We start from the raw sequence: 42,045 nt of genomic DNA on the forward strand, positions 1-42,045 counted from the left end.
AGCCTGTAGTATGGCCTTTAAATCTGGATTGCTAAGGGGTACTGGAATAGCCTTCCAAACCTTGCATCCTGCGTCTTGCAAACTGCCGCAAAGTTCGACAGATTCGCTTCCGTGCAATTGTGCAACGTCGAGGTGTGCAATGCGGACGGCCTCCTGAACCGACTCGAGATCCGCATTTGAAAACACGCCAACGGTCTGTACCTGATCCCGAACCTGCTCCACCATGCCTAAAACCGCTCTTGGTGTAACGAAACGCCGGGAAGAAGGTACCATGACAAAACCCACGTGCGTGATCCAAGAATCGCTTGTGAAGGCGAGATCATCACCAGGGAGCAAACCACAGATTTTTACAAAAGGGCGATCACTCATCGAATGTTCCCCAGGCTCTCATACGGCACCTGCAACTCCGACAAGCACGTCGCAACGTCCTCAAGATTGGCATGTCGCATGAGCAACTCACCGACGAGAATGCCACGGGCCCCTGCCGCCGCCATCCGAATCGCGTCCGCAGGGCCAAAAACCCCACTCTCGGCAATGACCACGACATCGGCAGGTAACTCTCGCAAAATGGCTTCCGATACGCCCAAATCGACCTCAAACGTGTGCAAATCGCGATTGTTAATGCCAAGAATGCTCGGATTTGCCGCCAGAGCCGCCTCCACTTCGTCCACATTGTGAACTTCTAACAACACTTCGAGGCCTTGTGCCTTGGCGTATGCGGAGAGTTCAGATAGCCTTGCCGGCGGCATTGCCGCTGCAATTAACAACACGACATCCGCCCCGGCTCCTACCGCCTCGTCGATTTGCAACTCATCAATGATAAAATCCTTGCGCAACACGGGAATGGCCACGCACTCCCGAACTGCCCGCAAATCGTCAATCGTACCCTGAAAGTATTCTCGATCCGTTAAGACCGAAATGGCGGCCGCTCCTGCTCGCTCGTACACCTGTGCACGCGCAACCGGGTCGACCTGTGTTTGAATTGTACCCTTCGATGGGCTTTTGCGCTTAATTTCTGCGATAACACCTAATTTTCCACGTTCGACAAGCCGTTGTCGCAACGACCGGTATGGCGTCGTTCGCGTACGCACAAGCTTTCCTGTATTCGCAGCGAGACGCAACTGGTCAATCTCCTGCCGTTTGGTCTCCAAAATGTTGTCCAATATTGTCGCCATATTAGTGCACCTCTCCCGCTTGCACAGACTGCGCATGAGCTTGCGTGCCTGCCACGAACTGCTCCAGTTTCGCAAGCGCCGCGCCGCTATCGATAAGCTGCGCCGCAAGGTCAACGCCTTCCGCGATACTCGCCGCCTTGCCACCCACGTACAGAGCCGCACCCGCATTGAGCAACACGACGTCGCGCTTAGGCCCTTTCACTCCCTGCAACACCTTGCGAATCATATCAGCGTTCTCTGCGGGAGTTCCTCCCGTGATGGAAGACACCGGGGCACGCACGAGTCCGACTTCTTCCGGCGAAATGGCATACGTTTCGATACGCCCAGCCCTGACCTCGGCCACCTGTGTCGGCCCCGACAGCGACAACTCGTCCAAACCGCCGTCGCCGTGCACGACCAAAGCATGCTCTGCGCCCAATTCCAACAGGGCATCAGCCACGGTTGGCACAAGACTTGGTTTAAACACGCCGAGGACCTGGCGGCGAGCGTTTGCAGGATTGGTCAAAGGACCCAAGATATTAAAAATCGTTCGGAACCCAAGCTCCCGACGAACTTGAGCGGCATATTTCATCGCGGGGTGAAAGACTTGCGCAAAGAGGAAACAGAGGTTGGTATCGGCGAGCAGACGCTCACACGCCTCGGTGGACAGCTCGATCTCGGCACCCAAGGCCTGCAATACGTCAGCACTGCCACTGCGGCTCGAAGCGGCTCGATTGCCGTGTTTGGCCACGGGAATCCCTGCAGCTGCAGCAATGAATGCAACTGTCGTTGAAATATTGAAGGTATCACGGCCATCTCCACCGGTGCCACACGTATCGATGGCACTGGCAGGAGCCGTAATATGCAATGCGTGCCGACGCATGGCCCGCGCAAATCCCGCAATTTCCGAAGGTTGTTCACCGCGAGCCGCCATGACGCTGACCAAGGCGGCAGCCTGTGCCTGTGTCACGCGGCCTTGCATCCATTCGTTCATAAACGCGTCTGCAGCCGTCACGTCGAGTGTCTGGCCTGCGACGACGGTGCGTAACGCAGTTTGCACCAAATCATTCACTTTCGATGTCTCCTCTCAACTCGAGCATCGGCAAACCACATCCGCCGACACCCGCTCACCTCAACTCACTCTACTCGACTGCCGAATGGCCAATCGATCTGTTATAGACATGGTAGCGGCCGAACCGCCCCCCGTCAACCGGCAAACGCCTGCCAGAACAGGCGGTCGTACCAGTCATCGCGTTGCGAGGTCAGGCCGCAATTGTACGGCTTCTCCAAGATATACATGAATCAGTTCGTCCTGCGCTTTGTCCGTGTTTAGGTGCACCAAGACCCGAATGCTGCGAGGCAGTGACCCAGGTACTTCGATCTCGCGTGCACACATCAAAGGAACCCACTGCCACCCCGGCAACTGCCGAACCGCCAGGGCCGGAAATCCTGCATTCAAATCGGCAGTCATCGTCAGGATGACACTGGCCACATCGTCGACATCGATGTTGTTTAGACGTACAATTTCTTCCATTAACTCACGCGTGGCTCGCCAAATTTCTTCCCGATCGTTCGCCTTTACCGTAGTCGCCCCGCGCAATCCCCGTACCTTCATGCACTCTCCCCCTCTAGCGCGCGTTGATACACGCGACGCACCTCGTCCTCTTCGACCCCACTGACAACTTCGACGCGACCAATCGCCTGCGGGAGTGCGAACGTCCAACCGCGGCGGCCGTGCTTCTTATCCACCTGGATTCGTTTCGCAATCTCAGCAAAATCTCGCTCCTGCGGACGAATTGGCAAACCGTGTGCAAGCAATAGTTGCACTAGTCGATCGCGCGCTTCCATCGTCAGCATGCCGCGCATCACGGCGAGATCGGCTTCCAACACGAGACCGATGGCAATCGCTTCGCCATGTCCTAATTCGTAATCGGAGCACTGTTCGACAGCATGGCCAATCGTGTGTCCGACGTTGAGGACCTGACGCAACCCAGTTTCGTGTTCATCCGCATTGACGATGTTGACCTTCACCTGCATGGCATCGGCCAAAATAGGTTCGAGGACGGCCGCATCTGGGCACTCGCGCAGAGGCTGCGCCTCCAGGGTCGCAAACAAGTCGGCATCACCGATGAGCGCATGTTTGATGACTTCTGCCATGCCGTTTACCCATTGCCGCTGCGGCAACGACAAGAGCGCTCTGGTGTCAAACACGACCGCCTTCGGCGGATAAAACGCCCCAACAAGGTTTTTCCCTTGTGGCAGATTTACACCAACCTTGCCGCCTAGCGCACTGTCGTGCGCCAGCAAGGTTGTCGGGGCCTGGATAAACGGCACCCCACGCATATACGTCGCTGCGACAAAGCCGGCGAGATCTCCGACGACCCCTCCGCCAAGTGCCACGATCACGTCGCTGCGGCGAAACCCTATTGCCAAGAGCTCGCCATACACGGAGACGGCCGTATCGAGCGACTTGTGCGCATCACCCGCAGGTATCTCGATAAACGAATAGGTAGACGAACTTTGCTGCAAGGCGGTGACCAATTCTTCGGCAATGGGCTGTTGACGCACCGTGTCATCTGTGACAATAGCGATGTGGCGCCCGCCAAGGCCCGCCTCGTCAAGGACACCTGGCAACCGTGACAAAGCGCCAGCCCCGACAATGACCGGATACGTATGACGCTCGCTGACAATCGTAAGTGTCCTCATCGCCGACTCACGCGCGCCTGGTATTGCGCCCAATTGTCTTTCATTTGTTCGAGCGAATCGCCACCGAGCTTCTCGATGAGCGCATCCGCAATCACCCATGCGACGACGTTTTCACCCACCACTGACGCCGCGGGCAGCGCACAATAGTCGGATCGCTCGATGGCTGCCAGTTCCGCTTCTTTCGTCTTCATGTTGACGCTGGGCAACGGCTTATACAAAGTTGAGATAGGTTTCATGGCGACGCGCAGGACGACGTCTTGGCCGTTGGTGACACCGCCCTCAAGGCCGCCGGCGCCGTTGGACGACCGAAGATAACGCTGCCCATCGTACAGAATCGGATCGTGAACTTGCGAACCCATCCTCCGTGCCGCCTCGAAACCAAGCCCAATTTCAACACCCTTGATGGCCTGAATGCTCATTAAGGCACCGGCCAATCGGCCATCGAGCTTCCGATCCGGCATGGCATAGCTACCAAGCCCAATTGGGCAACCGCGGACGATGACTTCAAAAATGCCCCCAACCGTGTCTCCGTTTGCCTTTGCTTCGTCAATCTTTTCGATCATCCGTTGCGATGCGTTCGCATCCGCGCAGCGCACTTCGGAGCTGTCGGCCGCGGCTATAAGCTGCTCCAGGCTATCCGGCAGCTGTGCCGCTTTCACGTCACACAACTCGACGACGTGCGCGGTGACTAGAATGTTAAACTCGGCGAGCAATTGCTTCGCCAAGGCACCCGCCGCCACGATGGTTGCAGTGTTACGAGCACTCGCCCGCTCCAAAACGTTGCGGATATCCTCGTGATCATACTTAATGGCGCCGGCCAAATCGGCATGACCTGGCCGCGGCCGGTAGATTTCTTTCAGATCTTCTGGCTTTTCTCCAAATGGCGCCATGCGATCCGTCCAATTTTTAAAATCGCGGTTGGCGACGACCATGGTAATGGGCGTGCCAAGCGTCTTGCCAAAGCGAATGCCGCTGGTAACTTCCACAGTGTCCGTCTCAATTTGTTGTCGAAATCCGCGACCATATCCCATTTGTCGTCGTCGCAATTGTTCGTCAATTTTCCCCTTGGACACGGGTAAATTACTCGGAAACCCGTCGACAACAATCGTCAATTCTGGGCCGTGTGACTCTCCGGCCGACAAATAACGTAGCAAAGGCTGCCCCTCCACTTCCAGCGCTCTCCCCTATGCGCCTGTCTCTGCGAATTAGAGGTAGTATACCATACATGCCTTGGCACAGGCTGAACTTTCGCATATGCCAAGGCCACACTTTTACTTCCGATACGCTTCTACACTGGCCACGAGCAAGCGCAGAGTCGCGTCCACATCCGCGAGATCGACCATGGCCTCTGCAGCTCCTGCTGCGTGAACGGGATACGAAATGCCAGCGGCCAGAATACCCGCACGGGTCAATTGAATGGCGCCCGCATCGCTGCGCCCGCTCGGCCAGACTTCGTATTGCAGTGTAATGCCAAGCGCATGAGCCGTGTCCTCAACGAGTTGTTTCACGGCTAAAGGAGCCACGGTTCCTGCGTCCATCACCTTAAAGGCAGGTCCCGCACCGAGTTGTAACGCGGTCCGCTTGCCACCGGGAACATCGGACGCCGGAGTAGCGTCGACGACGATTGCCAAATCGGGTTCGAGGGCAAATGCCGCAGCCTGCGCCGCGCGCGCCCCCGGCGCATTTTGCGCCGTAAAGACGACGCTAACATGCAGACCGCGTTGCGCCAAATCGCGAAAGGCCTGTAAGGCGACCGCACAGCCGACCCGATTGTCCAGCGCTCGACCGAGCAACCGGCCGTTACCCAGCTCGGTGACAGATCCGCCTATTACGCCGCTCAGTCCAATAAAGGCGCGGGATTCGGCCTCTTCACGATGTTTGGCGCCGATATCGATAAACAGTTGGTCAAACTGTTCTGGCCGCTTCTCGCGGTCTTCCAGGCAGACCAGGCCAATCGTACCATTCGTAAATGTCACCTGCCGAAAGGCCGCCTCAGAAGCCGTCAATCCCTCCGTCGGAATGACACGCAAATAGCCGTTGTCATCGATGTCAATGACCATGACGCCCGGTTCGTCCATGTGCGCTGCAATCATCACATGTGGACCATCGCCGTGCTTCGTCGCGATGGCATTGCCAAGCGCGTCCATACGGGTTTCATCGGCAAGGTCCTGCACGGCGTCGAGCAGCACCGACGCGATGCGCCCTTCGCTACCTGACGGGGCTATCTCCCCCGCCAAACGAACGATCCATTCCTTCACAAGGTAAAACTCCCTTCCGCGATCTCTTTGAGTACCGCCTGCAACAGCCGTTGTGCATTTTCCACGTCGTCGAGCGAAACCACCTGCGTAGGCGCGTGAATATAGCGCACAGGCACCGAGATCGATCCACCAACAACACCCTTGCCGACGCGATGAATGGCCCCAAAGTCGTTCGATCCGCCCTTCACCCGCCGCCACTGCACGGGAATTCCGTGTCGTTTGGCCGTCTCCCACATAAATTCGGCAAACCGACGATCCGCAATTGTCTGCGCATCTTGCACGGTCAGTGCCGGTCCTTTACCGAGCACGGTCGACTGCCCATGCGACGGCGCCCCGACGACGTCGAAGCATACGGTACCTTCGAGCGCAATTGCGATGTCGGGCTGTATCTGATACGCGGCCGCCCTCGCTCCGCGGAGCCCTATCTCCTCCTGCACCGTAAATGCTCCATAGAGTGGATACGGGACCTCAGACCGCATCGCTTCCACCAGCAGCGCACAACCGACGCGATCGTCAAACGACTTGCCTTTCGCGGCTCGCTCGCCAAACTCCGCGTAACGCGTGGCAAACACCGCCGCATCGCCCGGTTTGACGACCGACTTCGCATCCGCCGCATCCTTTGCACCAATATCGATGTAGAGCTTCTCCATCGGGATGGGCTTTTGCCGTTCTTCAGGCGCTTGCAGATGGACCGGCTTTGCACCAATTACCCCCGGAATTCTGTCGGGTCCAATGAATACAGGCTTGGACACGAGCACGCGCGGATCGATCCCGCCGAGCGACCGGAATTTGAGCAATCCGGCATCTGCGCCCCCGTCGCAAATCTGTACAACCATCAAACCAACTTCATCCATATGGGCATCGAGCATGACCTTGGGTCCAGGCTTTGCCGCCCCTTTGACAGCAATCAGATTGCCAAGCACGTCCGTTTTCATCTCATCGACGCGGCCCTCTAGTTCGCCGCGAATGACGTTTCGCACTTCATCCTCAAATCCGGTCGGGCCGAACGCCTCCGACAGCGTTTTTAATAGCATGACAAGTCCTCCACCTGCGCCATGTCCAGTTCGGCGATATAGTGTGCCAACAGACGTGCGCACTGTTCGATGTCGGCATATGATCCTGTCTCGACTGATGTGTGCATATAGCGAATAGGAATCCCGACCAAGGCTGCGGCGAGGCCCGGTCCGGCGACTTGAAACGCGTTTGCATCCGCACCAACGGGCGTTTGTGAAAGCTCGATTTGGTACGGAATGCGGTGGCGCTCCGCGACATCGACAAGCCGCTGAAAGACCTTTCGGTGCAAATTCGGACCAAACGAGATGGCCGGCCCAGCGTCTAGTGCAAACGATTCGTCTGCGGCCTGTCCGGGAAATGCGCCAAATGTCACATCAATGGCAATGGCGACATCTGGCTGCACCGCGAACCCAACGGTCTGTGCGCCACGCAGTCCAACTTCTTCTTGAACCGTCGCGACCGCATACACGTCCGCTTGGTGGACAAACTGCCGCAACCGATGCAACGTTTCTAGTAAAATGGCAAGACTTGCGCGGTTATCAAGCGATTTGCCAGCCAGGCGCCGATTGCGCAACAAATACACTTCTCGCGACAACGTGACACGGTCGCCGATGCGCACGCGCTCTCGTACAGCACTTTCGGGCATCGCTAAATCGAGATACAAGTCGGACAAAGGCGCTGCCTTCCCCCGCTCCTCAGGAGCCGTCAGATGTGGTGGTTTCGAACCGACGACTGCCAGCAAATCTCCACTGCGTGTATGAACAACGACTTCTTGCCCAACCAGAGTTCGCGGGTCAAAGCCTCCCGTCTGCGCCACTCGCAAAAAACCGCCCTCTTCGATGCGAGCGACCACAAGTGCGATCTCGTCCATATGCGCGGCAAGCAACACGCGAGGTCTACGTCCCTCACCGCGCCCCTCTATACAGGCCACAACATTGCCCATGACATCGACCTCGACCTTATGGGCATAGCTGTGCAACTGTGGTACGACCACGTCGCGCACCGCACCTTCAAAGCCAGGGCCGCCATGTGTGGTCATCAGTTGTTCTAACAATCGCTGATGGTTTTCCATAGGCGTGCAACCACCTCTCTTCAACAAAACACAAATACTCACTCCATATCCAGTGTAACACGGCTGTCATTTGTCGGTGAGGCTACGGCAGCCCGTTCGCACCACTGCTCCATCGTGTCCGTGCCACCCGAAAGAGACCACAGCCGCTCCATGGCGTCAGGCACGCGTGCCCAAGACTTCTTCCGTGGACCGTTCTCACCCAATTGCCACGATAGTTGATAGGCATGTAAGGCCTGATGCGGAAATACGCGTTCAAAATAGCCCGCCCGCCCCGCCAGATCTGGCTTGCGGGCGACACTGTACGGATAATCGCGGTCCCCGACAAGCGGCATGCCCCGTGATGCCATCTGAAGTCGAATCTGATGCGTTCGCCCGGTCTCCAATTCGAATGCAAACAAGACCATGTGTCCCGTGCGCGCAAGGGGAAGGGCGTGCGTTATGGCACGTTCGCCCTTGCCTTCAGGGACGACAATCCGCCGCGAAGGTTTCTCGGGATTCATTGCGAGATCGTCGACGAGATGCAGCCAAACTCCGCACGGGATGTCATTTTGCACGTAAGCCAGAGCCACATACTTGCGGTGGACGAGTCCGTGGCGCAAGGCTCTGTCCAACTGATGGTGCGCGTGCGCGTGTTTGGCAAACAAGATAGCACCCGATGTGTATTTGTCTAAGCGATGAACGGCATGGGGTGTTTGCCCTGTCTTCTGTAAGTAGTAGGCAACGCCAGCCAATAGTGAACCCGTACGCTCACGAGCCGAAGGATGTGTCAATATGCCAGCTGGCTTATTGACGACCATAACATCCTCGTCCTCGTAACAGATGTCAAGCGGCATCTGCTCGGGCGCAATCGAAGGTGACTCGTCAGGCAGTTGCCAAGAGATCAGATCTCCTCGTCGGACAATCGCCGATAGCCGCACTGGTTGGCCGTTCAGAAAAAATCCATCTTCGCGGATGATGCGCCGCAACAATCGGCGCGACAAGCCCAAGGTACTCATGAGGACGGTCGATAGTCGACGTCCCTCCAGTTCCGCAGGCACCTGATATTGCTCCACTGCCAACACCCCATAGCGGCCTTGGATTCGTCAACCAAGGCGCCGGATCGCAAAATACAAATAGATGATACCAATTGTCAGCAAGCCGCCCAAGACGGCGATGTACAACATCTTGTCGATGGTCTTCATGGCACTCACCTCGGTTTAGGTTCCGCACCCAGGCACCGACATATACGACAGCCATCCTGTTTGTATGTAGGAAGATTGGTCTATAACGAATGTGGACGGATATTTTGTAATACAGGTGACTCGCCACAGAAAGGAGGCTATGGCCTTGGTCGTACCGTTTACATTTCGCGTCGTCGGCAAAGAATCTGCGCGCTTGCCGCAACGCATGTGCGATCACGGCTGTGACTACCTCATTCAAGTGGTTGGTCCAGACGACGACGTACAATTTGAGATGTGTCCCCTTTGGGCCGAACAATTCGCAGGAGAACTGTTGAACGCAATCGAATTGAGCCATTTGTCAAATTAGCTTGTCATACCTGTCCATCTCGCGACATACATCTCTCTTTACCAGACGTTCGCAAGCCGAACGGCCTACTACAATGGAGAGGGAGATGTGTGTGATTCGACGCCGGGGATATCCCAGCTTCATCGTCAGCCTCGCATTCGTACTCGTGTGCACACTGTTGGCTCTATGTGCCAATCCCACGCCTGTTATCAGTCAACCGTTGTCCACCCGCGAACCCAGTGGACGAGCCTCGCATACAAAAGCCGAGGTCCAACCACTCGCCTATGAACCAAACCAACGTCGCTCCGTTCCGTCGCCGCAGAGTCCGCTAGAGCCGACCAGTGGTGCAGCTTTCGTGCGAGAAGTTCGTTTCATCCCGCATGCAAGTCCCACCGTGCATGTGCGTGAGACGGTTGCCGTTCAATCGGCACCACCGCACCCCAACATGAGGCAAGCGAGTTTGTGGCGTGTGGAACCTGGCGATTGTCTATGGAACATTGCACTCGCAAAACACACAACGGTTTCCGCTATCGTGCAAGAGAACCATCTGAGGTCTACCACCTTGCATATTGGACAAGTCCTGCACGTCATCGATGGCCTTGTCACCCCCCGTATACAACGTCCGAAATCGTCCAAGGCGAATTCCTCGCCGACAAAGTCCTGGCATCCCATGACCTATGTCGTTCAACCGGGAGATTCGCTTTGGAAGATCTCGCGCGAATTCGGAGTTTCGATACGCGCCATCATCAACGACAACGCCTTGTTAGGCGATGATATTCAACCGGGTCAACGGCTTGTCATTGGGCCCATGAATGCCAGTTACCACCCCACCGCGGCTAGCCGCGCCTTAATCGCCAGTGCCCCGAAGTGGCTGATTCCCATCTATCAAGCAGCAGGTCGCAAATATGACATACCGTGGACTGTTCTCGCCGCGATTCACAAGGAGGAGACAGACTTCGATACCACCGGCAACGACGTCTCGTCCGCAGGAGCCCTCGGACCCATGCAGTTTATGCCATCTACGTTCGCCATTTTCGGCGTGCCTGCACCTGGCCACAAAACGCCTAGCATCTACAACGTTGAGGATGCCATCTACTCGGCAGCCAACATGCTTCATCAAGAAGGCTTTAGTCAAGATCCCTATTACGCCGTCTACGCATACAATCATTCGACGGTCTACGTCCATGACATTCTGCACATGTCGGCTACCTGATAGCCGACGAGCGACTTGTTACTCGCCTTGGCTCAGGTGACGAAGCACCTGGGCCAAGGCTTTTTCCATGGCAATCCCTATCTCGCTGGCATCGCGAATGACGACAGTTGCCCGCCCATATAAATGTCGAATTGCCTGCATAAACTCAGGTTCCAGAGGATCGGCAATACACAAATGCAGCACCTGCATGCCGCGCGATCGCGCCCATCGTATGGCACGCTTGGTGTCCGCGATCGCATCCCGGTAATCCTCGGCCGCCGGCTGGCCATCGCTGACGACAAACAGCCACTTCTGTCGCTCTCCTCGTGCGTTAAGCCGTTGCGCGGCCAACCGAATCGCGAACCCATCGCGATTGTCCAACTGCGGTTCAAGGTCGACCAAAGCAAGCGCGGCATCGGACGATTGCGACCTTGCAAACGGAATGACATCCCACAGAAACGTCGCCGTTTCTCCCTCACCGGACGCAACAACGTGGACACTGTCTTCCCAAAAAGCACATACGCTATACGGGACGCGCAAAGTCCGCAATGTGTCCGCCAACAGGTACAGGGCTGGCTTACAAGCATCTAGGTACGGTTCCATCGATCCCGAACAGTCGACGAGAACCTGAACGGCCGCGTCATGGCGCAGTCCGGTCCGTCGCCTGTGCTCAAACAGGCGCGGCCACCGTTCGGTCGCAACTCGCTCGAGGCGTCTGCCGAGTCGGCCATACTGAAATCCTCCAGCCAATGCATTTTGTTCGCGCCAAAACGAGTGGTAAAACGCACGCAACAAACGGCGCTTCGCACCCTTGGTACCTTCTTTCCAGAGTTGCACGGCACTCATCGCCTCTCGCGAAGGCGGGCGCCAACCCCTTTCGATGACACGCGGCGCTTTGGTCGCAACGTCGGAATCGGGCGCCGACTCGTGCACCGCTTCGCGCACCTCGATCTCTGAGCCATCCTCGCGCTTTTCGCCGACGATCCGCCCGCGGCGCGAAGTGCCTTCGTACTGCTGCAACGAGCCTAGGCGACCACTCCAACCGCCACCCGTTTGCGTGGCGCCCTCCGCATCATCCATCTGCAATCCAGCCGCTCGATTGCTGTCCTGACGCTGTGTCCAGGCTGGCATTGTCTGATCTTCATGGCTGTCCTCGCCATGTAGCGCAGATTCGGCACTTCTATCGGCGCGATCGCGCCCGCTATCGTTCGCCTGCCCAACTGCCCCTACCTGCAACGAGCCCGCCAAGCTGTAATCGAACCATTGCGCATCCAAATCGACCATGGGCTGGTTGGTGGCGGCCAGCCTCTCTTGCACCAAGCGCAGCGCCAACAAGGCTGCCGCTTCGCTTGTCGGGCAACCCGCGGCAAGTGCGTACCAATTGCCGGTCGGATCCGTTAAGCCGTTGTAGAGCTCCGCAAAACAGACGTTACCCAGACGACCATCACGCTCCCACGCCGGGATCTGTCGGGTGAACAGGTTCCTGTAAAACGCGGTGCGACTTGCAAAGTTGTGTGCTGTTCCAGGACGCTGGCGCGTCAGCCGGGCCATGATGCGAACGTCCTCGACGGCGCACATGAACTGCCAGACCAGCATGGGCACGCCTGTCGCATCAGCCTTGGCCTTCGCCTGAATCATGGCGGTCCTATCGGTGAACCACTTGCTTCCGGCAGCCCGCAGGTACACGTCAGCCATTGTACAGGCCATTCGCTCTTCGCCCGTCAGGCCTTGATACGCCGTGGTGATTTGCAAGATGCCGTCTTCTTCGCGCCATACCGAAACAGGGCCAAACTCGCAGCGCACGTGTTCATCGCGACTCAGGACGACGGCTAGGTCCGTGAGATGAACGCGTTCGCGTACGTCGTCGAGTTCACTGGTAAAGCGAAAAACGCTTCGCATTCGTCTTCATCCCCGGTCCACGCCGAAATAGCCGGCCGCAAGCTGCATCACCAGATCTTGCTCCCGCTCATCGTCGAGTTTCGCCGCAATAGCGCGCCGAACAGCTCGCAGTGGCGGAATGTGGGCAGCGAGATCGCAAGCATCGAGGAGAGCGCGAATGGAGGCAGCTTCCTCGCTCACTTCGCCAGTGCGCACGGCGGCGACCAGATCGCCTGAGAGGTCGGTGAAAAGGCGAATCTGATCCGTGTCGCGCAGTTCCGATTGGCGCTCGATCAGCGCCGCCAAGCTCGCCCCCTGGATGTAAGGCACATCGACGACCACAAAGCGATTCTTGAGTGCCTCGTTCATCGGCGCAGTGCCGACATACCCCTCATTGATGGCCGCGATCACGCGAAATTGATGGTGCGCTGTAATGGTTTCGGCTGTGAATGGATTGCTGAGTTGTCTACGGTAGTCCAGAACACCGTTTAGGATAGGCAAGGCCTCAGGCCGCGCCATATTGATCTCGTCAATGTAGAGTAAGTGGCCACGACGCATAGCACGTACGACAGGGCCCTCGACATAGCGAATCACGCTTTTTTCATCTTCGACGGCAAGTGTCTTAAAGCCTAAAAGTGCTTCAGCATCGAGATCGACCGAACAGTTGATGGACTCCATCGGCAACCGTAGGCGCGCGGCTAGGGATTCTGCGAGGCGGGTCTTGCCACTGCCCGTGGGTCCGCGCAGAAGCAGATTTTTGCCAAGCGCAACCGCGGTCAGCGCGTCCTCAAGAAGCGCAGGGTCTGCGCTGTAATAGGTATCCTCAGCGTTCCCGGCGCGATAAGCCTGCACGAGTCCATGCTCCAACGCGATGTCCATATCGTCAAACGTCCAGGCACGCTCCATGGACAATCCCTCCTACTACATGGGTCAACCTGTACCACTGTCCGCCATCGGCCCGCCTGTGTCAAGAGCGCCCTTCTCCTATGCACTGAGGCTACATCGTGCATACGGGCGTCTGTCTGAGCCACTCGGGACGAAACGGACGTAGGATACTGCAGAAATTCGAAGAGGGGGTGTCATCATGTACGGCGTATTTGGCGGATACACGCAATGGGCTGTCGTGTTCCTCATCATCTTCGTACTGTTCTTCCTGCTCGTTCCGGGCTACGGTGCTGCCGCAGCCTACTGAGTTCCGGGGCCGCCGCCCATTGGGGCGGGCGGCCCACTTTCATAAAGGGTACAGAAAGGAGGTACAAGCTATGTGCACGCGTGCACAGTGCGAGCGTGCCGTCGGCCAATGGGTACGCTTTCAGACGCCCTGGGGAACACATCGCGGCGTGATCGAACAAGTGACCGGGAACGGCGTGCTGGTCCGAGTTCCTCGTTCCTACGCTCCGGTTGGCTTGGCATCAGGATCGGACGAAGACCGCTTAGACGTGACCTTGGCGCAATGGGGTTACGGCTATCCTTATGCGCGCCCATACGGACGCTGGGGTTATCCGGGTTACGGTTACTGGTATGGCGGCTGGTGGTGGTGGTGGCTCGCCTTCGCTTGGATTTTCTGGCTCGCATTTCTTTGGTAGAACTTCGCGTATGGCAGGGCGCCAACAGGCGTCCTGCTATGATTTAGAACCCATAGGTTCCTATCATGGACATCCATTCCACTTGTACATAAGCTGTCGTACAACCGCATCCACCACATCGTTGAGGAGGGAAAGTTATGTTTACATTGGCAGGCGCAGACCTGGCACGTTTCCTACTCGCCACGGTCATTTTGCTCGCCGCCGCTCACCTGCTCGGCTTTCTTGCCGAGAAGCTGGCAATTCCGCGCGTGATTGGCGAAGTAGCCGGAGGTGTATTGCTGGGCCCGACGTGTATCGGAACACTATTCCCGAGTTTCTTTCACTGGTTGTTCCTCGGCTTTTCGTCGGAAGGGAATCTATTCGGTTTCGTGTATTACATCGGCGAACTCCTGCTTCTCTACACGGCAGGACTCAAGTTCCAAGCGCGATTTGCGCGATCGGACGTGAAAACGGGCATTGCCATCATTATTGGCTCGACCGTGATCCCATTTCTCGTCGGTTGGTTCGCCACGCGCCTGTTCAACCCAGCACAGTTCCTTGGCCCTGATCACAACTTGCTGGCGTTGAAAATCGTCGTCGCGATATCGATCGCTGTCACATCCATTCCGGTGATCTCGAAAATCTTTTCCGATCTCGGAATTATGCACTCACGATTTGCAAAAATCATTGTCACAATCGCAGGCGTCCACGACATCATCCTCTGGGTAGCCCTGGCCATCGCCGCCGGTTTAGTATCCGGCCACGGCACAAGCATTAACGCTTGGGTGGTATCGAAGAGTCTCGTTGTCACCTTTGCCTTCCTGGCCGTCTGTATCGGCGTCATGCCATGGCTGTTGCGAAAAGTGACATCGAATCGGGCAAACATTTTGTTCCGCGCTTCGTTCCTCGGCTACTTTTTGATTATCCTGTTCGCATTGTCGGATATCGCAGGGTATCTTGGGGTGGACGTTATGTATGGAGCGCTGTTGGCAGGGGTGGCGACGAAATTCAGCTTGCCCGACCGTTGGTTCGTGCGCCTCGAAGAAAGCGTGCAAGGCATATCGTTCTCTCTATTCATTCCACTTTATTTTGCGATTGTCGGTCTGCAGCTCAATCTCGTGAAAGACTTTAACCTCGGCTTCTTTGTGTTGTACCTGCTCTTTGCAACTGTGGTACAAAGTGTCGTGGTATACCTGACCTGTCGCATCATCCGCAGCGATCGACTGACGAGCGCCAATTTTGCGGCCGCCATGAACGCCCGCGGCGGTCCTGGCATCGTTCTCTCGTCCACGGCATTTTCGCTCGGAATTATCAACCAGACCTTTTACGCCATTTTGGTAATGCTGGCGCTGATCACGTCATGGATGGCTGGAACGTGGCTCCGGATGATCCTCATGCGCGGAAAACGCTTGATGCCGGGCGACGAGCATCTTGTGGTACAAAAAGTTCAACAAGACCTCTGGCTCAGCGAACACGCCGAAACACCATCTTCACCGCAACTTTGACCGCGAAAGCTCCCCACTGCCTGAGGCGCCATTACGGCGCCTCAGGGTATGAAAACGGCCAGGCTACACACGTTAAAGCGTGATCGCCAAGACGTTAAGGGGGGCTTTTGCCTTGGTTTTTACCATTTGGATTATCACCATTTTCTGTGCCGCTGCAGCCATCATCCTGATTACGCGAGGACGCCGGCGCAGCAAATGAGTTTCACTCGTCTTCTTCGATTCGGCACAAGATGGTGTCCATCGTTGCATATTGGCCTGCTTCGATGACAATTTCGCGCAGTGTTCCGCTGACCTCTGACGGTACTTCGACCGTGACCTTGTCTGTCGTTACCTCGAGCAACGGTTCGTCGCGCTCCACGCGATCGCCGACGGACTTGAGCCACGTGGTAACGAGAGCCTTCGTCACCGAATCGCCAAGTTGCGGCAGTCGAACGTCTAGCATGGGATGGACCTCCTCGTTACAAATGCCGGAGCCGGATGGGCTCGGCGAAAATATGCATTGCCTGTGCTTCGGTCAGCTGGTGATCGTCTACCATGTTTTCAAGGACGATCCGCTGGCGTTCGCGCGCGAGTGTAAAGTTTGTGAACGGATCATACGCGGAAGGGGCGTTCGGAAGCCCTGCAAGCATCGTCAGCTCGCCTTCGTTGCACTCGCCTGGCGTCCGTCCAAAGTAGGTTTCACAGGCATTATACAATCCGTAGGCACCGTGTCCAAAATAAATCACGTTGCTGTAAAGGGAAAACACTTCGTGTTTTGACATGGTGTCGTACAGTCCAATCGCGTAGAAGGCCTGTAAAAGTTTGCGTCGCAGTGTCTTTTGCTTGGTGAGAATTGTATTGTCGACAAGCTGTTGCGTGATCGTCGAGCCACCCTCAACATAGCCGTCCTGTTCAATATCGACCACCAAACTGCGAGCGATGCCGATTGGGTCAATCCCGGGATCGGTCGCAAAGCGCCTATCTTCTGTGGCAATCATAGCCTCGCGAAAGGCAACGGGAATCTGCTCGTATGTCAGAGCATGCACGCCGTGTGCTTGCATCCGCAGCGCTGCCGCCGCGCGCACGCGATCCGCAACGCGGAAGCCATAATGAAAGTACAAATTCGCTCCGCCAAAGCACACGACGATGGCCAAAATGATACGAATCACCCACCGTCTCAAGACCCCACCGCCAGGGGCACCCTACGGGCGCCGCAAGTTTTTTCGGATGATGCCGTTCAAGTAGGCGAGGATTCCATGTCGCGTAAGCAATCCCACAAACCGCTCATCATCGTCTTCGACGCAGAGGAATGGGGCATCAATGCTCATTTGCAGTGCCCGCAAAAATGTGTCGTCGTGATGAATTCTATGAAAATCTGTCCGCATGACGTCCGCGACAGTAAACTGTGACAAAGCCTCAAACTCGATTCGTTCCAGGCCGAGAATTCGATCCAGGATCAGCGTCTTGCTGATGATGCCTACTACACGACCAGCGCTGTCGACCACCGGAATCGCCGAGTAACCTGATTTGATCAGGACGAGTAGAGCGTGCTCGGCACTGTGTGCAGGATGTACACACGCAACGTCTTCTGCATCGATGATCAAGCGTGCGATGTCCTCGTGCTGTAGAGTGAACTCTTGCATAGACGCCATAGATGAACTAATCTCCCTTCAGCCGCTCGTCGGCGACCTCATGGTGTCGGATTGTATTTTACCAGAAATCAGACGCCGCCGATATGGCGACGTCAATCGCGAACCCTTATACATCTGGTCCAATCCGACGACGAGCGATAGCGGGAGGTGGCACTTCAACTTCATCCTGTGGCCGATGTGCAATCTCCGGCGCAACACCGCCGTCCTGTTGTAGGCGGTCAATCCCGTCGAATACAGAATCCAGGAACAGTTCGCTGCCATGCGCTTGATTTCCATCAGGCACGGGCGTGCCGTGCGCGCGGTTTGTGTCCGTCATCGCGACGTCTCGCCTCCTCCATTGCGATCCCGCTTGTTAGCGTGACCGGAGACGGCTTCCGTTATACGAACTGACGTACCATACGAATACAAAGTTCATTCGACAGCTTCCGCTTTGACGTAAATAAAGGGTTTGCTTGGGCGCAGTCCGCTCAGCGATAGTCCCAGCAATTGTTCGGTACTGCCGACAAATAAGACGCCACCTGGTCGTAGGGACGCAGCAAAGCGACGAACCAAAAGCTGTTTTGTCTCCTCGGTAAAATAAATCAACACATTGCGGCATATGATCAAGTCGAGATCGGTGGGATAAGGATCGGACAACAGATTGTGTTGACGAAATTGGACTACCTGACGAATCTCATCGCGGACTCGATAGCCACTACCCTGCTGATGAAAATATCGGTGTCGTAGCCGATCGTCGACCTCGCGCAGTTGCGTCTGCACGTATTCACCGCGGCGAGCCTTATCCAACACGCGCAGGTCGATATCCGTAGCTAGGATAGTCGCCCGTACGTTCATTTCCGCGAGTAAAATGGCCAAAGAGTAAGGTTCTTCACCCGTTGAACAAGCCGCACTCCAAGCCTGAATCGACTGTCCCATGCCCTGCACAACAGCCTGCAAATCCTTCCAGCGATCGGGGTTGCGAAAGAATTCCGAGACGTTAATGGTCATTCTATCCAAGAGTTCGTCAAGTAACTCCGGCTTCCCACGCATAGCTTGTACATAGCTAGGAAAATCAGAATAGCCGCGCCGATCGCGCAGGCTAGTTAACCGACGTTCCATTTGCGGCCGCTTGTAATGCGACAAGTCGATGCCTGTTAACGCTCGAAATGCGTTTACAAACCATTCGAACTCATCCATGAACATCCTCCACTCCCATTTGCGCGAGGTGGTTGGGAATGCCGAGATCGAAGCCGTTTTTGGGCATAGCTCTAAGCGGTGGAACGCTTAAAGCTGCAGCCCATGCAGGCGTCCTCGCTGCACTTGAGCGAATTGGTGTACAACCGGATGCCATTGCTGGTACAAGTGCTGGTTCCCTTGTCAGCGCCTTATACGCGCACGGCTATCGCACCGAGGCATTTCACAAATTGCTTCTCGCGTTTCCTGGATTCAAGCTGATTGACTATGGCTTTCCTGTTTGGTCTTCACTTTGGACCCTCGCCAAAGCGCAAATCGGGTTTAAATCCCCGCTTCCCACCGTACCTGCCGGGCTTATTCAGGGCAAAAAATTTACGATGTACATTCAGCGTTTACTTTCAGGGCGCCGACTGCAAATCCCTCTATACGTTGTGGCAACAGATTTACTATCTGGTCACCCTGTCGTCTTTTCCGCCTTGCAACAACGCGCCGATACGTTTGCTACGACATCTGACTTAGCACGCGCCATCGCAGGAAGTTGTGCACTTCCTGGCGTCTTCTCGCCTGTCCCGCTCGATGGATACCTGCTTGTGGACGGTGCCATGCGACACTACGTACCTGTCTCGGTATTGGAACGAATCGGTTGCGACAAAATCATTGCGGTCAACCTGTACCGTTTGCCAAGCCGTTATGAGCCCAGGACATTCGTCGACGTGCTCGCGCGATCGTTCGATATTCTCTTGCGCGAGTCTATCGATAACGACATGGCACCAAGTTCGCGGTTATTCGTCGTCGAACCAGATATGAGTCGCGTCCGTTGGCGCACATTTCGGCAGATGTCGGAATGCGTAAAGTTAGGCGAACAAGCCGTTTACGAACAAGCGGACCAAATTCGAGCATTTCTGCAGAACGGCTAACCGCAGTTAGGATGAAAAAAGCCCGCGCCTAGCGCGGGCTGAACGACACCATGTCGACGATTACGCGAGCCACACATCGACTGCTTTGTCGTACGAGACGGTACCTTCGCTGAACCAAAGCTCAATTTCACGAGCTGCGCTTTCCGGCGAATCGGAACCATGCACAATATTCATGCCAATGGTCAAACCAAAATCGCCGCGAATGGTGCCCGGAGCAGACTCAGCGGGATTCGTCTTCCCCATCAACGTACGGGCTACCGAAATCGCATTCTCCCCTTCCAAAACCATGGCGAATACGGGGGATGAGGTGATGAACGACACCAATTCTCCAAAGAACGGGCGCTCGCGATGTTCTGCATAATGCTGTTCAGCAAGTGATTGCGGTACGCTCATCAGCTTCGCTGCGACCAACTTCAGGCCCTTTCGCTCGAAGCGACCCAGTACCTCCCCAATCAAGCCACGCTGAACGCCGTCGGGCTTGACCATGACAAACGTCTTTTCCACTGCCATACGGACAACTCCTCATCTGGGCTCTAGAAATCGAGTCCGCCGAACGTATCGGCGGCTATGTAGACGGCGTTATTGTACGGAAATCGACCCGGAAGTTCAAGTGAGCATTAAAATGTCCGATCCGCCAAGAACAATGTCAGAGTGGTCAGTTGTTGACGAACCGATACACGTGAGACAGCTTGTAGTGCCAATAAAGCCTTGGCAATGTACCAATCGGCCACCCGTTTCGCCTCGCCAAGTGCACCCGATCCAACAATTAAATCAATAGCTTCCGTCGCGTCGTGTGCCGACATCGCTGGATGCACAAGTTCTTGCAAGCGCTTCGCCAAGCCGGGATTGCGCAAGGCGAGCAAGGCTGGCAACGTAATGTTGCCTTGTCGCAAATCCCCACCCACGGGCTTGCCAACAACTTCTGCAGAACCGGTAAAATCGAGCACATCATCGATAACTTGAAACGCCATACCTGTGTAATAGCCGAAACGGCGCAGAGCGTGCACCTCTTCGTTGCGCCCCCCGCCGACAAGTGCTCCAAGCCCGCAACTCAACGCAATCAGCAACGCAGTTTTGCGCTGTATACGCCGGAAATACGTCTTAAAACCTTGCGACCAATTATAAAAGTCTTGAATCTGCTCAATTTCTCCTTGGCACATTTTGACGATGCCGTTGGCCATGGCGCGATGGACCTCTTGGTTATCCACTTCAGCAAGCAATTGAATCGCCCTGGCAAACAGATAGTCCCCGGTATACATAGCCGCAAGATTGCCGAAGGCACTACGCACAGTAGGACGACCGCGCCGCAACGCCGCTTGGTCGATCACGTCATCGTGCACGAGCGTGGCCATATGTGTCATTTCAAGGGCAGCGGCAATTTTGGCCACATCATCGGAAACATTCTCGCCAACGGTCCCACAAATCAGCGCAAACAACGGACGGATACGTTTTCCTCCAGCTTCCAAAAGCTGCTCACCGGCAGATGTCAGTTCCGCCTGATTCGATCTCGCCCGTTCTTTTAAAATCTGCTCGACCTGCTCCAGGCGCGGACGATACTCTTCATAAATTTGTTGAAAATCCACGTCTTCGTCTCTCATTTCCAGCCGATATGAAGTGCGGCAATCCCGAACGTCAATGGGTAGCTACGCACATGAGACAAGCCAACGCTGCGGAATATGTCCTCCAGCTGATGTCGATCAGGAAAATCTGTCAACGACTCAGGTAACCAGGCGTACGGAGCCCTATCTCCCACTACAAGCTGACCGATGCGCGGAAGGATATTGTAAAAATAAAAATAGTAAAGCTTTCGAAACCAGACCATGTCCGGTTTGGATAGTTCAAGCGAGACGACGACACCGCCAGGCCTGACCACCCTCATCATCTCACGCAAACAACCTTCTACATTGGGTACGTTGCGCAACGCAAAGCCGATGGTCGCAATGTCGAACGTATCGTCAGCGAAGGGCAAGTCCATCGCATTGCCATGGATGAATTGAATTTTGTCCTTGTCGGGCGATGTGGCAAGGCGCTCCTTAGCGACATCCAACATCGCTTCTGTAAAGTCGAGACCGACGACTCGCCCCTCTGATCCAACGCGGCGAGCCATGGCAAACGTCCAAGCTCCCGTTCCTGCGGCGACGTCGAGAATATGCGAGTTCGACTGAATAGGGAGTTGCCGCATCGCAAAATTCCGCCACAGACGATGTTGCTGAAAGCTAAGCACTGAATTCATCGTATCGTACTGTCGCGCAATCTTGGAAAAGACATCGTGCACATATGTAGCCTTGTCGCCTTGCATGTCAACCTTTCCCTTCCGCCAACTGCAAATCCCGAACCGTCTCCCGGATCGGCCCGAAATATTCAACCAGGAAACTGTATAAAGGGTTTGTCAAGGCACCTCCTGCAACCATCTCTAACTGCTCGAGCGAGTGCGACAGCCATTCCGAAGCCTGCCGGGTCGTCAGTCTCTTTGAGAAACGATGTGCACGCAACTCGTCCTGTACAATGTAAGCCTGCACCAGGGAATCAATATGTAACATCCACTGGCCGTCTTCACCCAAGTAGTGACGGGCCAATGCTTTAAGCAACTGTCCTTCGACGACTTTCATCAACCGCATGTATTCATTGGTGGATAGCGGCGAAGTGCTCAGTAACAGAGCCATCTTTGCCTCGTTGATCTGGACAACCGCTTCGCATAGGCTGTACATCAACGCACTGTCGCCAACACCGGCCAAAATGTAATAATATTTACTGCTGTCATAATCGCCGGCCAGCACGATGAGACCTTGATCGGACGATTGGCAGCGATCGACGTCGTCATGAATCGACAATCCTTGTTCAAGCAGAAGCAACGCGGTTAGTACCTGTTCGACCTCGTCATCCTTTACGGCTGCGGCGGATAGTATCGCGTAACCGGCGTCGAAGTGAAATCGACTAACCGCTTGGCGGACGTTTCGGATTGTCAAGTAGCCGTGGTGCATATGCGTCAAAGCCTTTCGCTCAACGCGTCTGAACATCGCTTCCTTACTGTCCGTCAAGCCGATTTCATCTCCTTAGCACCCAGACCAGGCCGCCCGATGTATACTGCGGTTAGTATACCATAAAGTCGTGGTCCTCACGTTTCGTCCCCACCATCGGTGCGAATTTGGCCATAGCTGGTGTACAACACTGCTTTTCCCCGTATTTTCATCGCGGACGTATGCTCTGTAAATTGTGCGATCATCACTTCGTTTTTATCCAGTTTTTCGGAATGGTGAAAGCGAGTTTGTGCGCCGCGCGTCATGCCGATGACCTGAACACCATTCTCCAAGGCGCGTATCACAAAATAATCTCCTGATACGGACGAGTCTGACACACGGAGGCCCCCTTTTACCAAAATAGGCTGAAAAACAACGAAAACCAGCGTATATCACGCTGGTTTGTGGTCGGAATGACGGGATTCGAACCCGTGACCTCTACCTCCCCAAGGTAGCGCGCTACCAGGCTGCGCCACATCCCGCTGTGGACATCATGATGAATTGTGTGGCTCAAATCTCCCTCAAGCCTCAACCATTGTAGCACGTCTCTACGCCGAACGCAAGGTACAAATGAGCCTGGGGTGAAGTCACCCCAGGCCGTCATCATAGAATAATAGCTATTAAACCTCCGCTGCCTTCATTGATGATGCGCTGTAGCGTCTCCTTCAACTTGAACTGCGCGTTTTCGGGCATCAGTGAAAGCTTTGCAGAGATACCTTCGCGGACAATGGCCGCCAACGACTTGCCAAAGATATCACTTTCCCAAATCTTCAGCGGATCCTTCTCGAAATCCTGCATCAAGTAACGAACCAGCTCTTCCGACTGCTTCTCCGTGCCGACGATGGGTGCGAATTCGCTCTCGACATCGACGCGAATCATGTGAATCGACGGTGCTGTCGCCTTCAGCCGAACCCCAAAACGAGAACCTTGCTTGATCAATTCTGGTTCGTCTAGCGTCATTTCCTCGAGAGCCGGCGGTGCAATTCCGTATCCAGTCAGGCGAACCATGCGGAGGGCATCTGCAACTTTGTCATACTCTTTCTTTGCGTAGGTAAACTCCTTCATCATTCGCAGCAATTGATCGCGCCCTGTAATCTGCACGCCGACAACTTCAGTCAAGACCTGATCGTACAGTTCGTCTGGCGCATCCAGTTCGATGACGGCAATTCCTTGCCCCATATCCATATGCGACAGCCCTGCCGCCGACACGAAGCTGTACTGCCCAAACTGTGCGACAACCCGATCGATGTCGCGAATACGGCGGATGTCCTGAATGGTTTCGCGCACCGACTCGTGGAACTGCCGGCGCAACCAATGTTCCTCGTCGAGAACCATGACCCAGTTCGGCAGATTCACGTTCACTTCTTTAACCGGGAACTCGTACAAAGCCTCTCGCAGGACATAGTGAATTTCGTGCGTCGTAAGCGTTGCGCAGGAAAGTGCGATGACAGGGACGTCGTATTTCGCAGCCAGTTCGTCACGCAGGTCTTGTGCACGTGGATGATCCGGGTTCACGGAGTTGACCAGAATCACGAAGGGCTTACCGAGTTCTTTGAGTTCGGCGACAACTCGCTCTTCGGCCTCGACGTAACCTTCGCGCGGGATCTCAGCTACCGATCCGTCAGTGGTCACCACTATACCGATTGTGGAATGATCCGCAATAACCTTGCGCGTGCCAATTTCAGCAGCCTCTTGAAAAGCGACCGGTTCGTCAAACCATGGCGTTGTCACCATGCGCGGCCCATTTTCATCTTCATAGCCACGCGCACCGTCAACAGCATAGCCAACGCAGTCGACAATTCGTATATTGACATCCAAGCCTTCTGCAACGCTCACTTCAACCGCTTGGTTGGGTATAAATTTGGGCTCGGTCGTCATAATGGTTCGACCCGCCGCACTTTGCGGGAGCTCGTCGGTAGCGCGAACGCGTTCGCTCTCGTCCTTAATATTAGGAATGACGATAAGCTCCATAAACTTTTTGATAAAGGTCGACTTGCCAGTGCGCACGGGGCCGACCACGCCGAGGTAGATATCTCCCCCCGTCCGCTCAGCAATGTCCTTAAAGACGTCGAATTTTTCCACGCTTCTCCCTCCTCAAGATGACCGGCGTAGACTGCACCAAACGCATGCCTTGCCCCGGCCCACTGACAATCCCCCGTAGACTGTCCCGGTGTCGGTGGACAGTAGAAAATATATGCGTCGCACTACAGGGTATGCTTCGCCATACGCAAAACCTCGTCCCTGACGCAACTATGTATACGGATGAACGAGACAAAGTAGAACGCCAACGCCCGGAAAAACAAAGAGCCGCGGCGAGGATGGGATCTCCTCACCGCGGCTCATATGCCGCTATACTTCAGGATTGAATATGTTTCGCGTACGCATCTGCGGAAAGTAGTGCATCCAACTCGCCTGCGTCGCTCATTTCGACGACAATCATCCAAGCCTCATCGTACGGCGATTCATTGACCTTTTCCGGCGCATCTGCAAGCGCCTTGTTCACCTCGATAACTTGGCCACTCACGGGCGCGTAGAGATCCGAAACCGTCTTGACCGACTCGACCGTACCAAACGTTTCGCCAGCTGTGACCGTCGCGCCAACTTCCGGCAATTCGACGTACACAATATCGCCCAATTCGTCTTGCGCGAAATGCGTAATTCCAATATAGGCGCGATTGCCCTCGGCGCGAACCCATTCGTGCTCGCGGGAGTACTTTAACTGCTCGGGCACATGACTCATCAGGGTACCTCCTGTTCACAAGCGAGTTGTGATCGCGATTGTAGTGTAGCAAAAGTGGTAGGACAAGGCCACCGTGCAAGCATTTGCAACGACTATGGACGCGTCCATAAGGCCGTAAGTGGCTGTGCGCCGACATCCTCCATCTCGTGATTCTTGCCGCGCCGCATGAGCAACCCGACGCCATCAGCCGGCGACAATTCCCCAAGCAGAACTTTTTCGATCGCGCGCGTGATCGGCATTTCAATCCCGTGCGAGCGCGCGAGTTCCGATGCTGCAAAGGTCGTACCGACACCTTCCACCGCCATGCCAATGCGCTTCAACGTGGCGTCCAACGACAATCCCTGCGCCAGCAGACATCCAGCTCGGTGGTTGCGACTATGTTCACTTGTACACGTGACAATCAGGTCGCCCACACCAGCCAATCCGGAAAACGTGAGCGGGGATGCACCCAACGCCACTCCCAAACGGGTCATCTCCGCGAGTCCCCGCGTCATGAGCGCGGCCTTCGTGTTGTCGCCAAGGGCAAGCCCATCGACCAACCCCACGCCAAGCGCAATGATATTTTTGAGAGCACCGCCCAACTCGACCCCGACGACGTCAGCCTGCGTATACACGCGAAACCGATCGTTCATGAAAGCATCTTGAACGAATTCGGCAACCATCCGACTCTCGCTAGCCACAACGACCGTCGTCGGCAGCAGACGCACAACTTCCTCGGCATGAGATGGTCCTGAAATCACGGCAAGCCGATCGCGTACAGCCGGTACGCGCTCTTGTATGTATGATGTAATGCGTACGTTTTGCGGCCGGATAAAGCCCTTTACGGCATGAGCCACAACGGCGCCATCAGCGACAAAGCGCAAGCATTCCACACTGTCCGCCAGCGCCGACGATGGAAGTGCCAAGACGACGAGCCTCGCCCCAGCTAGAGCCTCCTCGACACGGGTCACTGCCCGGATCCCTTCTGGCAGAGTCACGCCCGGCAGGTAGCGCTCATTGACATGGCGTAGATTGATATCCTCTGCAAGTTGCTCACTTCGTGCCCATACCACAGTCTCATAACCGTTGTTTGCAAGTACTGCCGCCAGTGCGCTACCCCAACTGCCTGCCCCTAACACCGTTACCTTTGTCATAGGCTTTCGCCCGACTTATCGAAAATTCTGCGCTCCTGACCACGAACCAGCCGCGCGATGTTGGAACGATGCCGATAGATCGACAACAACGCCAGAACGATACTCGCGACAAGAACGGCCGTGTGCATAAACCAAACGGCGACAATGATTGGCACAAGCACCGTCAGGATGAGCGATCCGAGCGAAACGTACCTCGTTAATGCAATGGCAATGAGACAAAGCACACCGGCGATCACGGTCGGAATAGGCGCCAGCCACAGCAAAACGCCAATCGTCGTCGCAATCCCCTTACCACCGCGAAAACCGAAAAAAATCGGCCAATTGTGCCCGACAACCACCGCGATGGCCGATACAGCCGCTGCGACGACGGAGCCCCTGGTCAACGCCAACGCTATCCAAAGGGCGATCATGCCCTTCAACGCGTCTGCCAACAGCACAACCACGCCCCACTTCGTCCCAATGGCTCGCATAGTGTTGGTGGCGCCAGCATTGCCACTGCCCTCTTCGCGGATATCTCGCCCAGACACCAGCCTAACCACCAAGGTGCTCGTCGAGATAGAGCCAATGATATAGGCGATGACCGCGCTTAAACAACCCATCCAGAACGACATGCCGATTCTCTCCCTGAGTTGAAATGGCCGCCGTCAATCATCCGCGTCCTGCCCGCGCGTACGCATTCGGATGCGAATTGGCGTGCCCTGAAAGCCAAACGCTTCCCGAAGTTGATTCTCCAAATAGCGCTCATATGAGAAGTGCGACAGTTCCTGATCATTGACGAAGATGATAAAGGTGGGCGGGCGAACCGATGCCTGCGTCGCGTAATACAACTTTAATTTCCGCCCCTTGCTCGACGGAGGAGATACCGAGATTTGAGCGTCGGCAAGTACCCGGTTAAGAGCCGACGTCTGCACCCGCATCGCATGCTGTTCTGCGATGTCACGGGCGAGATCCAGCGCCCTCGTCACCCGCTGTCCCGTCAACGCCGATACAAACAGCACTGGAGCCCAGCGCATAAACGGAAAGTGACTGCGGATCTCCTCCTCGAAGCGATGTGCCGTCTTGTCGTCCTTTTCGATGGCGTCCCACTTATTGACCAAAAACGCAATCGCACAACCGGCGTCGAGTGCGTATCCTGCCACCCGCTTATCTTGCTCGGCGATCCCGCGCTCAGCATCGAGAACGATAAACGCGACATCGGTGCGCTCGATAGCCCGTAAGGCTCTGAGCACGCTATACTTTTCGATGTTTTCGTACACTTTTCCTCTTCGTCGAACACCAGCCGTATCGACCAACACGAACTTTTGACCGTCGTGCACAAGAGGCGTGTCGATGGCATCGCGGGTCGTGCCGGCGATGTCACTGACCATCACCCGCTCTTCTCCGAGCAGGCGGTTGACGAGGCTAGATTTGCCGACGTTCGGGCGGCCGATAAATGCGACACGAATGGCCTCTTCGTCAACTGGCTCGTCTTCCGCTTTCGGCAACACATCAACCACAGCGTCCAACAAATCACCGGTCCCCGTACCGTGTTCGGCGGACAGCGGGATGGGTTCGCCAAAACCGAGTTGGTAGAACTCATAGCTCGCAGCGTGGTGACTGACGTGATCGAGCTTGTTCACACCGAGAACCACCGGTTTTTTCGATCGACGCAAAAATTCTGCAACGTACTCATCCTGCACCGACAGGCCAGTACGGCCATCGACGAGAAAGATGATGGCATCCGCTTCGTCGATCGCAAGCTGGGCCTGAATGCGAATGAGGTTGCCCATTTCATCTTCCTCGTCCATCTCGATGCCGCCCGTGTCGATTAAGTGAAACGAAACGCCGTTCCACTCCGCCTTTGCGTAAATACGATCACGTGTGACGCCCGGTACGTCTTCGACTATGGAGAGTCGCTCCCCGATGAGCCGATTAAACAACGTCGATTTCCCGACATTTGCTCTTCCGACAATTGCAACGACAGGTAGTGGCATGGATACAACCCTTTCGACAGACAAATGTTCTCAGTCAAGACCCACGGCACTGCGCAGAGTGGCCTCGTAGCGACGGCGCGGCGGCAAGGCCTGCGTGTAACCGAGCGCGCCGTACAAAAGCCCCATACCGGTGGCAGGAACGACGGTGATCTTGACGTTGAGCATGCGTTCGATATCTTGCACGCGGTAATCATCGAGGCAAATATCTTCGTCGTCCTTCAACATAATGTCCGGCAACAGGAGCGTATCGAGATGTGCCACCTTCCCCGCTAGTTGCTGTGTGATGTCCGTACCAGTCAGCAGCCCTGCCACCGAGACGTTGTTTCCATAAAAGTGGTTAACGACAGGAAACACCTCGTAATACAAGTCGCGAATGTCATCCAGGTATCGCAACGACGAGCGGATCGTACGTTCTGCCGAGACACTTGTAATGATACCGACCTTCCGACGTTGACCATTGATGGTCCTATGCGGTAAACGCACTTTCGCCTCCGCCACTTCGTCCAAAAACGTTCGTATGACGCCGACGCCATTCTCGATTTGCGAGAAGTCATCGTAGTATTCGCTCGGCGGAACCTCGAGGTTGGCCATCACGTAAAACTCGTCTGCCGCTTGAACAAAAGACGTTCCCAGTCGCGGCCGCAGAAATTCGTGCCAACGCGCAACCTGTTCGACAACCCGAGCCGCTTCCTCCGGTGTGCATCCACGCAACTTATGCAATCCTCGGCGGTGCTTCGTGAGCCCGACCGGAACCACGGAAAGAGTCCTCACCGCTGGGTAAAACGGGTAAAGGTCGCGAATCGTTCGATCTAATTCCTCCCCGTCATTCCACTCCGGACAGAGCACTATCTGTGTATTCATTTCGATGCCATGCTCGGCTAGATAGCGAATTTGGTTCATGATCTCGCCAGATTTCTTGTTGGCCAACATGCGCACGCGCAATTGAGGATTCGTCGTGTGAACCGAAATGTTCAAAGGCGACATCTTCAACCGAACAATTCGCTCTAACTCACCTTCTTTGAGGTTCGTGAGCGTAACAAAGTTTCCATGCAAAAACGACAAACGATAGTCGTCATCCCGCACGTTCAACGTTTTTCGCATCTGACCAGGGATTTGATCGACAAAACAGAATACACATTTATTGTGGCAGAGATGAACGCGGTCGACCGTAGGGTGTTCCCACTCGACGCCAAGCCCTTCATCGTAATCTTTCTCGACTTCAAGCTCCCAAAGCTCACCGTTTTTGCGGCGTACTTCGATCTCGATAAGTTCGTCCGCGAGCGCGAATTGAAGATCCACAATATCCGTAATTTGCGTATCATTGATCCGCAAAATTTCGTCTCCAGGTTCGAGCTCGAGTTCCTCTGCCAACGATCCAGGTTTGACTTCTTTAATGATTGGCATGATTCCCCTCCTAAGCTCGTTTACATACGATAGTTCATTATGCAATATGGTCACGAAAGCGTCAATTCATCCGCCGTCATCGAACTTTTGTCCCCGAGTAACAAGTATTTGTCTACGGATCAATAGCGATCCCTGAACGCCTGCTTCGATAGCCCAAAAGGTAAAAAGCAGGTCAGCCCCCTGTCCAAAAATCAAGCACAGCAGATTTATGGCAATAAAAGAAATAAACCACGTCCGCATCACCTCTCCGCCGTCCGCCAGAAGCCCGATTAGGATAGTCGTGCAGATGGCCGCAAACCAGTTGGCGGACAGACCGAAAGGCCTCGCGAATGGTGCGAATCGTGGCCATTCCCAAGCTAAGGTAGCGGTAATGACGCCTAGGACGAGGCTGTACCAAGAGATATGTCGACGAATACACATTTCTTGAATACCACGAAGGATGGCCGTGATCAGCACGAGTGAATACACGGCAAATTGGGGAATACACCCTCGGAAAATGGTGGCTTCCGCCAGTGTAGCGATGGCGGCTATGCGGTATAGCACACGCGTTGTACCAGGCTCTATCGGTGGCCACAAGCCCAAGGCGGTGATGAGAGGCGCAAGATAGTACACGGACAACGGGGTGGTCACACAGGAAACTCCCTTCAACGTTCTCATCCTCAGTATGCTTCTTTCCCGCATTACCCTATTCTTCATAAAAAAACCGCCCCACTTGGTGGGACGGCTGGATATAGTTCTTCAAATCACTTGAACAAGTCGCCGAACAAGTCACCGAGTGTGGCACCCGTGCCTGAGTCGTCTTGGCGCTCCACTGGACGACGCTCGCGACGGCGATTCGACCCTGTATTTTCGCTCCGGCTTGGCCCTGGCTCGCGCATGGAAAGTGAAATACGGCGACGCTCTGGGTCGACGCTCAGGACGCGAACGGTAACTTCCTGACCAGGCTGCAGCACATCAGACGCATGAGCGACGTGCTCGTTCGAGATTTGCGAGACGTGGACAAGGCCTTCCAGACCGGGTTGCAATTCCACAAACGCGCCGAAGTCGACTACGCGTTTGACCACACCTTGTACGACATCGCCTGGTTGGTAATCGTTCGCATGCTCTTCCCAAGGCTCAGGCAACGCAGCCTTGATGGACAACGAAATGCGACCGGCTTCCGGGTCGACGCGTAAAACGCGTACTTTCACGCGATCTCCCTCGTGAACCACTTCCGACGGATGATTCACATGGGAAAACGACAGTTCAGAAATATGAACGAGTCCATCTGCGCCACCAATATCAACAAAAGCGCCGAAATCGGTCAATCGTTGCACCGTGCCTTCGATCACGTCGCCCGGCTTCAACTCTTCCATCAAGGCCTTTGCCTTGGCTTCGGTCTCTTCTTCGAGCAACGCACGGCGAGACAGAATCAATTTGTTCTTTTCGGGATCGACCTCAACAACCTTGGCACGAAGCGTTTTGCCCTTGAACTCGTCGAGATTTTCGACAAATCGCCGATCAACCAATGAAGCCGGAATAAATGCGCGGACGCCAACGTCTGCAACCAATCCGCCTTTGACGACGTCCCGAATTTCCACTTCAATCGGTTCGCCGCTTGCCAGCAACTCCTGCATGCGATTCCATGCAGATGCTTGTTCAGCGCGACGCTTGGACAACGTCACATGACCTGACTCCATGTCGACCTTGACAACGACAGCCGTAATTTGACTACCTACTGAGGTCACCTCAGTCGGATTCGTACCGGGCACAGCAGACAGCTCTTGAGGGGCAATATGACCTTCAAAGCCATGCGACAATGCAACCGTTACCCCATTTTCATCGACGGCGGTTACCTCTCCGGTCACCACATCTCCCTCGCGCACCGCAGCGTCGGTTAACATTTCACGCAAATCCTCTGACATTTGATTGGCCTCCTGTTCCATGGTCAGTTGTATAGTGGCAACGCGCGACAGGGTCGGCGTTCATTCAAGTTCTGCCATGGCGGCGGACCTGCCGGCCCGTCCATTCAATGTACCCTTAGAATACCAAAATGAACAAACCGCAAACCGTCATTTTCGCGACCACCTACACCACGAACCAACAACATTACTTTAACATAGACATGCGCGACTTGGAAAACCATCCATCCAAACTCGTGCCCAGGCTGACTCTAATGCTTGACTGCAAGCAATCTCTCGAGTTCCGAGGATAGGTGGGACAAAAGATCATCCGACGAGAACTCGCCAGCCACGAATGGTTCTCCAAAGCGGATCGTCACCCGGCCAAACAATCGGTACGGACCCACAATTCCCGTCGGAACGACGGTAGCGTTGGACTTTCTGGCAATACTTGCAACCCCCGGCATTAAAGGCCCGAGTTGGCCGGTTTTCGAGCGGTGCCCCTCTGGAAACATCACAAGACAGCCACCCTCTTCGACAATGGAAATGGCTTTGCGGATTCCCTGTTTGTCGATGCGTCCGCGTTGAATAGGAAAGCCACCCAGAGCCGAAAACAGCGCTCTTAGCATCGCAATTTGAAAGAGTTCAGCCTTGCCCATGAACCGTATGTATCGCGGAACCATGACACCTAACAATGGCGGATCCAAGTTGCTCAGATGGTTACTGGCGATAATGATCCCACCGGATCGAGGCACATGTTCCAGCCCCTCTACCCGAATCCTGTAGCAGAGTCGAAAGAATGCAGTCACGACGGTGCGTGCCAGTCGATACAAAAATGTCCGCGGCAAGTCTGTCGCGTTACCGGACATGTGCATTCTCCACCAGCTGGACAATCTCGTCCACCACATACTCGATCGGCTTGTCGGTCGAGTCAATGCGCACGGCATCCTCCGCTTCCCGCAACGGCGCAAGCGCGCGTTCAGAGTCTTTTTTATCCCGCTCGATCACGCTTCTGACAATTTCGTCAAACGCAACCTCATAGCCCATCTGATGATACTCTTGTTGCCTGCGGCGTGCGCGTTCCTCCGGCGCCGCCGTCAGAAACACCTTGACCGTCGCGTTTGGCAAGACAACCGTGCCAATGTCGCGCCCGTCCATCACTACTGAATGGCGTGCCGCAAAATCGCGTTGCCAGTCCGTCAATTGGCTACGCACAGCCGGGTGAGTCGCCACGGTGGAAACCAATGCGCTCACTTCGGGATCCCGCAACCTCGCGGTCACCTCGACACCGTCGACAAACACGCGCAAACCGTTGTCTGCCCCCTGTTCGAAGGTGATTTTGTGCGCATCGAGAAGTTCGCGAACGGCTCGCTCAACCCGGCCATCCACGCCGTCTTTGACGCAAAGGTACGCGACAGCGCGATACATGGCACCCGTATCGACGTACATCAGATTCAGCCGTTTAGCAACGAGCTTGGCAACCGTGCTTTTGCCTGCTCCAGCTGGTCCGTCGATCGCGATGCTGACGGGAACCATAGAGCCGCCCTCCCTTCTGTTCATCGCAGTTTGTCCCACGTTCGCAGGGCGCATAGCGCAACGGGGCAATCGTGCCCTTCTATGCAGGACATCTGTTGGCTTGATGGTATCATACGAACCGTTTCCCATTCAACGAAACAGACTTCTCCATCACATGAACGAGACCTGATCAAGATCTGCCGTTGCTGTTCCACTTCCTAATTCGACAGTTTCACCAGTCGCTGGCAAAAGCAGATTAGGCGCTTGATCCGTCACATAAATGAACACTTGAGGACCATTGGGGGTCTCATCGCGAAACGTGATGTGGTCGCCTTCATGCACCAAGATATCCATCTGGTTGGTAGTGAATGTACCGAGAGAAACCCCATTGCGAAAGACAACGACATGCGAAGCATCTGCGACAGAACTGGCTGTCAACACGATGGAGCCGGAAGCAGATCGCACCGAAGCTGGTTCCGCGACCGTCGCGCTGACAAAGCGACCTTCCATGCGATCCATTGCCTTGCGCATAGATGGCGCCATGCCTACGACCTGCACAAGGACAAGCACAGACAAGACACCCATTGTTACAGGTATCAATAAGTCGTCAAACCACTGCATAAAAGGTCGATCAGACCGTTTATTCGCCATGGACATCCCTCCATGGCTAACCTATGCACATTCGTGCAGCGTATGCACGTGTTCAGCGGCGCAATGCGCGCTGGCGCATAAAGGTATATCGTATGACTTGATCGCGCTCTCGTTCCGAAATATCAATGAACCGCATGGACAAAGTCATCATGCCATTTGTCTCTGTTTGGATGCGGACAACTTGACAAGTTGTGCGCAAGTTGTAGTGGATATATGGAAGAACCACAGAAATTTTCACTGTGTCGTTGACCCTTAAGTCAATGACAGACTTCGCCATGACAGCAATGCCACCGCCGCTGATATCGATGGATTGCAAAGTCACTTCCTTGCCCAGCCGCTCGCACGCAACCGTAACGGGAACGTCAAGCGAAATACGAAAGAATTCACGCCTTTGGATGCGTTCGAGATCAGTTGCGTGAGCCGGGTGATCCAAGCGGATGGCTGGTGTCGGGATGTACGATAACCCCTGTATGTGTGCGGTATATCGGTAGACCTCGGTCTCCGATACCGTATATTCCACAACCACTGATTCATCGACGTGGACCTCGAATTCCTTGCCTGTAATTGGGTCGACCGGTACATCGACATACAAGCACTGCTCGTCGACATCAGCAACACGTGATTTATAGTATTTGGAATCCTGACTGTTGGTACGAATACGAACGCCGCCGCCTATACTTGGTGAGATCGCCATGCAAATCCCCCTCTATTATCTCTGCCCTATTATACACAGCAGAAGTAACTTTGCGGGGATGTTTCTGGTTCGCAAAACTGTTTAACCCAATCGATCCACTCTGAGTTCATGCCCAGTTTGCAGATCGATAATAACCCGATATGGCTCATCTCCCAAGACGCCTTCATAGGCCATCGCCTGAACCCAATTTCCATTTGGATTCTCGACAATCACTTTTCGTTCCGATTGCGTGTGAAACTTAGGCCCTAATTTGGCACGCAGGGCGTTTGCCGGCAATGCTTTAGTCACTTTTGGCAAACTTGTTGGAGGTAGCTTACCTTGTTCGTAAAAGCCTATGACTTGTCCGTTGTCGAGGGCCACGACGACATTAAACGATGAATCAAGCACGGGTAAACCACTGATCACCGGTTGGTAGGCGAACCGTGCAATGCCGTCTGTGTTACCTGCGTCCGCACGGACGACCTGATGGTATCCCTGGTGCGCAAGCCATGCCTGTGCGTCAGTTGCAGCCTGGGCAAAGTCGTACTTCGCCACCCCTATCGGTCGCGTGAGATGATAACTGATTAATTTCCCGGTCGTCGCTGATACTTCAGCACGCACGGAGCCGCGTTTGGTGTCACCAGAAACCACATAATAGGGCGCATTTTCACCAACTGTGTGCAGTTGTGCTTTCCATTCCGTCGTCTTGTCCACACCCGCGGCAGCCCCAACTCGTTTGATCGCGTCTGTCGATTGCACCAAGATTGGCGAAGCAACTTTTGATTTTCCGCTCACCGCGGAGGAATGGGTGGATGCATCGGACACCATAGTACCGAGGGATTGTTCAAGGCGTGCCAAACCGTCACGGGCCGCCGGGGCCAATTGACGACCATCCGTCCAAAACGGCGCTGTTGTACGGGGCGCGTTGACGATCCGCTCCAGTCCACTGATGACGTTCCCGGCACGATTATAGTATGACGTCAAGGCCTGTTGAACAGATGCTGCACCCGGATTTTGATTCGAAATCATCCAATGCTCGACTTGGCTATCGACCGTGTGTAAGAATTCGTTCATATTGTGATCCGCAGAAATATTGCTGGGTAAGCGACTTAAATCGTTTTCCCCAGCGTACGCGAATTTCGCCACATCGCTTAAATGACGGTCAAACGATACCGGATCGGCAACCAACATGGCACTTGCCAAGGCACCCCGCAACGATTCCATGTCGGCTAATGCATTATGCAGTGCTCCATCATATTGAGCATTGACCATCGCCGCCATCGCCTGTCCGTTCAACTGTTGCTGACGTCCCCATGCGTAAGCAGAACCTCCCACCGCGACAACCGCCAAAGCGGTGGTCATCCACCAAATGGCCCGTCTCACATCGATTCCCCCAATCAGCCCGATTTCAGTCCGTGAATATATGGTGTCCAATTGTCATAATTTCAGGGCGCGCCCACATCCATGCGTTGTTTGTTTTTGCTGGATTAAAATAAAACAACGCCCCATGTGTGGGATCCCATCCTGCGACAGCATCTGCCACAGCCCGTCGAGCTTCTGCATTTGGCTGAAGGTTGATTTGACCGTCATTTACACAATCAAAAGCCCCAGGTGCATAGACAATGGCGGGAATGGTTTTGGGAAACTTCGGATCGTGCAGACGGTTTAAAATCACGGCTGCAATAGCAACTTGACCTTCAAACGGCTCACCCCTGGCCTCACCATAAACGACATGGGCCATAAGGTTTAAATCGCTTGCACTTAAACCAGCCGAACCGTGAGAAAACCCATCACCGGCCACTACAGTTGCGGGAGATAGCCCGCTTGCCCCACCCGCGTTGCTCCCCGAGTTGGTTCCACCATTGGAGTCCATGTGATAATTCCAATTTGGCGTAGCTTTGACCAGCGCCTGCTTGGTTGCCATATCTACATCTCCTGTGACAGGCAACCCAAAATTGTACTGAAACGTACGAACTGCCCAGTATGTTTTCCACCCGAAAATGCCGTCGTTCTTTCCCCAGTAGTACCCGAGCAAATGCAGCCGCCCTTGTAACTCATTGACGTCGTAACCCTCGCTGCCATAAATCAAATTGCGAGCAGTGAACGCCTTAACCTGCGAAGGCAGGGATGTTATGGTCAAGGCACACGTCAGGACCGTAAAGGCAATCCATTTACCCAAGTTGACAGAGCGAAATCCGCTTCGCACCAGACGTTCCCCTTTCCTGTCGAGAATCCAAATGCACGTCTAGTGTCCCATCGCGCGAAAAAAAATATGCCCGGGCTTCCAGCCCGGGCATACACAACGAAAATAACACTTTCTTATGCCAATGGTTCGATATCAAAATCGCGATCGTTATCGCAAAGGCAACGTTTGAACCCCGTCTCAATATGACCTTTTCCATCGCGCACTCCGCGCAAAATAAAGGTCTCACCGCACACGCGGCAACGAATGTGTACCTTTATTCGATGAATGGCCGGCGCCACAGGCTCCGGAACCGCCATAAACGTTTCAGATCCCATCGTCGTTCCTCCTCGACAAACAACAGTCTATCTATCTGGTGGTGGTTAGGAAATCCAACCACGCCAGCGGCTGGCCTCTGCCAGACGTTGCACCCCAACAATGTAAGCAGCCAGTCGCATATTGACTTGATATTTAACCGCGGTTTGATATACGCGGTGAAAACTTGTTCGCACGCGCGAATCGAGCCTCGAATGTACCTCGGGCTCCTCCCAGTAATATCCTTGGCTATTCTGTACCCACTCGAAGTACGACACAATAACATCCCCCGAAAACGATACAACATCCGGAACAACCAGGATTTCGCGCTCAGTTAGGATGTCGAGTGCATCATGAGTGGTCGGAGCGTTGGTCGCTTCAACAATAATCGAAGCCTGAATGCGGCTGGCGTTCTCTTCTGTGATTTGGCTCCCTGTAGCCGCTGGAATTAAGATGTCACAAGGCATTTCCAAGAGTTCTTTGTTCGACAATATATTTCGATACAACCGTGTTACCGTGCCAAAGGAATCTCTACGTTCCAACAGTTCATCGACGTCGAGCCCTTCTTCGCGGTACAGCGCACCATATGCGTCCGCAACGCCAACGACTTTCGCACCGCGATCGTGCAAATACTTAGCAATGTAGCTGCCGATGCCGCCGAATCCTTGGACAATGACGCGAGCTCCTTCTAACCGTATATCGCGATGTTTAGCTGATTCTTCAATGGTGATGGCGACTCCTCGAGCCGCAGCGCCATCGCGCCCACGTGTGCCGCCTAATATAACTGGCTTTCCCGTAATAAATCCAGGGCTGTCAGACTCCCGCAAGTGAGAATATTCGTCAAACATCCAAGCTATATTCTGAGAGTTGCTAAACACATCGGGAGCCGGGATGTCCTTTGCTGGACCGACGATTTGGCTGATAGCTCGGACATATGCCCGGCTGACACGCTCGATCTCAGCGAACGACATGTCACGCGGATCGCATACAATGCCACCTTTACCACCGCCAAAAGGTAAATCTGCAATGCCACAGCGGATGGACATCCATATCGCCGAAGCTTCAATTTCCGCCTGAGAGAGATCTGGGTGCAGTCGAATGCCGCCCTTCGTAGGCCCAACCGAATCGTTGTGTTGAGCTCGATACCCAGTAAAGACCTTCACGGTCCCATCGTCCATCTTAACCGGGAACCGCACCGTCAAAACCCGGAGCGGTAATTTGAGTAGATCATACACCTCACGGCCGTAGCCCAGAACCTGAAGAGCCTGCTCGATGATACTCTGTGTATCCTCAAGTATATATGTACCGTCGGTGCGCTTGTCCTCAAACGAAGCGGATTCTGACTGTGTCACAAACACTAACCACCTTTGCGAAAATCAATACGTTAGGACAGCCCTAGTATACACCCGTACCCACGATCATAAAAGAACACAAAAACAGAGTAACTAGACAATGGTCTAGTTACTCTTTCACGTCATTTAGAGTGGAAAACGTTGAACGATTGCTTCAATGGCATTTTCCGCGATCACGGTCTTGCCATATTCCTTCAACACGGCTTCCGTTGAGCTGCTTACACTTCCATACTCGGACAAGATGGAAGCAATCAACTGCCAGCGCTCCGAATCCAATGCATCAGCAATTAAAAGCTCATAGCGGTCTTTATAGTAAAACAACGATGTATTGATCTGGTAAGGTAGTAAAGTATGACACACGGAAACGAGATCATCAAAATCGTTGAACGAAAAGACCATATATGAATCCGCTCGGGATTGAAACCCAGGCTCGCGGCTAAATAAAGTCGTCGCATTTTCATCGTCGTCTTCAATATCGCTTTCATCCGAAGTCGCCCCCGGAATGCTCGGGATACGAGTGACAATGACCACCACGCCTTCAGTTGGCATCGTGAACGCCTCAACGGAAATGGGGCCGGCAATTTCAAAACCGACTTCCATATATGCCGTCTCCATCATATCCCAAAACAGATCCTGGACTTTTTTCCCGTTGTGCCAGATCTCGTCGCGATCAATACCTCGCTCTTCAAGGTCATCGTAACTGATGAAGATTCGTACTTTATCTCGGGCAATCCGTTCCACTCTCATTCGGCGTTCCCTCCTTTGTTGCGATGGTGGTGTTGGGGTAACGACGTGTACTGTATATTATAACGCATTTGCGAGCCGTGTCATGGCTTCTGCATAGATTTCAATCGTTCTTAAAAAGTCGTCAATTTCCCAATACTCGTCAGCCTGGTGTGCCAAGCTTGGTTTTTCCGGAAACCGCGCACCAAAAGCCACCGCATTTGGAATAGCGCGCGCGTAGGTCACACCTCCTGTCGTCAGGGGCGGAATGTCCTCTTTAAAAAACTGCTTGTATACACCCATGAGTGTCTGTACGAGTGTGGAATTTGGATCGACCCGCAGAGGATCCATGTGTTCGACTAACGTTATCCGCCACCGGTCAGGCAAATAATTGGACATCGACTTCAGTAGTTCATGAATCGATTGATCGGCAGGATAACGAATGTTGAGATGAAATCGATACACTCCATCTCGTAATTCACCAGTACCGACGTTTATGGTTAGAGGACCTGTTTCGCCATCGTCGTGATCGATTCCTAAGGCCCTTCCGAAGTAATCCCACGATCCAATACTTCTCCACATCGAGCAGTTAGAAACGGTCGCCGTTCCCAATAGTTGAGCAAGTTGAACGATTGCATTAATCCCAGTTTCGGGTCTGGAGGCGTGAGCAGACCTTCCCTCGACAGTCAAGTCGACGAAACAGCTGCGTACTTCCGAGTGCAACGAGACCTGTAAGTCCTTAGCTACCTTGCGGAACTTGATCAAGAGTTCACGCGCTGCGGTCTCCGAGTGACAATCAACGGTTGCACGAGCCACCTCAGGGACCATGTTATATCGCGTCCCTCCGGAGAACATCTGGATCTGGGCAGCCAATGAATCTGCTTCGGCCGGAACTTCAATACACAAAGTCGCCATACCTTTTTCGGCATATATCAAAGGAAACTGGGCGTCTGGCGTGAAACCGCCAATCGGCTTTGGCTCATACCGAAAATAATGTTCGACACATTGCCAATCCGACTCCTCATCGAGCCCGAAAATGAGACGTATTTTGCGCCTCGGTACGAATCCTGCTTCTTGGAGCGCGAATAATGCCCAAAGCGCACTCATGGCCGGACCTTTATCGTCAATAGCTCCCCGCCCGTAAATACGCCCCTGGTCAATGACGCCGCCAAAAGGCGGATATGTCCAGCCTTCGCCGGCAGGAACCACATCCAGATGCGCTAAAACAGCTATGTATTCATCCCCGGTGCCATATTCGACATGTCCTGCGTATCCATTTACATTTTTTGTGGCCAAATGCCGATTTTCAGCCAATTGCAACACGTAGGACAATGCCTCAGCAGGACCCGCTCCAAATGGGCCTCCGGGGACAGGATGCGACTTGACGCTCTCAATCGCCAAAAGCCGCTGAAACGATGCAATGATCTCCGGTTCGTGCTGTGTTACAAAGTTGCCGATCACAAGATCATTCCCTCAATTGAATTCACCAGATCACACAACACCCTATTTAGGTTGAAGCGCGTTCCACGATGTTGTGTAACAAGGTTACCGTATAATTGTCTACGGGCTCGTCCTGAAGCAGTTTGGTTAAGAGACGCATCGATACAGCCCCAAAATCGTACATCGGCTGTGCAATCACAGTCATTTCTGGACGAACCATCACTGCCAACCTCGTATTATCGAAAGCGATGACCTTCACATCGTCCGGCACACGGCGCCCCATGTCTTGTACAGCATGAATGGTCGCCAGCCCCAACTCATCCGAAGCGGCAACGACACCGTCCAAGTCATGCGCTTCAAAATACGCCCGAATTACGGGCAATGCAACCTCGTAACGACCTTTTCCCGTACGTATCACGTGTAACTCATGATCCCGCATACGGTTTTCTGCGCCCTGCAAGCGGCGATCCGCCACGACCGAAACACCTTCATCGGTCGTAATAAACCCGATCTTTTTGCATCCCCTCTCGAGCAAAAAGTGAACAGCATCTCGGCCTGACCTGTAGTTATCAATATTGACAGATGGAATGCGGCGCTCCGGGTCTTCTGTTGCGCATAGAACAACTGGGATCTGAGCTTCTTCAAACGCGTCAATTTCACGGGAACTTAATACATTGGTCATATAGATAATACCATCGACTTGTTTTTCCCACATTGTTCCAATTAAACTGACTTCGCGATCCACCTGTGCGTCCGAGTTCACGAGGATGATGTGATAATCGTACATGTTTGCAATGTCCTCAATCCCGCGCACCATCTCTGCGACGAAAGCTGCCGAAACGTCAGGTACAATGACGCCAATTGTCCGAGTACGTTTGCTAGCCAATCCACGAGCCACAGCATTTGGACGATAACCCAGTCGCGCAATGGCATCTAAGACCCGCTTCTTTGTGTCCTCTTTGACAACGGCAGTACCGTTAATCACACGCGACACGGTCGCCATCGACACTTTCGCTTCTCTTGCTACATCATATATTGTTACGGGCACTCTGCCACCTCCGTTGAGCTCCACGACGCTCAAAACAGCAAACGTGGACGTGTATCCCTATTATAATCAAAAACGTGCCAGCAAAGCCTCATTCTTCACCAAATCATCACTTTCTTAACTCGAGGAGACACTCCTTATATACCAGACAGATTCAGAGAACACAAAAAAGAGCTCGGCATACCCAAGCCCTTTAACTAAATATAGTATGGTGCGGGTGAAGGGACTCGAACCCCCACGGTTTCCCGCCAGAACCTAAATCTGGTGCGTCTGCCAATTCCGCCACACCCGCAAATATCTCTTGCCTGGCAACGACCTACCTTCCCAGTCCCTCTCGAGACAAGTATTCTCGGCGCTGGAGGTCTTCACGTCCGTGTTCGGGATGGGTACGGGTGTTTCCCCTCCGCTATGGTCACCAGACTTTCATGCTT

At 54.3% G+C, this 42,045-nt stretch carries 46 protein-coding genes, 2 tRNA genes and 1 rRNA gene (1 of these 49 cut by a window edge); 5 read left to right on the forward strand and 44 right to left on the reverse strand.

Annotated elements, in window-relative coordinates; genetic code table 11:
- From QMF38_RS04210 to QMF38_RS04255, 10 genes are all read right to left on the reverse strand, one after another.
- Positions 1–369, reverse strand: partial view of a phosphoribosylanthranilate isomerase gene (locus tag QMF38_RS04210; protein ID WP_281758783.1) — the 5' portion only. The gene continues 315 nt to the left of window position 1, outside the view; 369 of the gene's 684 nt are visible here — the first part of the coding sequence; it begins with the start codon at positions 367–369; its stop codon lies off the left edge, out of view.
- Positions 366–1,175, reverse strand: coding sequence for an indole-3-glycerol phosphate synthase TrpC (gene trpC, locus QMF38_RS04215; RefSeq protein WP_281758784.1), 810 nt, complete (start codon positions 1,173–1,175; stop codon positions 366–368). The genes QMF38_RS04210 and trpC overlap by 4 nt, the downstream gene beginning before the upstream one ends.
- A gap of 1 nt (position 1,176) precedes the next feature.
- The gene (gene trpD / locus QMF38_RS04220) at positions 1,177–2,226 is read right to left on the reverse strand and encodes an anthranilate phosphoribosyltransferase (RefSeq protein WP_281758785.1); all 1,050 of its coding nucleotides are present in this window, start codon (positions 2,224–2,226) and stop codon (positions 1,177–1,179) included.
- A gap of 174 nt (positions 2,227–2,400) precedes the next feature.
- Entirely contained in the window at positions 2,401–2,769 is a 369-nt protein-coding gene (gene aroH / locus QMF38_RS04225) for a chorismate mutase (protein WP_281758786.1), read from the reverse strand.
- A complete protein-coding gene (gene aroB / locus QMF38_RS04230; protein WP_281758787.1) occupies positions 2,766–3,860 on the reverse strand; it encodes a 3-dehydroquinate synthase in 1,095 nt (364 codons plus the stop codon). Before aroB ends, aroH begins: the two co-directional genes overlap by 4 nt.
- Positions 3,857–5,014, reverse strand: coding sequence for a chorismate synthase (gene aroC, locus QMF38_RS04235; RefSeq protein ID WP_281758788.1), 1,158 nt, complete (start codon positions 5,012–5,014; stop codon positions 3,857–3,859). Before aroC ends, aroB begins: the two co-directional genes overlap by 4 nt.
- 117 nt (positions 5,015–5,131) lie before the next feature.
- Positions 5,132–6,118, reverse strand: coding sequence for a zinc-binding metallopeptidase family protein (locus QMF38_RS04240; protein WP_281758789.1), 987 nt, complete (start codon positions 6,116–6,118; stop codon positions 5,132–5,134).
- Positions 6,115–7,152, reverse strand: coding sequence for a M42 family metallopeptidase (locus tag QMF38_RS04245; protein ID WP_058095100.1), 1,038 nt, complete (start codon positions 7,150–7,152; stop codon positions 6,115–6,117). Before QMF38_RS04245 ends, QMF38_RS04240 begins: the two co-directional genes overlap by 4 nt.
- Positions 7,143–8,204 (reverse strand): M42 family metallopeptidase, encoded by a 1,062-nt coding sequence (locus tag QMF38_RS04250; RefSeq protein WP_281758790.1) that lies wholly within the window; start codon positions 8,202–8,204, stop codon positions 7,143–7,145. The genes QMF38_RS04245 and QMF38_RS04250 overlap by 10 nt, the downstream gene beginning before the upstream one ends.
- Before the next feature lie 38 nt (positions 8,205–8,242).
- Positions 8,243–9,256, reverse strand: a complete 1,014-nt coding sequence (locus QMF38_RS04255) for an RluA family pseudouridine synthase (protein ID WP_281758791.1) — start codon at positions 9,254–9,256, stop codon at positions 8,243–8,245.
- 268 nt (positions 9,257–9,524) lie between these two features.
- Between QMF38_RS04255 and QMF38_RS04260 the strand changes: the two genes are divergently transcribed.
- Complete coding sequence (locus QMF38_RS04260; RefSeq protein ID WP_006447523.1) at positions 9,525–9,731, forward strand: hypothetical protein; 207 nt, start codon at positions 9,525–9,527, stop codon at positions 9,729–9,731.
- Between the two features lie 85 nt (positions 9,732–9,816).
- A complete protein-coding gene (locus QMF38_RS04265) occupies positions 9,817–10,923 on the forward strand; it encodes a LysM peptidoglycan-binding domain-containing protein (RefSeq protein ID WP_281758792.1) in 1,107 nt (368 codons plus the stop codon).
- Positions 10,924–10,941: 18 nt separating this feature from the next.
- On the opposite strand, the gene QMF38_RS04270 is transcribed toward QMF38_RS04265, so the two are convergent.
- Both QMF38_RS04270 and QMF38_RS04275 read right to left on the reverse strand, forming a co-directional pair.
- The gene (locus QMF38_RS04270; protein ID WP_281758793.1) at positions 10,942–12,801 is read right to left on the reverse strand and encodes a cobaltochelatase CobT-related protein; all 1,860 of its coding nucleotides are present in this window, start codon (positions 12,799–12,801) and stop codon (positions 10,942–10,944) included.
- 6 nt (positions 12,802–12,807) lie between these two features.
- Positions 12,808–13,686 carry an ATP-binding protein gene (locus QMF38_RS04275; RefSeq protein WP_281758794.1) on the reverse strand — a complete coding sequence of 293 codons (879 nt, stop codon included), beginning with the start codon at positions 13,684–13,686 and terminating at the stop codon, positions 12,808–12,810.
- A 356-nt stretch (positions 13,687–14,042) separates the two neighbouring features.
- Between QMF38_RS04275 and QMF38_RS04280 the strand changes: the two genes are divergently transcribed.
- Both QMF38_RS04280 and QMF38_RS04285 read left to right on the forward strand, forming a co-directional pair.
- Positions 14,043–14,366: a hypothetical protein gene (locus QMF38_RS04280; protein ID WP_040290038.1), complete on the forward strand. Its 324-nt coding sequence runs from the start codon at positions 14,043–14,045 to the stop codon at positions 14,364–14,366.
- Between the two features lie 137 nt (positions 14,367–14,503).
- Complete coding sequence (locus QMF38_RS04285) at positions 14,504–15,850, forward strand: cation:proton antiporter (protein WP_281758795.1); 1,347 nt, start codon at positions 14,504–14,506, stop codon at positions 15,848–15,850.
- Between the two features lie 202 nt (positions 15,851–16,052).
- Here the strand turns inward: QMF38_RS04285 and QMF38_RS04290 are convergent, their stop codons facing one another.
- The 5 genes from QMF38_RS04290 to QMF38_RS04310 form a co-directional block, all read right to left on the reverse strand.
- A complete protein-coding gene (locus QMF38_RS04290; RefSeq protein WP_281758796.1) occupies positions 16,053–16,292 on the reverse strand; it encodes a biotin/lipoyl-containing protein in 240 nt (79 codons plus the stop codon).
- Between the two features lie 16 nt (positions 16,293–16,308).
- Positions 16,309–17,010, reverse strand: a complete 702-nt coding sequence (locus QMF38_RS04295; RefSeq protein ID WP_281758797.1) for a biosynthetic peptidoglycan transglycosylase — start codon at positions 17,008–17,010, stop codon at positions 16,309–16,311.
- A 21-nt stretch (positions 17,011–17,031) separates the two neighbouring features.
- Entirely contained in the window at positions 17,032–17,472 is a 441-nt protein-coding gene (cbpB, locus tag QMF38_RS04300) for a cyclic-di-AMP-binding protein CbpB (protein ID WP_006447515.1), read from the reverse strand.
- A 115-nt stretch (positions 17,473–17,587) separates the two neighbouring features.
- Positions 17,588–17,797, reverse strand: a complete 210-nt coding sequence (locus tag QMF38_RS04305; protein ID WP_006447514.1) for a hypothetical protein — start codon at positions 17,795–17,797, stop codon at positions 17,588–17,590.
- A 95-nt stretch (positions 17,798–17,892) separates the two neighbouring features.
- Positions 17,893–18,657 (reverse strand): CheR family methyltransferase, encoded by a 765-nt coding sequence (locus tag QMF38_RS04310; RefSeq protein ID WP_281758798.1) that lies wholly within the window; start codon positions 18,655–18,657, stop codon positions 17,893–17,895.
- A gap of 38 nt (positions 18,658–18,695) precedes the next feature.
- Between QMF38_RS04310 and QMF38_RS04315 the strand changes: the two genes are divergently transcribed.
- A complete protein-coding gene (locus QMF38_RS04315; RefSeq protein WP_281758799.1) occupies positions 18,696–19,571 on the forward strand; it encodes a patatin-like phospholipase family protein in 876 nt (291 codons plus the stop codon).
- A gap of 60 nt (positions 19,572–19,631) precedes the next feature.
- Here the strand turns inward: QMF38_RS04315 and ndk are convergent, their stop codons facing one another.
- From ndk to rrf, 27 genes are all read right to left on the reverse strand, one after another.
- Positions 19,632–20,081 (reverse strand): nucleoside-diphosphate kinase, encoded by a 450-nt coding sequence (gene ndk / locus QMF38_RS04320; protein WP_281758800.1) that lies wholly within the window; start codon positions 20,079–20,081, stop codon positions 19,632–19,634.
- A 107-nt stretch (positions 20,082–20,188) separates the two neighbouring features.
- The gene (locus tag QMF38_RS04325; RefSeq protein WP_281758801.1) at positions 20,189–21,154 is read right to left on the reverse strand and encodes a polyprenyl synthetase family protein; all 966 of its coding nucleotides are present in this window, start codon (positions 21,152–21,154) and stop codon (positions 20,189–20,191) included.
- A gap of 11 nt (positions 21,155–21,165) precedes the next feature.
- Complete coding sequence (locus QMF38_RS04330; protein WP_281758802.1) at positions 21,166–21,870, reverse strand: demethylmenaquinone methyltransferase; 705 nt, start codon at positions 21,868–21,870, stop codon at positions 21,166–21,168.
- A gap of 1 nt (position 21,871) precedes the next feature.
- Positions 21,872–22,609, reverse strand: coding sequence for a heptaprenyl diphosphate synthase component 1 (locus tag QMF38_RS04335; protein ID WP_058095570.1), 738 nt, complete (start codon positions 22,607–22,609; stop codon positions 21,872–21,874).
- Positions 22,610–22,686: 77 nt separating this feature from the next.
- Positions 22,687–22,926, reverse strand: a complete 240-nt coding sequence (mtrB, locus tag QMF38_RS04340) for a trp RNA-binding attenuation protein MtrB (protein WP_006447507.1) — start codon at positions 22,924–22,926, stop codon at positions 22,687–22,689.
- Positions 22,927–22,993: 67 nt separating this feature from the next.
- Positions 22,994–23,070, reverse strand: a tRNA-Pro gene (locus tag QMF38_RS04345).
- A gap of 121 nt (positions 23,071–23,191) precedes the next feature.
- Positions 23,192–24,670, reverse strand: coding sequence for a stage IV sporulation protein A (gene spoIVA, locus QMF38_RS04350; RefSeq protein WP_040290023.1), 1,479 nt, complete (start codon positions 24,668–24,670; stop codon positions 23,192–23,194).
- A 274-nt stretch (positions 24,671–24,944) separates the two neighbouring features.
- Entirely contained in the window at positions 24,945–25,328 is a 384-nt protein-coding gene (gene gcvH, locus QMF38_RS04355) for a glycine cleavage system protein GcvH (protein ID WP_058095568.1), read from the reverse strand.
- Between the two features lie 92 nt (positions 25,329–25,420).
- Entirely contained in the window at positions 25,421–26,461 is a 1,041-nt protein-coding gene (locus QMF38_RS04360) for an NAD(P)H-dependent glycerol-3-phosphate dehydrogenase (RefSeq protein WP_281758803.1), read from the reverse strand.
- Entirely contained in the window at positions 26,458–27,072 is a 615-nt protein-coding gene (plsY, locus tag QMF38_RS04365; protein WP_058095566.1) for a glycerol-3-phosphate 1-O-acyltransferase PlsY, read from the reverse strand. The genes QMF38_RS04360 and plsY overlap by 4 nt, the downstream gene beginning before the upstream one ends.
- A 33-nt stretch (positions 27,073–27,105) precedes the next feature.
- Positions 27,106–28,434, reverse strand: a complete 1,329-nt coding sequence (der, locus tag QMF38_RS04370; RefSeq protein WP_058095565.1) for a ribosome biogenesis GTPase Der — start codon at positions 28,432–28,434, stop codon at positions 27,106–27,108.
- Between the two features lie 30 nt (positions 28,435–28,464).
- Positions 28,465–29,838, reverse strand: a complete 1,374-nt coding sequence (locus QMF38_RS04375; protein WP_040290016.1) for a radical SAM protein — start codon at positions 29,836–29,838, stop codon at positions 28,465–28,467.
- Between the two features lie 66 nt (positions 29,839–29,904).
- Entirely contained in the window at positions 29,905–30,468 is a 564-nt protein-coding gene (locus QMF38_RS04380; RefSeq protein WP_281758804.1) for a hypothetical protein, read from the reverse strand.
- 113 nt (positions 30,469–30,581) lie between these two features.
- Positions 30,582–31,742: a 30S ribosomal protein S1 gene (gene rpsA, locus QMF38_RS04385; RefSeq protein WP_058095562.1), complete on the reverse strand. Its 1,161-nt coding sequence runs from the start codon at positions 31,740–31,742 to the stop codon at positions 30,582–30,584.
- 248 nt (positions 31,743–31,990) lie between these two features.
- A complete protein-coding gene (locus QMF38_RS04390; RefSeq protein ID WP_058095561.1) occupies positions 31,991–32,587 on the reverse strand; it encodes a lysophospholipid acyltransferase family protein in 597 nt (198 codons plus the stop codon).
- A complete protein-coding gene (gene cmk, locus QMF38_RS04395; RefSeq protein WP_058095560.1) occupies positions 32,577–33,254 on the reverse strand; it encodes a (d)CMP kinase in 678 nt (225 codons plus the stop codon). The genes QMF38_RS04390 and cmk overlap by 11 nt, the downstream gene beginning before the upstream one ends.
- A gap of 150 nt (positions 33,255–33,404) precedes the next feature.
- On the reverse strand, positions 33,405–33,884 hold the full coding sequence (locus tag QMF38_RS04400) for a hypothetical protein (protein WP_083496239.1): 480 nt from the start codon (positions 33,882–33,884) through the stop codon (positions 33,405–33,407).
- A 52-nt stretch (positions 33,885–33,936) separates the two neighbouring features.
- Positions 33,937–34,578, reverse strand: coding sequence for a flagellar brake protein (locus tag QMF38_RS04405; RefSeq protein WP_281758805.1), 642 nt, complete (start codon positions 34,576–34,578; stop codon positions 33,937–33,939).
- A gap of 81 nt (positions 34,579–34,659) precedes the next feature.
- Positions 34,660–35,940 (reverse strand): PepSY1/2 domain-containing protein, encoded by a 1,281-nt coding sequence (locus QMF38_RS04410; RefSeq protein ID WP_281758806.1) that lies wholly within the window; start codon positions 35,938–35,940, stop codon positions 34,660–34,662.
- A gap of 25 nt (positions 35,941–35,965) precedes the next feature.
- A complete protein-coding gene (gene sleB, locus QMF38_RS04415) occupies positions 35,966–36,763 on the reverse strand; it encodes a spore cortex-lytic enzyme (RefSeq protein WP_281758807.1) in 798 nt (265 codons plus the stop codon).
- 113 nt (positions 36,764–36,876) lie between these two features.
- Positions 36,877–37,077: a hypothetical protein gene (locus tag QMF38_RS04420; protein WP_040289995.1), complete on the reverse strand. Its 201-nt coding sequence runs from the start codon at positions 37,075–37,077 to the stop codon at positions 36,877–36,879.
- A 45-nt stretch (positions 37,078–37,122) separates the two neighbouring features.
- Complete coding sequence (locus QMF38_RS04425; protein ID WP_281758808.1) at positions 37,123–38,412, reverse strand: Glu/Leu/Phe/Val family dehydrogenase; 1,290 nt, start codon at positions 38,410–38,412, stop codon at positions 37,123–37,125.
- A 120-nt stretch (positions 38,413–38,532) separates the two neighbouring features.
- A complete protein-coding gene (locus tag QMF38_RS04430; RefSeq protein ID WP_281758809.1) occupies positions 38,533–39,153 on the reverse strand; it encodes an adaptor protein MecA in 621 nt (206 codons plus the stop codon).
- 57 nt (positions 39,154–39,210) lie between these two features.
- The gene (gene pepV / locus QMF38_RS04435; RefSeq protein ID WP_281758810.1) at positions 39,211–40,590 is read right to left on the reverse strand and encodes a dipeptidase PepV; all 1,380 of its coding nucleotides are present in this window, start codon (positions 40,588–40,590) and stop codon (positions 39,211–39,213) included.
- Between the two features lie 46 nt (positions 40,591–40,636).
- Complete coding sequence (locus tag QMF38_RS04440) at positions 40,637–41,617, reverse strand: substrate-binding domain-containing protein (RefSeq protein WP_281758811.1); 981 nt, start codon at positions 41,615–41,617, stop codon at positions 40,637–40,639.
- 206 nt (positions 41,618–41,823) lie between these two features.
- Positions 41,824–41,906 (reverse strand) — tRNA-Leu (locus QMF38_RS04445).
- Between the two features lie 11 nt (positions 41,907–41,917).
- A 5S ribosomal RNA gene (gene rrf / locus QMF38_RS04450) occupies positions 41,918–42,034 on the reverse strand.
- Positions 42,035–42,045: the final 11 nt, after the last annotated feature.

It is taken from the genome of Alicyclobacillus hesperidum subsp. aegles, from assembly GCF_027923525.1.
Taxonomy (GTDB): Bacteria; Bacillota; Bacilli; order Alicyclobacillales; family Alicyclobacillaceae; genus Alicyclobacillus; species Alicyclobacillus aegles.

What these genes read in the sequence shown, in the direction of transcription:
- trpC (WP_281758784.1), bottom strand. Translation starts at nt 1,175, where the DNA reads ATGGCGACAATATTGGACAACATTTTGGAGACCAAACGGCAGGAGATT.
- aroH (WP_281758786.1), bottom strand. Translation starts at nt 2,769, where the DNA reads ATGAAGGTACGGGGATTGCGCGGGGCGACTACGGTAAAGGCGAACGAT.
- aroB (WP_281758787.1), bottom strand. Translation starts at nt 3,860, where the DNA reads ATGAGGACACTTACGATTGTCAGCGAGCGTCATACGTATCCGGTCATT.
- QMF38_RS04245 (WP_058095100.1), bottom strand. Translation starts at nt 7,152, where the DNA reads ATGCTATTAAAAACGCTGTCGGAGGCGTTCGGCCCGACCGGATTTGAG.
- QMF38_RS04250 (WP_281758790.1), bottom strand. Translation starts at nt 8,204, where the DNA reads ATGGAAAACCATCAGCGATTGTTAGAACAACTGATGACCACACATGGC.
- QMF38_RS04260 (WP_006447523.1), top strand. Translation starts at nt 9,525, where the DNA reads ATGGCCTTGGTCGTACCGTTTACATTTCGCGTCGTCGGCAAAGAATCT.
- QMF38_RS04265 (WP_281758792.1), top strand. Translation starts at nt 9,817, where the DNA reads ATGTGTGTGATTCGACGCCGGGGATATCCCAGCTTCATCGTCAGCCTC.
- QMF38_RS04270 (WP_281758793.1), bottom strand. Translation starts at nt 12,801, where the DNA reads ATGCGAAGCGTTTTTCGCTTTACCAGTGAACTCGACGACGTACGCGAA.
- QMF38_RS04275 (WP_281758794.1), bottom strand. Translation starts at nt 13,686, where the DNA reads ATGGAGCGTGCCTGGACGTTTGACGATATGGACATCGCGTTGGAGCAT.
- QMF38_RS04280 (WP_040290038.1), top strand. Translation starts at nt 14,043, where the DNA reads ATGTGCACGCGTGCACAGTGCGAGCGTGCCGTCGGCCAATGGGTACGC.
- QMF38_RS04285 (WP_281758795.1), top strand. Translation starts at nt 14,504, where the DNA reads ATGTTTACATTGGCAGGCGCAGACCTGGCACGTTTCCTACTCGCCACG.
- QMF38_RS04290 (WP_281758796.1), bottom strand. Translation starts at nt 16,292, where the DNA reads ATGCTAGACGTTCGACTGCCGCAACTTGGCGATTCGGTGACGAAGGCT.
- cbpB (WP_006447515.1), bottom strand. Translation starts at nt 17,472, where the DNA reads ATGCAAGAGTTCACTCTACAGCACGAGGACATCGCACGCTTGATCATC.
- QMF38_RS04305 (WP_006447514.1), bottom strand. Translation starts at nt 17,797, where the DNA reads ATGACGGACACAAACCGCGCGCACGGCACGCCCGTGCCTGATGGAAAT.
- QMF38_RS04310 (WP_281758798.1), bottom strand. Translation starts at nt 18,657, where the DNA reads ATGGATGAGTTCGAATGGTTTGTAAACGCATTTCGAGCGTTAACAGGC.
- QMF38_RS04315 (WP_281758799.1), top strand. Translation starts at nt 18,696, where the DNA reads ATGCCGAGATCGAAGCCGTTTTTGGGCATAGCTCTAAGCGGTGGAACG.
- ndk (WP_281758800.1), bottom strand. Translation starts at nt 20,081, where the DNA reads ATGGCAGTGGAAAAGACGTTTGTCATGGTCAAGCCCGACGGCGTTCAG.
- QMF38_RS04330 (WP_281758802.1), bottom strand. Translation starts at nt 21,870, where the DNA reads ATGCAAGGCGACAAGGCTACATATGTGCACGATGTCTTTTCCAAGATT.
- gcvH (WP_058095568.1), bottom strand. Translation starts at nt 25,328, where the DNA reads ATGAGTCATGTGCCCGAGCAGTTAAAGTACTCCCGCGAGCACGAATGG.
- QMF38_RS04360 (WP_281758803.1), bottom strand. Translation starts at nt 26,461, where the DNA reads ATGACAAAGGTAACGGTGTTAGGGGCAGGCAGTTGGGGTAGCGCACTG.
- plsY (WP_058095566.1), bottom strand. Translation starts at nt 27,072, where the DNA reads ATGTCGTTCTGGATGGGTTGTTTAAGCGCGGTCATCGCCTATATCATT.
- der (WP_058095565.1), bottom strand. Translation starts at nt 28,434, where the DNA reads ATGCCACTACCTGTCGTTGCAATTGTCGGAAGAGCAAATGTCGGGAAA.
- QMF38_RS04375 (WP_040290016.1), bottom strand. Translation starts at nt 29,838, where the DNA reads ATGCCAATCATTAAAGAAGTCAAACCTGGATCGTTGGCAGAGGAACTC.
- rpsA (WP_058095562.1), bottom strand. Translation starts at nt 31,742, where the DNA reads ATGTCAGAGGATTTGCGTGAAATGTTAACCGACGCTGCGGTGCGCGAG.
- QMF38_RS04390 (WP_058095561.1), bottom strand. Translation starts at nt 32,587, where the DNA reads ATGTCCGGTAACGCGACAGACTTGCCGCGGACATTTTTGTATCGACTG.
- cmk (WP_058095560.1), bottom strand. Translation starts at nt 33,254, where the DNA reads ATGGTTCCCGTCAGCATCGCGATCGACGGACCAGCTGGAGCAGGCAAA.
- QMF38_RS04400 (WP_083496239.1), bottom strand. Translation starts at nt 33,884, where the DNA reads ATGGCGAATAAACGGTCTGATCGACCTTTTATGCAGTGGTTTGACGAC.
- QMF38_RS04405 (WP_281758805.1), bottom strand. Translation starts at nt 34,578, where the DNA reads ATGGCGATCTCACCAAGTATAGGCGGCGGCGTTCGTATTCGTACCAAC.
- QMF38_RS04420 (WP_040289995.1), bottom strand. Translation starts at nt 37,077, where the DNA reads ATGGGATCTGAAACGTTTATGGCGGTTCCGGAGCCTGTGGCGCCGGCC.
- QMF38_RS04430 (WP_281758809.1), bottom strand. Translation starts at nt 39,153, where the DNA reads ATGAGAGTGGAACGGATTGCCCGAGATAAAGTACGAATCTTCATCAGT.